Raw genomic sequence first — 57,671 nt, 5'->3', positions numbered from 1 at the left:
GATTTTAAAATTTAGCGTTTTTGTATTTTTAACTCTATTTTTTTGCTCTTGCTCTTCGGTTCTTTCTCCAGCAACTGCGCCGCTAAATGTATATGATGCATACTCTATTTCACGCGATAAACGTGGTATTTACTCGATCACAAGAGATAAATTTATACAAAGCAAATTGCAAAGCAAAATTTTATTTTCAAAAGGTCTTAGTAATATCGATATCGAGATAGAGGTTTTTTACGGAGATGCTTATCTGATCGGACTTGTTGATAGTAAAGAGCTTGAAGATAAGCTGGTAGAACTGGCCAAAAGTACAGATGGTGTGCGAAAAATTTATACCTATCTTCGTATCAAAAAGCCAGAATATCCGTGCGATAGTCTAAAAATTCTTGCAAACTTAAAGCAAAATCTTTTTAAAGATAGTATAGTTGAGGGCACAAATGTGCGTGTTAGTATCGTTGGCTGTGATGTTGTATTTAGCGGCGTAGTTGATAGCATTGAGCAAGAAAAACATGCTATTTGGTACGCTAAGCATATTGATGGCGTGGCCGATGTCTACTCATTCATCAAAGTTATCAAATAAATTTAGCTTAAATATCGCGCTTTTTTACAAAGCTTGCAATGAGGCTTGGTAAGATGATTAGTGCGCCAAGAAGCATAAATACCATAACAAGATCGGTTAGTAAGCCAAAATATATGGTCGGGATAAAGTTACTGGTTATCATCACACTAAAACCAAGAAAAATAGTGAATGATGTGTAATACATCGCATATCCGATGCTTGCGTGTGCGACTTTAATGCTCTCAAAAACACTTTTTGTAAGCATTTCTTCTTTAAAGCGGTGGATATAGTGAATGATATCATCAACACCGATACCAATGCTAATGGCTGCGATCGTGATACTCATCACATCAAGCGGAATACCAAAAAATCCCATCACGCCAAAGAGCGTGCAAAGCGGGATTAAATTTGAAACTATCGCAATGGTTGCTAGCTTTATGCTTCTAAAAATAAAGCAAAATATGACAAAAAGTATAGCGACAGTTAGTCCAAAAGTATCAACTTGTGAGCTAAGTAAATTTTGAAGCATATTATTATAAAGCACCATCATGCCGGCCACTTCTATGCTTACATTGTCATTTTTAGTAAGCTGTGCTAGCCCTTCTCTAAGCTCTTTTAGAAATAAATTTCGTCTAAGCTCGGAGTCGCTATCGACGATCCTTATACTAAATCTAAGCTCATCATCTTCAACGCTTACATAAGGACTTAATAAGATATTTTTATAATTTTGTGGTAATTTCTCATACATCGCAGCTAATAAAAAATCATCACTCGCACCGTTATTTAGCTCTTTTATGGCTTTTATAAGGGTTGCTAGCGAGCTTACATGTCCGACAAATTTTTGCTCTTTTAAATAGTCGTGAATCTTCTCAGCAACCCTTGTGTGATAGCTATTAAACCAGTATTTTGCATCCTTAGCGTTGCTTTCAAACTCATTTTCAAACTCATCTTGCTCGGCATTTTTTTCTTGTTTTTGCTCTTTAAATTTCACTATCACATCAACTGGTATCGTGCCGCCAAGCTTGGTATCAATGACTTGCATTCCTTGGCGAATTTCTGTGCTTTCTTTAAAGTAGCCTATAAAGCTATTTTCAACCTTTATCTTGCTGATACCATAAACACCAAAGCAGACAACTAGAGCGCAAACTACATAGATGACCTTTCTTGAGTTTAGTGCTAAATTTGCACAGTATTTTGTAAATTTAAAGCTATTTTCAAAGGTTCTAATGGGAGCTAATTTGTTTAAATTTACATTTATCGCGCCAAATAGCAAAAATGCAAGCACAAGCGAAACGCTAATGCCAGTGCTCATCATAATGCCAAGCATGATAACTGGCTTTATGTCAGCACTCATAAGCGAGCTAAAGCCAATAACCGTGGTAAATATCGCCCAAAAAGATGGAGAGAATTTATCACGAAGCGTTAGATAAATTAGCTGATTTTGGCTATATTTTGGATGCTTTGCGTAAAATTCTCTATAGCTAACGACAAGATGAATCACAGTTGAAATAGTAATGATGAGTTGAAGTGCGATGTAGTTTGAGCTAATGACCGTCACTTCCCAGTCAAATATACCAAAAATTCCGGTCGTAAAAATGGCACTTACGGCACATATAAACATCGGCAAAACTATCCATCTAACCTGCCTGAAAAATAGCCACAAACTAAAGCTAAGAAGAGCAAGTACGCTTAGGCCATAGACCAAAAGATCGCTCTTTATAAAGCCTATCATATCATCGGCGATCATATTTGCACCGCCTAAGAATAGCTCGTCATTTGCGTTAAATTTAGCTATGGTTGCTTTTATAGCCTCAAGGTTTTCGTGATCGCTCTTTCTAAGCTCATCTCGGTAGGCTTTAAACTCATAGGCAAGAGCCTCTAGCTTAAGTCGCTCAGCTTGTGTGATAGTGCCGTTTGACTCTTTTTGGCTAAGTAAATTTCTTTCATTTACAAGCTCATTAAATTTCTCATCTTGTTTTAAATTTAGAGCAATTGCTGTGGTTTTTAGATCTTTGCTTATCAAATTTCCGCTGTAAATCGGACTTTTGGCAAACTCGAGCTTCGCTTTTGAAATATTTATATCTTTATCTTGCAGCGTTGGAGTATGATCTAAGATACCAGTAATCCCGCCTTTTACACTATTTAAAAGCGGAATATTTATTATAGAGATGACGCTATTTACCATATCGTTTTTAGCTAGTTCATCACCTAAATTTTTGATAAGTTCTAAATTTTTAGGTGAAAAAAGATCATCTTTTGGTGTAAAAGCAACCACTAAAAATCCGGGTGAGTCGTAGCGTTTGGCTATCTCTCTATAAGCTTTTAAGTCAGGGTCGTGCTCAAGTAGTAGCGTTTCAGCTGACGCATCAACGCTAAGCTTGGTGCTAAGATAGCCAAAAACTACGCTTAAAGCTAAAATCAGAGCAATAATAAGCTTGTTTTTAGCAATGATAAATTTAAAAATTTGTCGCATTAAGGGTTAGTTTTATTTTGATCAGGCAAAACAGCTTCATTTAGCTTTTGTAAAAGAGTATTGAAATCAGCGTTATTTAGCACATCGCCAAACTGGCTTCTGTATGTTTGAATGATGCTTACACCAACGATATCAAGATCGTAAATGAGCCAACCACGCTCTTTTGCATCATAAAATTTATAGACAAATTCGTAGCTCTTGCCATCATTTATAAGCTCAGATGTGAGCCAGTATCTATTTTTCTGAGGCTCACTTTCTCCAGTGATGTGGATCTGTTGGTCTTTGTAGCCTAAAAGTTTATCTATGTATGAGCTTTTTAGTTTTTGCTCAAATGCTGCGTCAAATTTAGCTTGCTCGTCGCTACTTAAGCTGTTGTAGCGTTTGCCAAGGCTTATCTTTGCCATTTGTTTATAGTCAAAAAATGGATCAAGAAGAGCAAAAATTTCTTTTGTCTTTGCGTTATTGTCTAAATTTGTATCTTTTAAAATTTCAATAACCTTTGTTGTTTTCATCTCTACTTCAGGCTTGATCTGCTCTTTCGAAATAGCAAAAAGGCTAGTTGTAAAAAGTAAAATCATAGTTAAAATTTTTAAAATTTTCATATTTACTCCTTGATAAGCTTGTCGCGTCTTTGCTCGTAAGCATCGCGTAAAAATGGATAAAGATCAATAGCATCTTTTCTTAGTTTTTCATAAGCAGTTGGATCTTGTGAAAAGTTATTAAACGCTCTATATGACTTGATACCAGTTGATAAAAGTATAGGATCAACGTAGCTAATAGGATCAGCAAAATAATCTCCGACCATGCCACCAGTATCTCTTAAATTTGATGGTCCAATAAGTGGCCAAACTATATGAAAACCGCTACCAAGCCCCCAATATCCAAGCGTTTGTCCAAAATCTTCATCGTGAGGCTTGAGGTTGTAGTATTTTGCTCCGTCTGTTAGTCCGCCAAAGCCTATTATCGTATTTGCTAAAAATCTTAATGTCTCTTCGCCAGCATTTTGAAATTTAAACTGAAGTAAGTTATTTACAAAGCGCACTGGAAAAAGCAGATTGTCAAAGAAATTTGAAACCATTGTTCTAGCTGTTTTTGGCACAACATAGGCATAGCCTTTTGCCACCGGAGTTAGCATATTTACATAGATAAAGTCATTTGCATGTGTCATAATTCTATTGTAGCCACTAAGCGGGTCAAAAACATCTTTTTTTGCTTCAAATTCAACATCAAATTCATCGCTTTCGCTATTCGTATTTATGTCCGTATTAGCACAGGCTAAAAACAAACTAAAAAAGATAGAAAGCAAAAATTTCATACTAAGCCTTATTTTTATTTATAAAATGTAGCTTGATTTTATCTTTTAAAAACTTTACAAGAAATTAAGAGAAATTTATAAATCGACTTAAATCTTTAAGCTTAAGGATTAATATAATTAGATATACTTCACAAATTATTCTCTAATATAGTAAAGGTAAAAATTTTGAAAGCAGATATAAATTTAGAACTATTTTTAGGCGAAGATACACAGGTTTTAGCTAAACATATTACATTATTAAAGGCCATAAAAGAGACAAAAAGTATCACAAAAGCAGCGGAATTGGTTGGTATATCATATAAAAATGCTTGGGACTGTCTTGATACGATAAATAACAAAAGTAGCAAGCCACTTATTATTAGAGCTGATGGAAATAAGAAAAATAGTGGCTCCGAGCTAAGCGAGTATGCCGATAAACTGATAAAAATTTATGATGCCATTCTTGAGACTCAAAAGGACTTTTTACAAAAAATTTGTCAAAAAGTAGATTTTGAGGATGTAGATATTGTAAATCTTCAAAGAATGAATATGAACTTAAGTGCTAGAAATCAGCTCTCATGCGAGATTGTAAGTATAGATCGTGGTGCGGTAAATTCTCAAATAGTTGCAAAACTAAGTAATGGCTACACGCTTGAGTCAAACATCACGGTTGAAAGTGAGAAAAATTTAGGCCTAAAAGTTGGACAAAAGGTTATTTATATTTTTAAGGCCCCAGCTGTCATTTTGGCCAAGGATCTAGATATAAAAATAAGCACAAAAAATCAATTAAAAGGCGAAGTGATCGAAGCAAAGATAGGTGCTGTAAATGCTGAAATCACTTTAAAACTAAGTGATGAACAGACTTTAACTGCCATCATCACAAAAGATAGTGCTATCCAGATGAAAATAGGTGTTGGCGATACACTTTTAGCAATAGTAAAATCATCTCAAATCATTATAGGAGTTTAAATGAAAAAAGTTTTTAAATTTTTATGTGTAGCAGCTTTGCTTGCCATAAACGCACTTAGTGCTGAAGTAAATGTATATGCAGCAGCAAACACAACATACGCATTTCCAGAGCTTATAAAAGAGTTTAATAAGCTTCATCCAAATACAAAGATCAATCTAACTCTTGGTGCAAGTGGCGGTCTTGTTACACAGATCCAAAACTCAGCTCCAGCTGATATATTCATGGCTGCTGATATGGGCTTTGCACAAAAAGCTTATGATACAGGCTTTGCAGTAGCTGCTCCAAAAGTTTACGCACAAGGTGCTGTGGCTATTTTTTCTATTAGAGATGTTGATTTTAAAAAAGGCATCGAAGTTGTTCGTGGTTTAAAGGCGATTTCTATTGCAAATCCACAAACAGCACCATACGGTAAGGCCAGCATAGAAGCACTCAAAAATGCAAAACTTTATGACGAAGTAGAAAAAAATATCGTTTATGCTCAAAAAATTTCTGAGACTCTATCTCAGGCGTTAAGTGCTTCTGACGTAGGTTTTATCGCTGCTAGTGCACTTTTTGATGATAAAATGTCAAAATACAAAGAGGGCGTTAATTACATCCTTGTTCCACAAGAGCTATACACTCCGATCGATCAAGGCATCGTACTCTTAAAACGTGCTGAAAATAATGCTGATGCGAAGGCATTTTATGAGTTTATCTTGGGTGATAAATCAAGAGAAATTTTTAAGAAATTTGGCTATAACGTTCCTGCTAAATGATAAAAGCAAAGATCGTTAGGATTTTAGCCAAAGATGATGTCAGCTTATTTGAGCTAAAGGGTCTAAATTTAGAGGCAAATTTATTTATGCTAGTCTTAAACGAGGCTAGTAAATTTGCCTTAAATGATGAGATTGGCTTAGGTTTTAAAAGCTCGGATGTCGTCTTGGCAAAAAATAAACTTGACACTAGCTCGCTTGAAAATGAATTAAAATGCATGGTAGAGGCTATAAATTTTGGTGAAGTTTTAAGCGTTGTTGGTCTAAAGTGCGATCAAATTAGCTTCGAAGCCATCATTTCAAATAACGCTTTAAAAGCATTAAATTTGAACAAAAACGATAGTGTTTTTGCCTATATAAAATCTACTAGTATTCATATAAGTACTCAAAAATGATAGAAATTTCTTGTAAAAAAGAGCTAAATGGCGGCGATGGCAAATTTATGCTTGAGGCAGACCTTAGCTTTGAAAATGGCGATTTTGTCGCACTTTATGGAGCAAGTGGCGGCGGAAAGACCACTATTTTAAGGTTGATTGCCGGTTTTGAAGCGCCACAAAGTGGTTTTATAAAAGTTGGAGATAAAATTTTCTTTGACGATAAGATAAATTTGGCTCCGCAAAAGCGAAATATCGGCTTTTTATTTCAAGATTATGCTTTGTTTGAAAATATGAATGTCTTTAAAAATTTACTCTTTGCAAAAGATGACATAAGCCTAGCAAACAAACTTCTTGATATCTGCGGTCTAACAAGCCTAAAAAATGCAAAGATTAGCACTCTTTCTGGTGGTCAAAAACAACGAGTAGCACTTGCTCGTGCAGTTATGAGAAGACCTGAAATTTTACTGCTTGATGAGCCACTAAGCGCACTTGATAATGCCATGCGTGAGAAATTGCAAAACTATTTACTAGCACTTCATGATGAATTTAAAATGAGCATCGTCTTAGTAAGCCATGATATCGCAGAAATTTATAAGCTTTGCAATAAAGTATTTGTCCTTGAAAATGGTAGAATTTCAAGATCTGGCACAGCGAGTGAGATATTTTTAAAGACTGCCGGATCTCAAAAAATTGCCTTCAATGCCAAAATTTTAGAGATAAAAAAATGTGATGCGATCTTTGTAGCGAATGTACTGATAAACCGTCAGATTTGTGAAGTTGTGCTAAGTAGCAACGAAGCAATGAATCTAAAAGCAGGTGATATGGTGGTAGTTAGCACAAAAGCATTTAGCGTAAATTTGGAAAAAGCATGATAGACGAGCTTAAAAATATCGATTACGAGCCGTTTTGGCTCTCGTTAAAACTATCTTTTATAACTACTTTTATTTTGTTTTTTGTCTGCATTACGCTTGCATATTTTATGTCGCAGAAAAAATTTTTCGGCAAATCATTTTTAGAGTCGATAATCTCACTACCGTTGGTATTGCCGCCAAGTGTTCTTGGCTTTTATCTGCTCATTTTTCTTTCGCCTTATTCGGCCTTTGGTAAATTTATCGAAGAAATTTTTGGGGTTAGGCTAGTTTTTAATTTCACAGGTCTTGTTGTGGCAAGTTGTATCTATTCATTACCATTTATGTTTGGTCCGATTTACGCTGGGCTAAATAGCCTAAAAAAGAGCCTTTTTGAAGCGAGCTATAGTCTTGGTAAAAACAAACTCACGACTATTTTTAGGGTGATTTTGCCAAGTATCAGATCAAATTTATTAACAGCTACTGTCATTAGCTTTGCTCACACTATGGGTGAGTTTGGCGTTGTTTTAATGATAGGTGGTAGCGTAGCTGGAGAGAGCAAGGTCGCAAGTATTGCGATATTTGAAGCAGTTGAAATGCTTGATTACACCAAGGCTCATGTCTATGCACTTCTGATGTTAATAATTAGCTTTTTTGTCCTTTTTGTAGTTTATCTTTTAAATTCTAAAAAAGCTTAAGACAAAGCTTATAGAGATATAATAGTAAAAATTTTAAAGGATGAAATATGATAAACGTGCCTACAAGTATATATTTAAATACCCTAGACGGTAAGGAATTTGATTTTTCTGCCTTTGTAAGGACGCACGACTGCGTTATTTTTATCTACCCAAAGATAGGCGAGGACTTTAGTCTTTTAAGCGAGCAACTGCAAAATACTGCGGGAATGAAGGGCTGCACCAAACAAGCGATAAACTACAAGAAATTTTTAAAAGATTTTAACGATCTTGGTTTTATGGTAGTGGCTGTTGGCTCCCAAGATATCGCGGCTCAAAAGAAATTTCAAGAAGAAACTTCAGCTGGAGTTATGTTCTTAAATGATAGTGAGTTTATGCTCGAGAGAGCACTTGAACTTCCGGTTTTTTCTGCATCAAATGGCCATAAATTTTACTTTAGACAAACGCTCATCATAAAAGATGGCAAGGTAAGGCGCGCATATATAGTGGATGATCCTGAGAACGATGCCAAAAATATGCTAGAAAAACTCAAAGAAAAAGACTACTAGGAGCTAAAATGAGTCAAAATAGCAAAATCGAAAAGTCTTATGACGAACTAACTTATAAATCAATAGCTTTTGCACAATCATCGCCTTACAGGCTTGAAGCTTGTGCTACACTTCTTGGGGTAAATCCGCCGCCATGCAAAAATGCAAGAGTTTTAGAGATAGGATGTAGCTTTGGCGGAAATTTGATCCCATTTGCAGCGAATAATAAAAACGCAAAAGTAGTTGGTATAGACCTCAGTGGAGAGCAGATAAGGCGTGGGCAAGAGATCGTTAAAGAGATGGGGCTTACAAATTTAGAGCTTATACACGGCGATATTTGCGAATTTAAAAGTGATGAGAAATTTGACTATATCATCGCTCATGGTGTTTTTAGCTGGGTACCTGACTTTGTCAAAGAAGCCATATTAAAAGTTGTAAGAGAGAATTTAAGTGCAAATGGCGTGGCATTTATCTCTTATAATGTTTATCCTGGCTGGAAAGTAAAAGATATCGTAAGAGATATAATGCTACTTGCCGCAAAAGATAAAGAGAGCATGCAAGAGAGGTTAAAAGCAGCTAAAGAAGCGCTTTTAGTCTATAAAGAATATTTACTAACAAGAGATAAAGAAATTTATGAAGGGAAGATACCTCTTAAGATGCTTCTTTTTGTAACAGAACATGTGCTCTCAAAAGATGACTTTTACATAGCTCATGAGTTTTTAGAATACACAAATGATCCATTTTATTTTAAAGATTTTAATGCCATGCTTGCCAAAAATGATCTTACTTATCTTTGTGAATATACGCTTGATGATATTTTTACCCCAGATGTTGGCACAGCCGTAGTAGATGAATACAAAAATAACAAGTTTAAGGACAGAATCGATCTAGAGCAATTCATGGATATGATTAGCAACAAAGTCTTTAGACAAAGCCTAATAGTCCATAGCAAAACTTATGAGAGCATAGCAAATAAACAAATAGGTCCAAGCGATATTAATAAAATTCACGTTGTGGCAGATTTTATAAAGAAAGATAACCAGTGGCAAGATAGTTATGGCGCTATGCCACAAGATATATCATGGCTTTGCGAGGTCTTTTATAAGATGTATCCAGCTAGTATAAATCTTTCTCAGATTTTAGAAATTTTGCCAGAAGATAAGCTCATGGTTTATAGCGCCTTTGTAAGAATTTTAACAAACTCGTCTGATGCAATGATTTTAAAAGATGAGCAAAAAAATATCGAGTATAGGCCTGGGCATTCAAGACTTAGCCAAAAATTAATAAATTATGTAAGATATTTTTTAAATCATAAAAATAATGCCGATGTTGTTTTTGCTAATAAATTTAGTATTTCAAGAAAGCTTAACAATATCGATTATTACATACTTTTATTGCTTGATGGTAAAAATAGCTTAGAAGATGTCGCAGCAAAAACCTTAAAATTTATCAAAGAGAACAACGAAGATATATTTGACATAAATGGCAAAGTGCTTAAAAAAGACAAGGTCGCAGCAAATATAATGAGTTACGTGCTAGGCACAGCAAAAATAGCTAGTCTGCTTTATCTACTAGAAGAAATTTAAGGTTTAAGTTTTACTTTGTTTATATAGTTGTGTGATTTTATCTTTTAAATTTAGTGTATTTTTTGAGAGAGCTATGAAAAATGGACTTTTTAAATCAGCAAGCTCGTAGCTCATCTCTTTACCGCTATTAGCACCAAATACTTTTCCGCCACAAAAATTTACGAGTGCTTCTCCTGCTGCATTGTCCCAAAGGTAGCTTGGCGCAAATCTCAAATAAGCTCCGCCAAATTCAACCAAACGACAAAATTTTATAGCTGAGCCGATGCACCTTTGCTCAAAATTTAGGCTCTGCCCTATAAATTCTATCTCTTTGGCATCGCCTCTTCTGCTTGAAAAGATTAGATTGCCTAAAATTTTATCTTTTTTGTTTAGATCAACTCTCTTTATGATTTCATCATTATCATCTAAAATTTCTTTAAAAGCGCCATTCTCATCAGCATAAAAAAGCTCTTTACTAACTGGGATAAATATCACGCCAAGCACCGGTCTAGCTTTTTTTATAAGCGCTATGCAAACGCAAAATTCGCCGTTTCTAGCTAGAAATTCTTTCGTGCCATCAAGAGGATCTACGAGCCAAAACTCATCTTTAACGCTTTCTTGCAAGATACTCTCTTCAGAGCAAATTTTTATCCCACTTTTGCTTAGCTCTTTTAGTATCACTTCATTTGCAGCTAGATCAGCGCTAGTTAGTGGCGAGCTGTCATCTTTTAGGCAGACTTTAAGAGCCGTATTATCTGCGGAGTAAAATTTCATTATTTGCACTCCAGCATTAACGGCTACTTTTTTAGCTAAATTTAAAAGCTCGCTCATTTTGGTGTTCTGTTTGTCTCTCCAACATAAAGCTGTCTTGGGCGGACGATCTTTATCGTATCTTGCTCTTTTAGCTCGATCCACTGGCTGATCCAGCCTGGAGTCCTGCCGATGACGAAGATGACGGCAAACATATTATTTGGTATGCCAAGTGCCTTTAGGATGAGCCCTGAGTGAAAATCAACGTTTGGGTATAAATTTCTACTCACAAAATAGTCATCATTTAGCGCGATCTCTTCTATGCGGTTTGCGATTTTAATAAGCTCTGAGTTGATGCCTATCTCATCCATAAGCTGATCTCTCATCTTTTTAAGCACTTTTGCGCGAGGGTCAAAATTTTTATAGACCCTGTGACCAAAGCCCATTAGCCTAAATGGATCATTTTTATCCTTTGCTCTAGCGATGTATCTATCGACGTTTGCGACCGAGCCTATCTCTTCAAGCTGACGTATGACACCTTCGTTTGCGCCACCGTGAGCCCAGCCCCAAAGCGCTCCAATACCTGCGCTTATACATGCGTATGGGTGCGCGTGCGTAGAGCCAACGGTTCTAACAGTCGTTGTTGAAGCGTTTTGCTCGTGATCTGCGTGCAACATAAAGACCGTGTCAAGTGCTTTTATCTCGATTGGTTTAAGATCGACGTGCTCGTATGGATAGCCCCTCATCATGTAGAGGAAATTTTCAGTAAAGCCACGATCTAAATTTGGATATATGATAGGAAGACCTCGTGAGTAGCGGTAGCTAAAGGCCGCGATCGTTGGAATTTTAGCGATTATACGCATAGCCATCTCGTGATACTCTTCAGGTTTATCCATATTTAGGTGATCTGAGTAAAAGGCACTTAGCGCTGAGACCGCTGCTTGCAAGATCGCCATAGGGTGAGCTTTGTCTGGAAATGCATCAAATAGCTTCATCATGCCTTCATGTATAAAGCTTCTTTTTTTAAGCTCGGTTTTAAAATTTATATACTGATCATTTGTTGGAAGCTCTTTGTTTAAGAGTAAATATGCCACGTCTAAAAATGTCTTATTTTCGGCCAAATACGCGATATCATAACCTCTATACATTAGCTCGCCTTTTAAGCCGTCTATATAAGTTATCGCTGAGCGACACATCGCAGTTGAAGTATAACCTCTGTCAAAAGTAAACATTCCAGTATCACTAAAAAATGTCGAGATGTCTATCACATCAGGCCCCATAGTGCCTTTTAGTATAGGAAACTCGTAACTCTTGCCAGTTCTGTTATCAGTTAGCGTAGCTGTATTTGATGACATTTTTACTCCTTGCTTTTTGATTGCATTAAAATTTTGATGATTATAGCTCCTATTATAGCTTGTGCGAGGCTTGCTAGGATAAAAGATGAGTAAGAATAGTCACTTATCTCGCCTGATTTGTGTGCGATAGTAGCAACTGCGATCAAAAGCGTGAGTGGCATAGACTGCGAAATGGCAAATAAAAATATCCCTCTAAAGCCAAGCTTGCCCAAAAAGAGCAAACTAGATACAACTCTCGTGCCAAGCATCGCTAAAAATATAAAAACAGCATCCTTTATCACTTCGCTAGATCCTAGGCTTGAAAGCTTAAAAGTAGAGCCTATGTGGATGAAAAATATCGGCACCAAAAAGCCAAATCCAAAGCTTGAAAGCTTGTGCGGCAAGTCCTTTTTGTGATCAAAAAATGTCGTGATAAACATACCTGCGATAAACGCACCAAAGGCGACCTCTAAATTTAAATATAGCATCAAAGCTATCATCGTGAAAAATACCGCTATGCAAAGCCTGATGTCCTTCTCGTCCTTGTCATAGTGTGGCATAAGCACCACTTTAAGCCCCGGATACCACCAAAAAAGCACGTCCAAAATTTTAAAGCTAAGCACGCTGATAACCAAAAATAGGATCAAATAGCCAATCGTTAGCCATAAATTTATGCTCGCTCCAAACTGCAAGTAAGCAGCGGTAAATGTTAGAAGCGTGATGCTTAAAAGCTCACCGATAGTTGCTATTAGCATGCTTAAATTTAGCCACTCTTGCTGCTTGCCATACTCCTTAAATAGCGTAAATATCATACCAACGGCCATTATCGGGATGATGATGATGTAAAGCAGGCTAAGCTCAAACCCCAGCGTCAAAGCCGTAGCTAGAGCGTAGATGAGCGTTAGATAGATGAGCCCAAGGCGCAAAATTTTACGATCGATGTTTATGAGCATCCTAAGATCGATCTCCATGCCAGCTAGAAACATCAAAAAGAAAAAGCCAACTTCGCTAATTAGCTTAAACATCTCATTTTCGCCGACAAGCCCGATGTAGCTAGCTAGTGCTCCAAGTATTATCTCAGCAGGAGCGACAGGAATGCGTAAAATTTTAGAAATATAAGGCGAAGCAAAGACGATAAATGCCAAAACGACAAGAATACTAAGCTCGCTAGCTTGATGTAACTGCAAAAAGATCCTTAAATTAAAAATGTTTGATTGTATAAAAAGCTTTTTTATTTTTTGATTAAGCTAAGCGATCTTTGGGCAAAATGGCGACAAATTTTTAAAAATTTGGAGTGCAAATTTATGCGTAAATTTCTATTTTTTGTCTTGATGTTTTTTAGAATTTTTAGCTTTGCAGACGAGCTAAGTTTGGTTCAAAGTTTTAAATTTGATGGAAGTATTTTTTATAAGAAAAATACAGCCAGAGATGAGAGTTTTTACTTTTTAAAAAATGAAAATTTTGATGAGCATTTCGTAGGCTTTAGAGTAAAATTTGACAAAAATATAAAAAGTGAAAGTATGCTTGCTGAGCTAAAAAAGAAGATAAAAGAGGCTAAAGAGGTGCTTTATAGTGAAGAGAATGATCAAATTTTAGCTCTCATAAAAGATGAAACTAGCAGTAAAAATATAGAAATAATCCACTTTTTACTTAGAGATGATGGAGTCTTAATACTTTCATATGAGAGAATTTATGATCCAAAAACTCTGGTAGATGGGCTTAAGCCTGTACTTTTAAGTGAAGCTAGAAATTTTATGCTTCAGATGCCAAAGGTAGAAGCTAGATATAAAGGTGGATGTGGCATGTTTTGCACTGTATGTGGTTTTGTTAAATTTCATCAAATTTTAATAGCCAATTCTTGTGAGTGAATGAAATTTAAAATTTGCACATAGATTGATGAAATTTTTACTTAAAGAGGAACAAAGGGGCTTGAATTTTGCTTTGCAAGCTCGCAACTGCATGGCAGACACGAAGTCGCCCCCTTATCCCACTTTATATCCCCCAATCCCTTAACACGCTCAAAGTGCACGAAATAGTGCTGGCGTACTGAATGCGGTTAAAACCCTATAAAATTTAAAATTTATGAGCAAGCATATCACGGCTCTAAATTTAGTGCTAAACGAAGTGAAGCCCAAATTTAGCAGTCTGCTATGGTAAGCGAGTAAAGATAAATAAGGCTATTTTATTATTTGCTCTTATAGGCTCTTGCCAAGCAAAATTCCAAGATAGCTTGCAAGTAGGCAAAGGCTAAGGTTTAAAAAGATATTTAAAAAGCCTTTTATCAGTTCGCCTTCTAGTAAAAATTTCACACTATCAAGGCTAAAGCTTGAAAATGTTGTAAAGCCACCAAGTACACCAACAACCAAAAATACTCTCACGCTTTGGCTTAAATTTAGGCAAAATAAAACGCCGATAATGAAGCTGCCAAGCACATTTACGCCAAGCGTTGCGAGTGGGAAGTGGCTAAATTTTAGCAGCTCGCCAGCTAAGAACCTGCATCCAGCTCCGATAAAGCCTCCAAGCCCTGCGAAAAGCAAATTTGCAAGCATTAGTGGCAGATACTTGCGAAGCCAAAACCGCGCTTTGTAAGCTCATCGATATCCTTGCTAGCTTTCTCGCCTTTTGCGGTGAGATAGTCGCCTATCACGATCGCATCAGCACCATTTTCAAAGATCTCGTACTGTCTATCGCCTAAAATTTTCTCCCTGCCACCAGCTATCATGACCCTAGTTTCTGGAAGAGCGCTTTTGGTCTCACGCACTATTTTTAGGGCTTCATCCACGCTAAGAGGAGGTAGATCAAGAGTTAGAGATTCATTTTTTATGAAAAAATTTATCGGCGATGAAAATGGCTCAAGCTCTTTTAAACTAGCTAAAAAGCTCACCCTGTCGGACTCACTCTCGCCAACGCCGTAAATTCCACCAGTGCAAAGCATGAGCCCAGCCCTTTTTGCGTCTAAATTTGTCTGATATCTCTCGTCCCAAGAGTGCGTTGTGCAGATTTTGGGGAAATATTCGCGGCTTGTTTCTAGGTTGTGGTTGTAGCTAAAAACGCCAGCTTTTTTGAGTTCACAAAGCTGCTCGTAAGTCGCCATGCCGTTACATGCGATGAGCATCAAATTTGGCACTTCTTTGCTCACGGCTCTTGCTAAAGATGCGATATAGTCGGTCTTTTTGTCATTTAGCCTAGCACCGCTTGTGACCAAACAAAAGCCAAGGGCGTGGTTTTTATAAGCCATTTTGGCTTCGTCCACCACCTGTTGCACGCTTTTTTCTTTAAATTTTGAGATATCGGCACCAGCTTTGGCACTTTGTGTGCAGTAAGCGCAGTCCTCGGCGCAGTTTCCTTGAGTGACTGAGCATATCGCACAGAGCATAATTGTTTTCATTTTTCATCCTTTTTTGGGGCGTATTATAGCTTTGATAGGTTTAAAATTTAAGTAGGGTGATTTATGAATTTGCAAAAATAGTTTGATGAAATGTATAAATTTATTTTTATTCAAAGGGAGATAAATGGGCTTGAGTTACGGTCTGCTTGCAGCTGCGAGCTAGCGAAGCAAAGATCCGTCCCTTTATCCTCATTTAAATCCTCTAAATCCTTCGCACGTTAGAAGTGCATGTGATAGCACTTTGCACCGCATGCGTTCGTATGTATGGCAAGTGTCAGATAAATTTTAAAATTTAAAGAACGAGTAATTTTGGCTTTAAAATTTGAGTTAAGCGGTAAGTGAAGCTAAATTTTAGCAGTCAATTCTTGCAAGTGAGTGAAATTTTAAAATTGCTCCACGATATAAACTTATTAAAAACTATGCGAAAAAGCTTAAATCTTATGACATTACTTTCTCTTATAAATTTCCGCTCTCTCTTAAAAGACCAGTTTTTTAAATTTAGCAAAGCGCTAAGCTCGCCAAAAAGTCCAAAAAGTGAGTGCTACGATGTGGAGCTACCCTCTAACTGAGTGTAGTTGGTGACGAGGTTTTTGCCCTTTATGCTGTCTAAGCTTAGCGGTGGTGCCAGGCATTTAAATTCCAAATTTATAAAAGCCAAATTTAGGCTCAAGGACTCAAATTTGGCTAAAAGTTTTTAGTTTTCAGAAATAAGCGTCTTTTTCTTGCACTTTGTGCACTCTATAAATGTGCCTTTTTTAAGCTCTTTTTTGATCATATCGCCGCCACATTCGTCGCATTTTTGCTCAACTGGCTCGTAGTTTGAGACGAAGTCGCATTTTGGATAGTTGGCACATCCATAAAATTTACCGCGCCTGCTAAATCTCTCGACGATCTCGCCGCCACATTTTGGACATGGCACATCAAGCTTTTTAAGCTCACGTTTTGGCTTAGCAGCCGTTGCAGTGTCAGTTTCTGTGCTCTTTTCATTATCTTTTGCGACGTTTCTTGAGTATTTGCATTTTGGGAAATTTGAGCAAGCTATAAATTCGCCGTATCTGCCCTTTCTAAGTACTAGCTCGCTTCCGCACTCTGGGCACTTCTCTCCGATCGGAGTGGCTGTTTTTAGGCTTTTTATGCCAGTTTTGCCAGCGCTAATTTTTTCCATAAATGGATAGTAAAAGTCGCTTAACACCTTTTGCCAGTCGGCCTTGTCAAGTGCGATTTCATCGAGCTTTTCTTCAAGATGTGAGGTAAATTCGCTATCAACGATATTGCTAAAGTGCTCCTCCAAAACGCCTATCATGCTAAATGCGATCTCGTTTGGTATGAGCTGCTTTTTCTCGACTCTCACGTAGTCTCTTGAGGTTAGCAGCGTGATAGTCGGTGCATAGGTACTTGGGCGACCGATACCTAGGCTCTCTAACTTCTTAACAAGGCCAGCTTCTGAGTAGCGAGACGGCGGCTCGGTGAAGTTTTGCGTGCTTTTTATGCTTTGCAAGCTCATCTCGTCGCCCTTTTTTAAATTTGGCAAAATTTTATCCTTATCAAGCTCGCCATAAACTTTGTAAAAGCCGTCAAATAGTACCTTTCTGCCGCTTATCTTAAACTCGCCTTTTTCGCTTGCGACATAGACATTTTGCGTTTGGCTCACACATGCGCTCATTTGGCAGGCTAAAAATCTATTGTAGATGAGTGTGTAGAGTTTTAGCGCATCCTTTTCTAGAAATTTAGCAGCAATTTGCGGTGTGAAGTTTAAATTTGTAGGGCGGATCGCTTCGTGGGCTTCTTGCGCGCCTTTTGAGCTTGTCGTGTAGCTTATCGCTTTGGCTGGCAGATACTCTTTGCCGTAGTTTTGCAATATATGCTCTCTAGCGGCTGCAACGGCCTCTTTGGCTAAATTTAAGCTGTCCGTTCTCATATAAGTGATCGCACCCATGAAGCCTTCGTTTGTTTGCACGCCCTCATAGAGGCTTTGTGCGATCATCATCGTCTTTTTAGGGCTAAAGCCAAGGCGGTTGCTCGCACTTTGCTGAAGCGTTGAGGTCATAAATGGCGGGCTTGGCTGGATCTTTCTATCCTTGCTCTCGATCTCTCGGACGCTAAATTTCTCATTTTGTAAATTTTCAATGATGTATTTTGCACGGTCTGGGTTTTGGATAGTGAGCTTTTCTATCTTTTGATTTTCAAATTTAACTAGCTCGGCGTCTAGATCTTTTTTGAAAACGGTGTCGATAGTGTAGTACTCAACCGGCTTAAATGCTTGAATTTCACGCTCACGGTCAACTATTATCTTTAGTGCCGCACTTTGTACCCTGCCAGCACTTAAACCTTTTTGTATCTTTAAATTTAAAAGCGGACTTAGCTTGTAGCCAACGATGCGGTCAAGCAATCGCCTTGTTTGCTGGGCATTGACGCTATTCATATCGACGCGTCTTGGGCTTTTTAGAGCATTTTGTATGGCACTTTTGGTGATCTCGTGAAAGACGATGCGAGGCAGGCTGGTTGGCTCTTTGCCGATGGCATTTGCTATGTGAAATGCGATCGCCTCACCCTCTCTATCCTCATCGGTCGCGAGGTAAATTTCATCAGCACCTTTGGCGAGCTCTTTTATCTCTTTTACGATGGCGGAGTGATCACTGCTGATGCGGTATTCTGGGGTAAATTTATCATCTTCTATCTTGATGCCAAAGCTAGTTTTTGGTAAGTCTCTGATGTGACCTTTTGAAGCGATGACGTTGTAGTTTTTGTCTAAGAAATTTTTTATAGTCTTCGCTTTTGCAGGCGACTCTACGATGATTAAGCTTTTCATTATATATAGCCTTTAATTTTTTTGGCGTAATTGTAGCAAAAATAATTTTTAAAGTATCAAGACATAAAAATCAAATCCGTGTTAATTTTTTAAAAATTTTTTCATTCATACCTATAAAGTTTTTAGAAAATTTCACGATATAGTTTTTGTGCGACAAGAAGTCGTAACTAAAAAATTAAAAGGATTTACAATGAGTTTTCGTATTAACACAAACGTAAACGCACTTAACACACACGCTAACGCAGTTAGCAACAACACTGACCTATCTAAGTCACTTAACAAACTTAGCTCAGGTCTTAGGATTCAAACAGCTGCAGACGATGCTTCAGGTCTATCTATTGCAGATAGCTTAAGAAGTCAAGCTTCAGCTTTAGGTCAAGCTATTGCAAACGGTAATGATGCTATTGGTATCATTCAAGTTGCCGATAAAGCTATGGACGAGCAGCTAAAAATTCTTGATACTATCAAGACAAAAGCTACTCAATCAGCTCAAGACGGCCAAACAACTCAATCACGCCAAGCATTGCAAGCTGATATCGTTCGTCTAATGGAAGAGCTTGACAATATCGGTAACACTACTTCATTTAACGGTCAGCAACTACTAAACGGAACATTCTCTAATAAAGAATTCCAAATAGGCGCTTACTCAAACCAAACTGTTAAAGCAAGTATTGGTGCGACTACGTCTGACAAGATCGGTCTTACACGTTTTGAGAGCTCAAGACTACTTACAGCTATGGGTGTAGTAAATCTTAAATTCTTAAACGTTGATGGTGTAAATGATGTTGGCGTTACAGCTGCTACTATCTCAACAGGTATAGGTAAAGGACTTGGTTCTTTAGCTGAGAATATCAACAAAGTTGCTGATAAAACTGGTGTTAGAGCTACAGCTGATGTTACTTGGAAAGCTAGTGCTGCTATTGGCGGCGGTTTAATTCAGTCTTTAACAATCAACGGCGTTAAAATCGGCGACTTGGAAGTTAAAGCAAATGATGCAAACGGTGCACTTGTAAATGCTATCAACTCTGTAAAAGATCAAACTGGCGTTGAAGCTTCTGTTGATGCTGAAACAGGTAAAATGGTACTAACAAGCCGCGATGGCCGTGCTATCGTAGCAAGTGGTAAAGATATCTCAAAAGGTCTTGGTGGTAAAGGTGCAGCTGCAAAAGGTACATCTTTAACTGGTTTCGTAGGCAGACTAAACCTAGTTCGCCTTGATGGTAGAGATATTAAGTTAAATGCTGGTGGCGTTGCTAAACTATCATTAGCATTCTCTGCTAATGGTGGTGCTCAACAATCAGTATCACTAAGAGACATAAGAGGCCAAATAGATAAAAACCTAGCAACTGCTATGGGCTTCCAAAGAATGAGTGGAGCTTTATCAGTAGCTCAATCTGCTGGTGTTATGACACTTCGTGGTGCGATGGCTGTTATGAGTATCGCTGAGTCAGCTCAAAAAACACTTGATCAAGTTCGTTCAGACCTTGGTTCAGTTCAAAACCAACTTCAAGCTACAGTTAATAACATCACTGTAACTCAAGTTAACGTAAAATCAGCAGAATCTCAAATCAGAGATGTTGATTTTGCTAGCGAGTCTGCTAACTTCTCAAAACATAACATCCTAGCTCAATCAGGTGCTTATGCTATGAGTCAAGCAAACAGCGTACAACAAAACGTAATGAAGCTTCTACAATAGTAGGAGCTGAGTGAAGTTTCCTCGAAAACGTAATGAAGCTACTACAATAGTTTCATTAAGGTTTTAGATAGAGGCTTTGTCGCAGTAACAAAGCCTTAAGAGTGTTAATGCTTTTACAATACGCAAACCCACGCCCCAGAGTTTAACTTTGGGGCTTTATCTACTAAAAATAAATAGTAATGTATCTATTTTGTCTTTGCTCTAGTGGTTTAATAATGGGTTGTGCTATAAATTTATAATTGTGACAGAGGCTTACTAAAACTAGTAAGCCAAATAAAAAGACTGTAAGTAAAATAATTCTACTTACAAATTAGCTTATATACTCAGTATAAAATTTTCTTTCGCTTTTCCTATCTCGTTTTTAGTTATTAGTTTTCTCTTTTTTAGCTCAGCAACAAGTGCTTTTGAAGCCTTTTTGGTAACTTCGATGTCAGCATTTAGACCACCAGCTGCAGAGAACATCCAGTATTTGTGCATGTTTACCCACATAAGAAGCTTATTAGTTTTTTGGATAGTTGTGTCACTTGGTGCTACAGAAATTTTTGCAAGCTCAAGTTCTTGATAGTAGACTGAAATTTGCAATATATTATCTACATATTTTTGATAATTACGTTTTGCGATTACATCTTTTAGTTTATCTATCTTTTTTGTTATTTTAAGAAGCTCATCAAAGTGCTTTTTTTCTATTTTATTTTCTTTATTGAGCTCAAGCAATTTATCTATACTAGGCACTACTTCTAAAAAGACTTTTTCTATTTGTTGTTTGACTTCACTTTGAGCTTTTATTTTTGCAAGTATGACTTTATAAGCTTTTAAAAGGTTTTTATTTACCGTCGTTTCACTATCTTTTTTTATATTAGGCAGTTTTTTAATCTCTTTGCCTTTGCAAAGCTCATGCATTACTTCTAAAAACGGCTTTTCTATAGTGCCTTCTATTCTAGCACCACCTTCGGTACAGTTATATGATTTTATATTCTCTAAGCTTGATTGGGCGATATCATTTTCAAACTGATTTTTAAATAGAGTCCAAACATATGTTGTTTTAACCTCTCCCTCTCCGCCATAGGCTTTAACATATAAATTTTCATCCACTTGCGCAAAAGCATGACCTTTCGCATGGCTCGCCCCATCTTTACCAAACGCTAGATCCTGTCCTATGAAAACGATATTTTTATGTCCTAAGACATAGGCTAGTTGGTAGGCCATGTTTGCACAACTATGTCCCACGCCCAAGTATCCATATCTTTTTAGGCCAAACATATACTCCTCTTGTTGAGGTCTCATAGTTAGTACTAGTTTTCTTGGCAAGATATTTTTAATAGTTTGCTTGTGTGTAACTGAGGCAACAATAAAGTGTATATTGTCATCAATATTTGGATGTTTTTTTTCAAAAAAACTAGAAGTTGGTTCTATTCTTTCAATCGACATTACATAATCAGGCTTGATATCATGCCTTGCAAGGATTGGGTAAGAGGCATCAACACTTATAATGCTAACATATGGAGCAAATTTCTTAAGTGTATTAAGCTGTTTATCTAGGCTTGGACCAGTTGATACAATTATGGCTGTATCCATAAGACCATATCTTTTTTTAACAAGACTTGTGTAGCAATAATTGCTAATCATGGGCACTAAATTTTCACAATTTTGTCTTGTGCCTAATAAAAGATCGTCTATGCTATTGCCGTGAGCAACTACTATTTGAGAAAATGCCCTTGTAATCTCTTTGTTTATTCTTATGTAGTCCTCTTCAAACTGATCATAAAAAGGCATATGAATCATAAGATTATCATAGGTTTTTGCATATGAGTTTAGTTTCGCTTCTGTAACCAGATAATAAAAATGTGTATAGGTTGCAAATTTTGAATAAAAAAGTATTATCTGTCCACTCTCTAGTTCGCTTGATAGATCAATAACATTTAAAACAAGATATATGATCTCAATCTCTGGCTCTATGACCACGATTTTTTGGTGTGTTTCATTTTTTGCTAATGCTTTATAGAGTACGCCATTGCCCAGTCCATAAAAAAATAGTATCGGATAACGTTTATAGTCACTTTCTATATCTTCAAGCAGCTTTAAAATGTCTGCTCCAGGATTTTCATAGATATATTTAAAAGTATGCTTGTTTATTAAATTTATATCAATTGGATCTTTTCCTATAAAAATTTCATAGTCTTCATTTCCAGCAATAGACCAAAGCCTTGCTGCTAGAATTTCATCTTGCTGAAATAGTGCTTGAAGATTTTTTTGAAAGATAGGATTTTGGATATTTGATACATTATCTTTAGACGGTTTCGCCTTTTTATTAGATGCCTTATCGTTTTTATTGTTCATATAAAATCCTCCTTTGTTAATCTCTCGCTAAATTTTATATCTCTTTTTGCTTTTTTGCCGATCAGCTCTTTTAAAAATTTAGGGTGCAGTCCGTACCCTGGGCGCACACTCCTTACATTTTGCTCACTAAAAATTTCACCTTTTTTTATATCCGCACTCGCATAAAGTGAGCGCGAAAATCTCCTGTTTAGAACCGCTTTTTCATCTAGCTCGTAGTTTACCACGCCTAAAAGCTCCTCAGCCTCTCTAACACACTTTGCCATAAGAGCAAATTCTCTCTCATCAAGGCTAAATGCGCTATCAACGCTTTTTACGCTTTTATCAAGTATAAAATGCTTTTCAATTATCCTAGCACCCAGGCTAACCGCAACAACTGGGGCTGTCACGCCTAAAGTGTGATCTGAAAAGCCAACCTCAACGCCAAATTTCTCTCTCATATTAGCTATCGTTTGTAAATTCATGCCATTTAGCGGCGCTGGGTAGCTTGAAGTGCATTTTAAAAGGGCGATGTCGCTATTACCTGCATTTTTGCAAATTTGCACCACGTCTTGTATCTCTTCTTCGTAGGCTATGCCAGTTGAGATGATGATGGGCCTACCTTTTTTGGCCACAAACTCTACAAAATCATAATCCGTCACTTCAAAGCTTGCGACCTTATAGGCTGGTGGGTTAAACTGTTCTAAAAAGTTGGCGTCATCCTTGCAAAATGGACTTGAAAAGCAGACAAGCTCCTCCTCTTTTGCTACTTTAAAAAGCTCAGCGTGCCACTCTTTTGGCGTTAGCGCCTCTTGGTAAAGCTCGTATAAATTTCGCTCGTCCCAAAGTCCGCCCTTTATGACAAAGTCGTCTAGGTGCGAATTTAGAGTCAAACTATCAGGCGTATATGTCTGAAGCTTTATTGCGTCCGCCCCAGCACGCTTAGCCGCCTTTATCGTATCTACCGCCGTTTTTAGGCTACCGCTGTGATTAGCAGAGAGCTCTGCTATTATAAAGACCTTTTTGTCTGTATCAAAATTTCCTATTTTCATCCGCTAGTCCGTTTCTTTTTTAAGCTCAAGATAGCTAAATTCATCATCTTTTGCGTAGATCTTAAAGCCAAAATTTTTATAAAGTGCGAGTGCTTTTTCGTTGTTATTATAAGCTTTTGCCTTTAGCGAGCCAACCTTTAATGTAAAAAAAGCGTAGTCTTTTATGAGATCAAGCAACTTTTTGCCCACTCCTTTTAGCTCCGGGTTTTTATAAACGCCAAATTCGCAACTTTCTTTTGTGATATCAACAAAGCTTATCACTCCGATAAATTCACTCTCGTCTTTTACTAAAAAATAAATCTTATCTTGAATGCTCTTTAATCTCTCTAAAAAAGTAAAATGCTCCTCTTTGCCAACACTTTTATTTTTCATAAATTTGGCTATACGCTCGTCGTTTCGCCACTTTAAGACCATCAGCTTTTGCTCATCGCTAAGCGAGGTAAAATTTATAAGCTCAAGCAAATTTCATCTCCCCAGTAGGCTTCATAGCCATTTTCTTTTAGCCAAGCAAAGATCTCTTTTTGATTATCCGCTACGCAAATGGCTTTAAATTTAGCTCCCAAAACATAAGCTTCATTTACAAGCGAGCTTGCTGTTATGATGAGCATTTTGGCCTCATTCATCAGCCTTGCTACATTTTTACTATCTACAAAAAGGCTAAAATTTTCGCTCTTGCTTGATAGCTCTTTTAGTGCGCTCAAGTTTTTATTTCCGCTAGTTGTTATGACGGCTGTTTTTAGCCCTTTTAAGAGCAGTTTTTCTGAAATTTTAGCACTTAGCCCTGAGATATCAGTGCCTCCAAGAATGATAGCATAGTCGTAAATTTTTTCCCTTTTTACCTGCGCTTCTTCATAAAACTCATCTCTAACTAGCAAAAACTCGCTTCCGCAAAATACCTCACAGCCTTTTTCTACCAGCCCCTCATATCTTGCCTTTTGCGCATATAAATTTACGTTTAATATGTAGTCTGCAAAATGTTTTTCGTAAGTGTCATCAAATGATAAAATTTTAACGCCAGTTTTTTCTTTTATAGCTCTTTCGTCTTCAAAGCTAAAGCCGTAGTGGTCGATGATGAGAAGCTCAAATTTATCATCTTTTATAAGTTCACAAAGTTCATCTACCTCGCCACTACTTAAACTAAATTTAGGGTAGTTTATCTCATCAAAAATGTCACCATCTAGCCTCAAAGATACAAATGAGATGTCGTTAAATTTTTTAGCAAGCAAAAGGTCTCGCCTGATGTGCCCATGCCCTATCTTGCTGCTACTATCAGCGCGCACGAGCGTTTTTAGCAAGAGGAGTCCTTTAAATTCTTTCAATCAGATCTTTCCATTATTTATCAAATAAAGCTTCTTAGCAAACTCAAAATCCTCTAGCGTGTCGATATCGCAGACTAAATTTCTTGGCAGCAAATATGCCTTTGAGTGTGGCGCAAACAAAGCACTGCACTCCAGCCAAGCCTCTTTTTTGCCAAAATAAAATGCCCCAGCGTCATGAAACGCAGGCTCAAGATCTTGCGAGCGTGTCTTTTCAAACTGAGGATAAAACATGCTAACGCTAGCGTTTTCATCAAGTTTTATCGCCCTTTGTATAGGGAAATCAAACGCAGTCGCTGAAAATAAAAATTTACACTCCTGCTTTTTAAACTCTCCTGCAGCCTCTTTTAAAATTTCAGCCCTTATAAGCGGTGCTGTGGCATAAAGGCAGCAGACATCACTAAAGCCAGAATTTACGCGCCCTATCGCGTCTTTTATCACGTCAGTGCTTGTCGCGTAGTCATCGCTTAGGCTCGCATCTCTAAAAAATGGCACGCTAGCTCCAAATTCTCTAGCCACATTTGCGATCATTTCATCATCGGTGCTTACGATCACTTCGCTAAAAACTTTAGAATTTAGCGCGGCCTCAATGCTATATGCGATTAAGGGCTTGCCTAAAAAGTCTTTTATGTTTTTGCCAGGTATCCTCTTGCTGCCGCCTCTTGCTGGGATGATGCAGATCATTTTTTACTCGCTAAAGCTTTTTAGCACATCAAATAGCGTGCTAGCTACAAATTTAGCATCATCCACGCTCATGCCGTGATGGCATGGGATGCTAAGCTCGGCACTATAAAATTTCTCCGCATTTGGCAGTGAAATTTCGCCAAGGAGCGCTTTATAAAAGCTAAATTTATATGTTGGCTTGTAGTGCACCTGCACACCAACGCCCTTTTGCAAGAGTGCTTCAAAAATTTGCTCTTTTTTATCCCAAAGTTTCTCATCCAAAAGTACTGGATATAGGTGCCTTGAGCTAGTTGTATTTGCTGGGATCTTTATAGTTTTAAAATACTCGCACCCACTAAATTTATCATCATAAAATTTAGCTATCTCATTTCTTTTAACGATAAAGTCGTCCAGTCTTTTTAGCTGGCTAAGCCCCAAAGCGCAGGCCACGTCTGTGATCCTATAGTTGTATCCAAGTAGGCTCATATCGCTATCCCAAAGCTTTGTTTTGGTGATGCCGTGGCTTCTATAAAGCCTTGCAAGCCTTGCTAGCTCATCGTCGTTTGTAGCAAGTGCGCCGCCCTCAAGCGTGGTGATAGGCTTTACAGGGTGAAAGCTAAATATGCTAATATCAGCCTTAACGCCCACTTTTACGCCATTTTGTACGCTACCAAGGGCGTGAGAGGCGTCATCTATCACTTTTATGCCATGCTTTTTGGCTAAATTTATGATCTTATCTAGCTCCACTGGGTTGCCACCGTAATCAACAGCAGTTATCACCTTCGTTTTTGGCGTGATAAGAGTTGGAATTTTCTCTTCATCGATGTTGCCATTTGCTTTTACGTCGCAAAATTTAATCTGCGCTCCTGCCATCAAAGCCGCATTTGCAGTGGCCGCAAACGTAATAGGCGTCGTGATCACTTCATCGCCGTCTTTTACGCCAAGGCTTAGATAAGCCACATGAAGAGCCGAAGTGGCTGAATTCATGGCGACCACGTGCTTTACGCCAACATACTTTGCCAGCTCTTCTTCAAATTTACTAACCTTTTGGCCACCTGTTAAGATGTCATCTTTTAAGGCATCAGTGACTGCCTTTATGTCCTCTTCTGTGATCTGCTGACGGCTGTAAGGGATCATTTAGCATCTCCTATCATCTCAAGAAGACCTGCTCTATCGAGCCAAATTTTATTTGTATTTGAGCTATATTCAAAGTCTTCGCTCACTGGCTTGCCCTTTTGATGAAGGGCATTTGTCGAGAAGTCCTGCGCTGTTAAAAACTGAATAGACGGACTAATAACGTAGTAATCATCAAATTCGTATGTAAGATGCGCGTCGTCTCTTGAAATCATCATCTCATGCATCTTTTCGCCTGGGCGAATGCCTATGATCTTGACGCCAAGCTCTGGTGCAAGGGCTTTTGCGAGATCGACCATCGTCATTGATGGGATCTTTGGTATGAAAATTTCGCCGCCTTTCATCCTCTCAAAGTTTTTAAGGACGAAATTTACACCTTGTTCAAGCGTGATCCAAAACCTAGTCATCTTCTCATGCGTGATAGGAAGCTCTTTTTCACCTTGTGCGATCAGTTTTTTAAAGAGCGGCACGACTGATCCACGAGAGCCAACGACATTTCCATATCTTACGACGCTAAATCTTGTTTTTTTGTCTCCAACGATGTTATTCGCAGCGACAAAGAGCTTGTCACTGGCTAGCTTTGTAGCTCCATATAAATTTACAGGGTTGCACGCTTTGTCAGTTGAGAGTGCGATCACCTTGCTAACGCCACACTCCAAAGAGGCGTCGATGACGTTTTGAGCGCCATCTATGTTTGTTTTGATACACTCCATTGGGTTGTATTCGGCGATTGGTACGTGTTTCATCGCAGCTGCGTGGATGACGTAGTCTATGCCGTTCATCGCAGTTCTTAAGCGCTTATAGTCCCTCACGTCGCCGATAAAAAAACGCATGGCCTTGTCTTTAAACATTTGGGCCATTTCGTATTGCTTTAGCTCGTCGCGTGAGTAGATAACTAGCCTTTTTGGCTTGTATTTTTTTAACAAAATTTCAGTGTATTTTTTACCAAAACTTCCTGTTCCGCCGGTGATTAATATCGATTTGTTGTTAAACATTTTGCGCCTTTTTGCTAGTCATTTTTTGATTTATAAATGGCTAATTTGAATTATTTTTTATAAATTTTTAAGCAAAAGCTGTGCCAAATTTAAAATTTGTTTATCAAAGCTTCGCTCTTTCTAGCTTCTATTTCGTCAAAATTTCGTTATTGTTTAGGGTTTTGCAAAAAGTGGGCGATAAATTTAGCCTTTGCAAAGTCGCAAAGGCATGAAAATTACTTCAAAATTCTAGGCAGCGTGATGCCTTCTTGGGCTTGGTATTTGCCATTTTTATCAGCATACGTCACCTCGCAAGGCTCATCGCCCTCGATAAATAGCACCTGCGCGATGCCCTCGTTTGCGTAGATCTTCGCAGGTAACGGTGTCGTGTTTGAGATCTCTATCGTGATATGCCCCTTAAATCCAGGCTCAAAAGGCGTTACGTTTACGATGATACCGCAGCGAGCGTAGGTGCTTTTGCCAAGGCAGATCGCTAGCACGTTATCAGGCATGTTAAAGTACTCGATCGTACGCGCTAGAGCGAATGAATTTGGCGGCACGATGCAGACATCGCCCTTAAAATCGACCACGTTTTTCTCGTCGAAATTTTTCGGATCGACCACGGTGCCGCCGATGTTCGTAAAGATTTTAAACTCATCACCAACGCGGATATCGTAGCCGTAGCTAGAAACGCCGTAACTAACGACGCCGCGTCCGACTTGTTCCTCAGCAAACGGCACTATCATATTTTTCTCAACCGACATTTTTCTTATCCAAGAGTCTGACTTTAAACCCATTTTTGCTCCTTTTTTGGGCGATTATAACGCTTTGCGTCTTTAAAGTAAATTTAATAAAGCGAATAAATTAGATTAAAATTAGTATAATTTTAACAGCAAAAATTAATAAAGGACAAAAATGCAAGAGAAAAATGCAGAAATTTTTACTGGTGAGCGTGCGATGTTTGGGGCAAAAAGTGTAAATTTTACAAACTGCATCTTTAAAGATGGTGAGTCGCCGCTAAAGCACAGCTCAAATTTAAAGCTAAATGAGTGCGTTTTTGCCTACAAATACCCACTTTGGTACGCAAGCGATGTCACGCTAAATGGCGGATACTTGGAGCCTCTAGCAAGGGCTGGTATGTGGTACAGTACAAATTTAAGCTTCAAAGACGTGGTCATCAACGCTCCAAAAAGCTTTAGAAAAAGCTCGCAAATTTCGCTAGAAAATGTAAATTTTTCAGATGCTAGTGAAACACTTTGGGGATGCGCGGATGTGAAGATAAAAAATGTTTTTGCAAAAGGCGATTACTTCGGGGCAAATAGCGAAAATTTAGAGATCGATGGGCTAAATTTAGACGGAAACTACTGCTTTGATGGTTGTAAAAATGTCCATATCGCAAACTCAAAGCTCATTTCAAAAGATGCATTTTGGAACTGCGAAAACGTGACCGCGCAAAATTGTCTCATCTCAGGCGAATATCTGGCTTGGAACTCAAAAAATGTGACGCTCATAAACTGCACGATAAAGAGTCTCCAAGCCCTATGTTACGTGGAAAATTTGATCGTAAAAGATTGCATTTTTATGGATACAAGTCTTGCGTTTGAATATTCAAGTGTCGATGTAAGCACAAGCGGAGCGATAAAAAGCATAAAAAATCCAAAAAGTGGCGTAATAAGGGCAGCAAAGATAGATGAGATCATCATCGATGAAAATTTAGTTGATACTAAAGGCATTAAGATAATTATTACTGAAAAATAACTTAGCAAAAAAGAGTAGCTTTGAGTTCTCGTTTTTGCTTCATAAAAAAATTTTTTATCTAATTTTCGCTACAATTAGACGCTTATATAAAAATTTAGGAGAAATTTCTATGAAAAAAGAAGATATAAAAGAGCTTATCGAATTTTTTAATGATATGGAGATGAATCATATCAAAATAAAAAGTGGTGATTTTGAGGTAGAGCTTGAAAAATTTTCAGATTATTGCGCGCCTGCTAAACCAGCAGCACAAGCGCCAGCTCCAGCACCTGTAAATGTAGTCGTTAATTCAGAGGTAAAACCAGCTGCAAACTCGCCAAAAGATAGCATAAAATCTCCTATGGTAGGTACTTTCTATGCTGCTCCAAGCCCAGGCGCTGCTCCGTTTGTAAAAGTAGGTCAAAGAGTGAGAAAAGGCGATGTAGTAGGTATCATTGAGGCTATGAAGATCATGAATGAGATTGAGGCTGAGTTTGACTGCCAGATCACTGAGATGCTAGTCTCTGACGGACAGCCAGTTGAGTTTGGATTGCCGTTATTTGGTGTGGAGAAAAATTAATGGAATTAAAAAGAATTTTAATCGCAAACCGCGGCGAAATCGCTCTTCGTGCTTTGCGAACGATAAAGGAGATGGGTAAAGAAGCCGTTGTAGTCTATTCAACCGCTGATAAAGACGCACTTTACGTAAAATATGCCGACGTGGCCATTTGCATTGGTAAAGAGCGCTCAAGTGATAGCTACCTAAATATCCCAGCTATCATAAGTGCAGCTGAGATCAGCGAAGCAGACGCTATTTTTCCTGGATATGGCTTTTTAAGTGAAAATCAAAATTTTGTTGAAATTTGCTCACATCACAAGATCAAATTCATTGGACCAAGTGTTGCTGCGATGGCTTTGATGAGCGATAAAAGTAAGGCAAAGCAAGTTATGCAAAGAGCTGGCGTACCAGTAATTCCTGGCTCAGACGGTGCTGTGGCTGATACAAAAGCTGCAAAAGAGCTAGCTAAAAAGATAGGCTATCCAGTCATCTTAAAAGCTGCTGCAGGTGGCGGCGGACGCGGCATGCGCGTGGTTGAAAAAGAGGCTGATTTAGAAAAAGCGTTTTGGTCGGCTGAAAGTGAAGCTATGAGCGCATTTGGCGATGGCACAATGTATATGGAAAAATATATCCTAAACCCACGCCACATCGAAGTTCAAGTAATTGGCGATAGCCATGGCAATGTGCTTCACATCGGCGAGCGTGACTGCTCTATGCAGCGTCGCCACCAAAAGCTGATCGAAGAAAGCCCAGCTATTTTACTTGATGAAAAAACAAGAGAGAGACTTCACGAAACAGCCATAAAAGCGGCAAAAGCGATTGGTTACGAGGGAGCTGGTACGTTTGAGTTTTTGGTTGATAAAAATTTAGACTTTTATTTCATCGAGATGAATACAAGACTTCAAGTTGAGCACACAGTAAGCGAAATGGTAAGCGGACTTGATATTATCGAACTTATGATAAAAGTGGCTGAAGGCGAGGCGCTACCATCACAAGAGAGCATTGAGTTAAAAGGCCATGCTATAGAGTGCAGGATAACAGCCGAAGATCCAAATACATTTACGCCGTGTCCTGGAAAGATCACAAAATATGTCTGCCCAGGTGGCCGCAATGTAAGAATGGATAGTCATATCTATCAAGACTACTCTATACCGCCATATTACGATAGCATGATCGGCAAACTTGTGGTTTGGGATACCGATAGAAATAGGGCGATCCATAAGATGAAAGTAGCTCTTGATCAGCTCATAATAAATGGCATAAAAACAACAAAAGATTTTCACATCGCTATGATGGAAAACAAAGACTTTTTAAGCAATAACTACGATACAAATTATCTTTCAAGACACTAAAATTTTTAAGTCAGGATTTGCAAAAAGCAGATCCTGGCTTAAAAATATTAAAATTTTTAAGTTTATCTTAGGGGAAGCATGGTAAACAAAACCAAAGATCAAAATACAAAATTTTTCTCAAATGCCGACCTTGCGAAGCTATTTTTCCCTATTGCGGTTGAGCAGTTTTTAGAGTATGGCCTAGGGCTTGTAAACTCTCTAATGGCGGCAAGTGTTAGTGAAAGCGCTGTAAGTGCGATTAGTCTTGTGGAATTTGTCATGGCACTTTTTATCAGCATTTTTACAGCCATCGCTACTGGCGGCTCAGTGGTTGCTAGCCAGTATCTTGGTAATAAACAAAGTGGCAATGCCAAAATCACAGCAAATCAGCTCGTTTGGTTTAGTTTTATCTTTGCCCTTTTTATCGCAGCGGTCATCATAGTTTTAAAAGATATTATCCTAGATTATGTCTTTGGTAATATTGGAGAGCAAGTAAGGCATGATGCTAGTCACTATCTTGTTTTCTCAGCTATTTCTGCGCCATTTTTGGCTGTCTATGCAGCAGCTGCGGCGATCTTTCGCACAATGTCAAATGCCAAGCTTCCTATGTATATTATGGCGGCTGCAAATTTATTAAACGTACTTCTAACTGCCATTAGTATCTACACATTTCATACTGGTATTTTAGGTATTGCCATCAGTACGCTTATAGCCAAGATGCTTGCTTGCTTTGTTATAGTCTATTTGCTTCTTGATATAAGGCTAAAACTTCACATAAGAAAGAGCTTTATCTATAAATTTGACTACGAGATCATCAAGAAAATTTTAAATATCGGTGTGCCTTATGGCTTTGAAAATTCGATGTTTTATGTGGGTCGCATCATCGTTTTGAGTCTTGTTTCACTCTTTGGCACAGCAAGTATCGCTGCAAATGCCGTGGGCGGGACGATCGTGATGTTTCAAGTACTCCCTGGCATGGCGATAGGCACAGGCCTAAGCGTCGTAGTGTCTAGATGCATCGGCGCAAACGACTTTGCTCAGGCTAAATTTTACGTAAGAAAGTCGATGATAAGTATCTATATTGTCCAGCTTTTTAGCACAGCTGTGATTTTGTTTTTACTTGAGCCATTGCTTCTTGTTTATAATCTCTCAAGCGAAGCCATAAATTTAACAAGACAGATCGTCTGGTATCACGGTATCGCTATGTGTCTTATTTGGCCACTTGCCTACACATATCCGATCGTTTTTCGTGCTGCAGGGGACGCTAAATATCCGATGATTGTAAATTTAGTTTGTATGTTTGCTTGTAGAGTCATATTGGCCTATGTCTTTGCGCTCACATTTGATCTTGGCATGATAGGTACTTGGTTTGCAATGTTTGCTGACTGGGCTGTAAAGGCGGTGTTTTTTACGATTAGATACTTAAAAGGCACATGGATGAAATTTAAAGCTATTTAAAAAGAAATTTAGTAATATACAAACGATTTTGTCGCAAAGGATAAAAAATGAAAAGTGTATTTAAATTTAGTACGATTTTGACGGCAGCAGTACTTTTTGCTGGATGTGCGAGCGAGAGCTCAAGAGTGGTTGAGACCCCAAAAGTAGCAAGCTACGGCACAGTTTACAATGGCCAAAAAATTTCAGTTTCGATAGGTCGATTTAATAATCAATCAGCTTACCAAAATGGTGTATTTGCTGATGGCGAGGATAGGCTTGGTAACCAAGCTCAAAGCATTTTGATCACAAATTTACAGCAAAGTGGCAGATTTTTAGTGCTTGATAGATCAAATATGAAAGTCATAAAACAAGAGAGCGAGCTAAGTAAAGAGGCTCAAAATTTAAAAGGCTCACGATATGTGATAACTGGTGATGTGACAGAGTTTGGTCGTAAGACAACAGGTGATCACCAGCTATTTGGCATACTTGGTAAAGGCAAGCAACAAACTGCCTACTCAAAGGTAAATTTAAACGTTGTTGATACAAAAACCGCAGAAGTTGTCTATTCAGTTAGCGGAGCTGGCGAATACACCCTTTCAAACAGAGAGATCATCGGTTTTGGCGGTACAGCAGGATACGATTCTACGCTAAATGGCAAGGTTTTAAGTCTAGCTATTATTGAAGCGGTAAATAATCTAGTAAATGGTATAGAAAGCGGAGCATGGCAAGTAAAATAGGGCTTGCAAGCCTTGGGCTTTTTGTGCTATTTTTATCGGGTTGCGGTCATTCAAACGGCCCAAGATCACTTTATTATTGGGACGGATCATATAGTAGCTCGCTATATAGCTACCTAAATGAAGAGGGCGATACAAACGAGCAAATTTCACACTTAGAAAATTTGGTCCAGACATCTATACAAAAAGGATACAAGGTTGCGCCAGGGCTTTATGCGCACCTTGGACTTTTATACCTAAATAATGGGAATTTAGGCGCTGCAAATGCAAATTTTGACAAAGAAGTAGAGAATTTCCCAGAGTCAAGGGAGTATATAAATTTCATCAAAGGCTCTAAAAATTTGACTCCAAAAAAAGTAGAGCAAAAAGAGGAGGCAAATAATGAAAAATAGCCTGAAATTTATAGCCTTTGCATTTTTAGCAGTATTTTTTACGGGCTGCTCTATAAAAGAGCCTGAGCCATACGACTACTCAGAATTTTTACAAAAAAGACCTCACTCTATCTTAGTGCTTATGCCAACAAACGATAGCACAGAAATTTCTGGCCCAGCTGCAGTTTTAGCAAATACAGTCGCACCATTAAGTGAGGCGGGATACTACGTATTTCCAGTAGCTCTTGTAAATGATACCTTTAAGCTAAATGGCATAACCGAGCCAAGCGAGATCGCAGCAGTGCCACTAAATAAGCTTGATAAAATTTTTCATGCCGATAGTGTACTTTACATAAACATAAAAGATTATGGTACGAGCTATGCGGTCATCTCAAGCTCAACAAAGGTCATTCTTGAAGCAAAGCTTATCGATATAAAAAGTGGCGCTACTCTTTGGCAAGGCAGTGCCATAGCAGCAGAAGATAGCAGCAGCGGTCAAAGTAGCCTACTTGGCATGTTAGTCTCAGCTGTCATCTCACAGGTGGCAAATACCATCTCAGATAGATCATACGATCTAGCAGTGATGGCAGATGCTTATTTATTTTCAAGAGATTGTCATAACTGTATACTTTATGGACCATATTCGCCGCATTATGGCAAAGATGCACAGCTTCATAAAGATAGATAAATTTAATGAATACTCATCGTCTTGGGATACTCCTTACTTTAGTTGGCGGTATCCTTTGGGGATTTAGTGGGGGTTGTGGGCAGTATCTATTTTCACTTGGTATAAATTCTGATTTTTTGGTGCCATATAGACTGATGTTAGCTGGCATTGTTATTGTGATTTTTTATGCTTTTAAAGAACCAAGTACCGTTTTTGCTCCGATTAAAGATATAAAGCTCCTTGGCGAGTTTTTAGTCTATGCTCTGCTTGGGCTTATGATGACGCAGTACGCTTATTTTTACTCCATTGAGCTTTCAAATGCCGCAGTTGCGACTGTTATTCAATACACTGCTCCTGCTTTAATTTTAATGGTCATTTGCATAAAAGAAAAACGCACCCCAAGAAAACTTGAAATTTTAGCTCTATTTTTAGCTATGCTTGGCGTATTTTTCCTAAGCACACATGCTCAAATTTCATCTCTTGTAATCTCGCCAAAGGCCTTGTTCTGGTGCTTGGTGAGTGCCATTTGTGTTTGTGTTTATAATCTTGCTCCAGCAAGGCTAAATGCTAAATATTCAGTCACTCTCACGCTTGGCTGGGGCATGGTTATGGGCGGAATAGTGCTTGCTTGCTATATGAGAGTTTGGGATTTTGCTGGGCTTAATGGTATAAATCAATGGCTTGCATTTATTGCTGTTATTACGCTTGGCACCATTTTTGCATTTAGCTTTTATATGATAGGTGTTAAGCTCATAGGCGCAGCAAAAGCTAGTTTATTAGCCTGCATAGAACCACTAAGTGCAGCATTTTTTGGCTACTTTTGGCTTGGGACAAAATTTGTATTTTGGGATTTTTTAGGATTTGCTCTAATAATCTCTTGTATATTTTTACTATCAAAAAGAGAAAAATTATGATATTTCTAGCACAAACCGATACGACAGCTGGCTTTTTGAGTAAAGATTATAAAGAGATAAATAAGGCCAAAATGCGTGATGAGAATAAACCTTGCCTTATCACGACGGCAAAATTTAGCGTTTTAAATGAGCTTGTTAGAGTGCCAAAAAAATATAAAAATTTTATACGCCATTCAAGAAAAGCCACATTTTTGTATCCAAATTTAAAGGCTATTAGAGTCGTAAAAGAGTGCGAGCACGAAAAATTTTTAGCTAAATTTGACTGGCTTTATTCAAGCAGTGCGAACAAAAATGGGCAAAATTTTAATGAAGCTTGGGCTATGAGCGTGGCTGATGAAATAGTAGATGATCATTTTTTCGAAGATGCTCCATCAAAAATTTATAAAATTTCTCCAAAAAAAATAAAACGTTTAAGATAACTAGTGAATTTATACAGCCACTACCTTTTTAAACTCATCTAAATTTTTTAGTGCTTCATCTATGCCAATCAGCCAAAATTCACACTTTGTCGTATCTTTTTTAAAGTGTTTTTTCATTAGCTCTTCCACGCTTTTTGTGCCACACTCTATTAAAAATTGTTTATAAATTTTGCAAAATTTTACTTCGTCTTTTTTAAACTCACTTAGAAAGAATTGTGATAGCAAATAGCCGACACTATAAGGGTAGTTGTAGATATAATTATCTGTTTTATAAAAATGTGGTTTAAAATATGGCAAAAATTCTTCAACATCGCTCGTGCTATCTTTATAAAATTTATCCCAAGCTTGTTTTAAAAGATCGCTTGCGTCTTTTTTGCTGACTTGACCTTTTTGTCGCAGCTTTATAAAACCAGTCTCAAACTCGTATCTAACGCTTATATGAAGTAAAAAATTTGCAGCGCTTTTTAGCTCCTGCCATAAAATTTCTACCCTAAGTGAGTCATCTTTTTTTAGTTCATTTCGTAAAAGAGTTTCATTAAATGTACTCGCACTCTCGGCTAAGCTCATTGGAAAATTTGCACTTAAAACTGGAAGATCACGCATCAAGTAGTAGTGCCAAGCATGCCCAAGCTCATGAGCTTGCTGGATTAAGTGTGAAAGAGTATTCATGTAGGTGGTAAAAATTCTTGGTTGCTTAAATTTTGGCAAACTCACAAAAAATGCTCCGCCAGCTTTATTTTCTCGTACATCGCTTTCTATCCAGTGTTTGTCTATCATAAGCTTGATAAAACTATCTTCACCCAGTGGTTTTAATGCTTTTTTGATGATTTTAATAGCCTCGTCATGAGAAATTTCACTGTGCTTGCTAAGTGGATAAGGTGCCAAAAGATCGCAACTTCTCATACTTTTGCCACCTAAAAAACTAGCTCTTACTCTTACGCATTCTCTTATTTTTTCAACTCTTTTGCTAATGGCTTCTTGCATGGCGTTTAAAGTGTCAAGGCTCATTTTATTTTCTTCAAGGCTTGGAGTTAAAAAATCAACTTTTGCTGCCTTAAATTTAGCCAGTCTAAATCCATGAAGCATATTTAAGATATCAAGATAAAGATCGGAAAATTTATCATAGTGAGAACTCAGAGCATCAAACACATTTTTGCGTAAAATTTCATCATCTGATCCTTTTAATATACCCATACATTTTGCAAGATTATAGCTTTGTGTATTTGCATTTTTATTGGTAGCAGAGATATTTATTAAATTATTTAGATGTCTAAAATTTGCAAAAAGTGGAAAAAAATTTGTGAGCGCTAAATTTGCAAAAAAATATCTTTCACTCTTTTTTCGTATTTTGCTCTTGCTATTTTTATGTTCTAAATATAGAAATTTTATATGTTTAAATTGAGTGCTTTGAAAAATTTTATCATCACTTTTTAGGCTATCAAATTTATCAAAAAGTATCTCCTTTGCCGTATCAAGTTTAGCTTTTTGCTCTTTTATTTTTAGCTCAAATTTACTAGCTAGCTCATCTTTTGTATTATCGCTACTTTTACAACGACAAAATGCGAGTAGGCTAGCTGCTTCTTTGTATGCTTCTTCGTATGAGATGATAGCTTTGGTAAGCTCGCTATTGTTTAAAAATTTAACCAAATTTTCATTTTGTGCTTTTAGATTTTCAAACGATGAGGTAAAAATTTCGCTATCAAAATCTACATAAGAATCATCAAAGCTCCATCTCATATTTTCTCCTTAAAATGATAGTAAAAATACAAATATATGGTGGCTTATAAGACCTAAAATAGCTGGCACGCTACATCTTTTAATGAGCGAGAGCGGGCTAATGTGAAGCATACCTGAAATGGCTACCACTACGCCAGAGACAGGTGAAAGTGGTCTAGCTATTGTGGAGGCTTGATGCATAGGAAGCACTAGCATAACAGAGTTGATATTTAAGCTCTTAGCTATATTTGGTACCATGTTTAAAAGTGGATAAAAGCTTGCACCATTTGAGCCAGCTATGATTGTAACAATGGTTGTTATAAATACAAAAAGTATAGACATGCCAAGCCCTCCAAAACCTATGCTTTTTGCCAAATTTACAATAGCATCAAGCATACCAAGAGCTTTAAAGCCTTCAGCAAATATACCAGCTGCCACAACTAGCATAACAACACCGCTTAAGCTTTTTGCCATGGCATTAAAAAATACTTTTAGCCCTTCGCCAAGCTTTTCAAAGCTAAATTTATGCCTAAATGCTTCAAAAACCATAGCAATTATCATAGAAAGGATTATGACGCTTGATATGTTTAGTTTTATAGTTTTTAAGCAATATGGCGAAAAAACTACTACTAAAATCATCGGTAAAAATGGTAAAAGAGCATAGATCATAGGTGCTTGCTCTTTTGGAACATCTACCTTATCGTCAAAACTAATGCTCTCTCCTATATGCTCACTACAAACCCAACCTTCTTTTTTGTCTAAGTATCTATTCCAAAGAACTAATGCAATGCCGATCACGAGTACAGTTGGAAGAGCCGCTGGAATTTTATAGATAAAAACATAATCAAGCACCTCAAGTTCAGTTGCTTTTGCAGCAGCAGCTGTCGATGAGCCAAGAAGCACCATTGAGCTAGCTCCACTCATCGCACAAATACTACCAACGCTTAGTTTATTTAGTCCTAGTGATATAAGAACTGGTCCAAGAAGTGCAAGACAAAGCACGCCAAGTCCAACCGCACTGGTTATTACCATGCTTATAAGTTTTGCTACGCAAAAAGCTATGAATATCATAAAATATGGGCTTTTTATGGCTTTAAACCTTTTTGTGGCGATGCCTACAAAGGCTTGATTTGCTCCGATATGAGTCATATAACTTGCAAAACCGACCATTAACATGATCAAAAGTCCAAGTTGCGAAAAATTATTTGAGAGCATATAGCGGATAAACTCAACTACATCCAGTAAGGAATTTCCAGTGCTATTTACCTTTTCTGGTAAAAATTTTCCCGTATCAAGAATGACCGAAGAGACAAGCATGATAACGCCAGAGAGTAAAAGCACGAAAGTGGCGTATTTGCCTTTTAAAATCGCCCAGCCTACAACAAAAAGCGTAAGTAAGGCTATGATTAGACCAAGAGTATGCATTTTTGCTCCTTATTAAGATATTTAAAAACCAGAATACAAAAATCAAAAATACGCTTAAAATATAAAAAATAATATTTATATGCTTGCAATTATACTACTTGTTATATTGAAATTTCGCTTTTATTTATAAAAATATTATTAATTTTATAGATTAGATTGCTACTTTTATGACTAAGATGTAAAAGGTAAATATAAAAATTTTAATGTTAGGTACGACTATTGTAGTGTGATTTAAAGCTAATTAAAATATGTAAAATACAAAAGGACGTAAATATTTGGTTTGGTAAAAATTCAAATGATGCCAGTAGCAACTTATTTTAGTATTTACTCCCTCGGCAGTCCATTTTTATCGGACTTGTCGCTGATTAGCTTACCTGCTTCGTCGTATTTTTTGGCACGCACGAGCCTACCGCGCTCAAACTCCCCCTCGGCTTCGAGTTTGCCGTTTGCGTAGTAGTGGTGCGCCTCGCCGACCTCCAGCCCGTCCTCAAATATCACTTTGGCTTTTAGCTTGCTGTTTTCGTGATACTCCTCGTACAGTCCGTGATAGCGCCCGTTTTTAAACATTACCTTTGCAGCCAGCGCCCCGCTCTCGTAGTAGTCCAGCCCCACACCCGTTTGGCGGCCGTCTTTATACTCGTATTCGCCTCTGAGCTTGCCGCCCCCGTAGTATTCGCGCGCGACGCCGTCCTTTTCGCCGTCTTTATAATTTTCTACCACGCGCGTTTTGCCGTTTTCGTAAAATCGCTTCCAAACGCCGTTTTTGCGGTCATTTTTATATTCGCCCGTCTCCTCCACGGCGCCGCTTTCGTAGTACCACGTCTCTGCGCCCTCTCGCTTGTCGTTCTTATACGTTCGCTTGCCGCGGATTTTGCCGCTTTTGTAGTAGTCTACGTCCTCGCCGTTTCGTAGCCCGCCCGCGTACGGGCTGCGCGCGCTAACCTCGCCGCTAACGTAATAGTCGGTGAAAACGCCCTCTCGCTTGTCCGCCTTGAAAAAGCCCTCCTGCTTTAACGCGCCGCCCTCGTCAAAGTAGTAGCGGCGGTAGCGCCCATCGCGGACGTCATTTTTGTATTCGCTCTCGCCCATTAGCGCGCCGCTATCTGCATGGTAGTGCTTAGCCGTGCCCTCGCGGACGCCGTTTTTTAGCTGGTATTCGTTTGAGGGCTTGTCTCTGCCGTCAAAATAGTCTCTATATCGCACCGCCGTGCCGCCCTGCACGTCTATCTCGCGTATAAGCGTGGGCGGTAGCGGTTTTAGCCTCGGATAGACCATGCCCATCGCATTTACGTCATATAGGTCCTCTACGCTGTATCGAAGCATCTTAAGCGTGCCGTCGTAGGGCTTACCTTTTACGTAGTAAAGCCCGTTTTTTAGGCTCGCTTCGGGCTTCATTACGACTTTTGGCTCTAGAGCTTGCGCACCGATCGCTAGAAACGGAAGCAAAAATAGAAATTTTAGGATTTTCACGGTTTTCCCTGCTTTGTTTGATTTTGGTAATTTTAAAATTTGAAACTAAATTTAAGGTGAAGATGAGGCTAAAATCCGTTGTTTGTTTTTATTTATTTATAATTAATTTACAAGTTGGTTTTTGATAGTATTTCGCATAACGTAAATTTTTAGCATGTGCATGATAGCGAGGTTTAAAAATGGGTTTAGATATAGATAAAATTTTGCAAGAGCCAAGAGAAGAAATCGAGCAAAAAGAACTTGAGAGGTTTCAGGAGATTGGGATTCTCAATGGCAATATAGATGCTTTGTATGCGTCAGGGCAAAACAGTGAAGATTGTCTTATTGAAAAATGCACGCAATATGGACAAGTTTTTTTCTTTTTTAAAGGTTTTTACTTAGACCAAAATTCAGACTCCATCAACCATGTAAATTTAGAAAAATATCTGCAAAGTGACGAATTTAATATTGTTCTTTTATTTTGTGATATCGTAAATAATCCAAAACCCATAGAAGATTTAAATGGGATTAAACGGAAGGTAATAATTGTAAATTCCAGGCTTCCTAACATCAGCTCTTGTAAATTTGAAAATGAAGTATTTTTACATAATATCACTAAAGACAACACGTTTAGCGGATGCGAATTTACAAAAGAAGTTTACGTAGAAGGTCGTGCACATTTTCATTCATGTACATTTAACGGTGATTTTATATCTCAAAACTCTGGACAAGATATATCCTTTGCAAGTAGTATCTTTAATAAATCTTTTAAATTAGATACAAAAAATGAGTTGGGAGAGGTAAAATTTGAAGCCGCCCATTTTAAGCAAAAATTTACTATGGATATAGGGAAATTTAGTGTTCTAGATTTCTCACACACCGAATTTTATTGCGAGCTTAATTTATACGCAAAACAGTTTGACGGGATAAATATAAATTTTACCAATGCCACATTTAACCAAAAGCTAAGTTTTCATAGGAGCATAATCAACTGCGAAATGCTTTTCAAAGAAGCTTGTTTTGAAAGTAACTTAATTTTCACAGAAGCAAAATTTAATGATGTAGTAAATTTAGATAAAGCAAAATTTAAAGGAAAGGCGCAATTTCGCGGAACTAAATTTAACAGAGCGATACTAACTGAAACAAATTTTGAAAATAAAGCCGACTTTTCAAATGCGATATTCAACGAAAAAGCATATTTTACAAATGCCGTTTTTAAGGCAGATGCAGACTTTAGCTCTGCTATTTTCGCCGATGAAGCACGGTTTTTTAATGTAGATTTTAAAGGCACGGCAATCTTTGAAAATACCGAAATTAAAGGTAAAACAGACTTCAAGACGGATAAAAATCTTACTTTTGGAAAAGATGTAGATTTTAATAATGCAACTTTTCACGATAATGCTTATTTTAATAATAGAGTTTTTGAGGATTTTGCCGATTTTCACGAGGCTGATTTTAAAAAAGTCGCTTGCTTTTATAGCGTAACTTTTAAAAAACCGGTTAATTTCTCATCAATTATTTTCAACGGCGCTTTAAATTTCGTAAATGCAAAAACGGATTTTACTTACAAAGAGCTTAAAGAGCTTATCGAGACTCAAATCAAATGCGATAAAAGCATCGATAATATAAAAAGAACAAATGATTTTAGAGATGGTTTTAGGCTTATGAAATACAACTTAAACAACAAAGGCAATGCGCTAGATGCAAGCTTGTTTCACCGCCTAGAACTATATTGCAAAGAGCTAGAATTAGAATTTACCCTTGAAAACACAAAGGATAAAAATAGTGAAAAAAGTAAAGAAGTGAAACCTGCCGATGAAACAAAAGGCTCACCTAAAGATAAAAATCGTATCGAGATTTTGTTAGATTTGATAACGCTAAAATTATATAGAAATATCAGCGACCATCATACGAATTTACTACGAATTATAAATTTTATGGTTTTAACTATCGCAGCATATGGGCTATGTTTTTATATTTTTGATATTTTTTTATTGGAAACGATAATCGCCAATCCCAAAGCGCTAGTATTTTCTATAATACTATGTTATATAGCCGGATTAATAGTATATATGAATCTTGACATTAAACAAAGTGCGGTAGCAGTGATAGCAACCCTCATATGCGTCTTTTACGGTATAAGCTAATATTATCCTATTTTTACTATCGATTTTATACTTTTGTATCTGGTACTATACTATATATTTTTTTTATTTACACAAGTTTAGACTTGCAAAAATTTTGACTTACTTGATTTGCATAGTTATATTTTTGAGCAAACCATTTTTGATAGCGCCGTTTATAGGTGTATTTACGTCAGAACAAGCGGCTCAAAGCAAATTTAAAGAATACGCCGCAAGATATAATGAAAACGGCCTAGACGATATGCTGCTAGATGCAAATCTTACTAACGCCAAAAAAGACAACAAACTAGATTTTATAGTCAAAAATAGAAAAATGATTTTAGAAGAGTTAGAGTGCGAAAAAACGCTATTAATCAACTCCAAAAACAAATGTGCCCAAAATACCGATGAAACCGCATATAGCAACCCTAATAGTAAAAAACAAGAGATAACCAAAAAGCCGTATGCAAAGGCTCTAAATGCTCTAAAATACGATGAAATAATGCAATCAATGCAAAAAAGTGCAAACTTGCTCTATAGCTTCATTATGCTACTTGTTGTTTACTCGCTTACAAAAACTGCACGTAGAAATTCTTTAGTACCTAGCTAGCGGTTTATGCCGCTATTTTTGGCAATAAAGCGAACAAACCTTTTTAAATTTGCTCGCTTCTTAAAATTTTGGAGGCACCTTTATTTTAGATTTTGCCACTTGTGATAACAGATAAGTAAATTAGCTAAATTTAGATAGATAAAATTTAGCCGTCTTTTAGCGCCTCCGCGACGACCGTCCACTCTTGCACGAGCCTTTCAAAGCTAAAATTTGCGTTTGCCGAGCTAGTCGAGGGTAGCTTGAGGGGCGGTTTGCCCGTTGCGTTTAAAACTTGAGTTTTTAGATATTTTTCGCAGATTTCGTGCGCTTTGCCGCCGTTTGCGTAAACTTGCGCTATGCACGCTCCGCTAAAAATCGGCTCCAAATTTGCAGGCTCAACGGCGGTCATTTTAGCATCGCTCGAGCCCTTTATCTCGCACGAGATCGCGGCATCGTAGATGGCGATGCGGCTGGCGAGTAGGAAATTTATCTTTTCATCCGTGCTTCCTGGCAGCGGAGCATTTAAAATCTCAGCCAGCACCCGCCAAAAGCGATTTTGCGGATTTGCGTAGTAAAATCCGAGCTTGCGAGAAACCACGGAAGGGAAGGAGCCGAGGATTAAAATTTTAGAGTTTTTATCAAAAATCGGTTTAAAAGGATGGGTTTGGCTCATTTTGCGCCTTTTAAATTTGCCGCGTTAAATTTGATATTTTCAAATTTGGAAGCAAATTTAACCGCCCGAACGAGCGGCTAAATTTACAGATATTTTCCCTCGCCCGTCAAATTTGAGCGAGAGAAATTTGCGCTTTACTCGGCTGCGGTGCCGGCAGAGGTATCCTCGGCGCTCTCAGGTGCGCTAGACTCGATCTCGTCGCTAAAGTCAGCCAAACTTAGGCGTTTTAGCTGGCGGTAGCGTCTTTGCGCGTCGGCCTTGTTTTTAGCCAACAGCTCGTCTGCGTGCTGCGGATTCGTCTTTTTGAGCGAGTTGTAGCGAACTTCGTTTAGCAAAAACTCCTCGTAAAGCGACCAATCAGGCTCTTTTGAGGTCATTTTGAGCGGATTTTTGCCCTCTTTGATTAGGCGCGGATCGTAGACGTAGGTCGGCCAGTAGCCGCATTTCGTCGCTAGCTCGCCTTGATCGCCGGAGTAGGCCATACCGCCTTTTATACCGTGCGCGATGCACGGCGAATACGCAATCACGAGGCTAGGTCCATCGTATGCTTCGGCTGCGGCGATGGCTTTTATCGTGTTTGCTTGGCTCGCGTTTGAGTTGATCTGCGCGACGAAGATGTTTCCGTAGGTCATTGCGATGTAGCCTAGATCTTTTTTTTGCATCGGCTTGCCGCTAGCGGTAAACTGCGCTATCGAGCCAGCGCGGCTTGATTTTGAGCTTTGGCCGCCGGTGTTTGAGTAGACTTCGGTATCTAGCACGAGCACGTTTACGTTCTCGCCGCTAGCTAGCACGTGGTCAAGCCCGCCAAAGCCGATGTCGTACGCCCAGCCGTCGCCGCCGATGATCCACTGGGATTTTTTGACGAGATATCTTTTTAGTTCTAAAATTTCTTTTACACCGGGAACGCTTAAATTTTGCTCCAAAACAGGGGTCAAAATTTTAGCTATTTGCGTCGTCTTCTCGCCGTCGTTTTTATACGCGATCCAGTCGGAGTATAGCGCGGCTAAGGCGTTTGGCGCGGTATCTTTGGTGCGTAGCATTACGTCTTCTATACGGTGGCGCAGCGTCTCTACTGCGACATTCATGCCCATACCAAACTCCGCATTATCCTCAAACAGCGAATTCGCCCACGCTACGCCTTTGCCCTCTTTGTTCGTCGTATAAGGCGTCGAAGGCGCGCTACCGCCGTAGATCGAGCTACATCCGGTGGCGTTTGCCACTATCATGCGGTCGCCGAACAGTCTCGTAACAAGTCCGATATAAGGCGTCTCGCCGCATCCCGGGCATGCGCCGTGAAACTCAAATAGCGGCTGCGCAAATCCCACGCCCTTGACGCTATCTTTGCTCATCAGGTCGTCTTTGTAGGTTACTTTTTTAAATAAATAATCAGCGTTTTCCTGCTCGTGTCGCTCCATCTCCTCGGCTAGCGGCACCATGACGAGCGATTTTTCCTTGCTCGGGCAAATTTGAGCGCACAGCTCGCAGCCCGTGCAGTCAAGCGGGCTTACTTGGATTTTGTATTTTAGCCCTTTTACCTCTTTGCCTTTGGCGTCTAGGACGTGATCTTGCACGGTTTGCGGCGCGGCGGCGAGCTCGTTTTCGTCGATGAGAAACGGGCGGATCACCGCATGCGGGCAGACGAAGGCGCACTGATTACACTGGATACAGTTGCCCTCGATCCACTTCGGCACCATCACGCCGATGCCGCGTTTTTCGTATTGCGTCGTGCCTGATTTAAAGTGTCCGTCCTCAAAGCCCACAAACGCCGAAACGGGCAAGCTATCGCCCCTAGCGGCGTTGATAGGCTTAACGATTTTTTCTATAAATTCGTCGCCGACGTATTTTTCCTCCGCGTTCGCTTCATCCGTCAAATTTGCCCAGCTAGGATCAACCTCGACCTTAACTAGCCCGTCCGCGCCCATGTCGATGGCCTTGTAGTTCATCTCTACGATCGCTTCGCCTTTTTTGGCGTAGGCTTTGTGCGCGTACTCTTTCATGTATTTTTGCGCGTCGGCAAACGGGATGATGTCCGCAAGCTTAAAAAACGCCGACTGCATGATGGTATTCGTGCGGTTTTTTAGCCCGATCTCGCGAGCTAGCTTGGTGGCGTTGATGATGTAGAAATTTACTCTTTTCTCGGCTAAAATTTTCTTTACTTTATTCGGCAGTTTAGCGACCGTCTGCTCGGCGTCCCAGATCGAGTTTAGCAGGAATGTCCCACCCTCGCGGATACCGTCTATAACATCGTAAATTTCAAGATACGCCGCAACCGAGCAGGCTACGAAGTGAGGATTTGAGACGAGGTAGGTCGAGCGGATAGGGTTTTTGCCGAAACGCAGATGCGAGCGCGTATAGCCGCCTGATTTTTTGCTGTCGTAGGCAAAATACGCCTGCGCATAGAGCTCGGTTTTATCGCCGATGATTTTGATGGAGTTTTTATTGGCTCCCACGGTACCGTCCGCGCCAAGGCCGTAAAATAGGCACTCTTTCACGCTTGCGTCGCTTAGCGAAATTTTCTCGCCGACTTTTAGCGAGGTGAAGGTCACGTCGTCCTCGATACCGACGGTAAAGCCGTTTTTGGGTTCAATTAAATTTAAATTCTCAAAAACCGCCAGCATTTGCGCAGGATCGACGTCTTTTGAGCTCAGACCGTAGCGGCCGCCTACTATCACGGGCTGATTTTTGCGTCCGTAAAACGCAGCCTTGACGTCCAGATATAGCGGCTCGCCGAGGCTTCCAGGCTCTTTGGTGCGGTCTAGTACGGCGATCTTTTCTACCGTCTCAGGCATCACGTCAAAGAGGTATTTTAGGCTAAACGGACGGTATAGATGTACCTTTAGCACGCCTACTTTTTCGTCCTTTGCGCGTAGGTGATCGACGACCTCTTCGAGCGTCTGCGTTACCGAACCCATCGCAACTACGATGCGCGTAGCGTGCGGATCGCCGTAATAATTAAACGGCTTATAATCGCGTCCCGTGATTTTTGAAATTTCTTTTAGATACTCGGCCACGATATCAGGCACCGCGTCGTAGTAGCGGTTAGCTAGCTCGCGCGTCTGGAAGTAGATGTCGTCGTTTTGAGCCGTGCCGCGAGTTTTCGGGTTTTCTGGACTTAGCGCCTCGTCTCTAAATTTTTGTAGCGCCTCGCGGTCAAGAAGTCTATCAAAGTGCGCGTAGTCAAGCACCTCGACCTTTTGTATTTCGTGGCTCGTGCGAAATCCGTCGAAAAAGTGCAAAAACGGCACGCGACCCTTGATCGCCGCTAGATGCGCGACGCCGGCGATATCCATGACCTCTTGCACGGAGCCGCTTGCCAGCATTGCAAATCCCGTTTGGCGACAGGCATAAATATCCTGATGATCGCCAAAGATTGAAAGCGCCTGGGCCGCGATGGAGCGCGCGCTAACGTGGATGACGCCCGGCAGCAGCTGGCCTGCGATTTTGTACATATTTGGGATTTTTAGAAGTAGACCTTGAGAAGCCGTGTATGTCGTAGTTAGGGCGCCTACTTGCAGCGAGCCGTGCACGGTGCCCGCAGCTCCGCCCTCGCTTTGCATTTCGACGACTTTAACCGGCATGCCGAATAAATTTTTCTTGCCCTGAGCCGCCCACATATCGGTGTAATCAGCCATCGGCGAGCTAGGAGTGATCGGGTAGATGCCCGCAACCTCCGTAAATGCATAAGCCGCGTGCGCCGCAGCCTCGTTTCCGTCCATAGTTTTCATTATTTTAGCCATTTTTCCGCCTTAAATTTTCTTACGATTTTTAAAAATCTTTTATTATAGAGATAGTTTCCAAAATCTACTATTAATCTATGTCATTAATAAATTCTGAGAATTTTGCCTTTTAAATTACTAACTTTAAGCAAAATTCCATTACCGTAATGAAAAAATAAAATTAAGGATAAAATTTGATAAGTGTTCATAGGGTAGCCTATTTAAGGGTTATAGCTCTTGCTTTTTGTGCTTTTATATTTAACACTACCGAGTTTGTCCCAGTGCCACTTTTAAGTGATATTGCAAAAGATTTTGATATGAGCACGGCTGATACCGGTCTTATCATTACGATTTATGCGTGGAGTGTCACTATACTCTCTTTACCGCTTATGCTTTTGACTGCAAATTTAGAACGAAGATCTCTTCTTTTAAAAGTTTTTATCGTATTTGTTGTAGCTCATACGCTTTGTGCCTTTGCTTGGAATTTTAAAATTTTAATTATTGCTCGGCTGATGATAGCTATTGCTCATGCTATTTTTTGGGCTATCACTGCTTCACTTGCTGTTAGACTAGCTCCGATAAATAAAAGCTCGCAAGCTCTTGGATTGCTAGCTCTTGGCACATCGCTAGCGATGATACTTGGTCTGCCACTTGGAAGAATTTTAGGTGACGCACTTGGTTGGCGTGTGACATTTGGACTGATCGGAATTTTTGCTGTTGGTGTTGGAGCTTGGCTATATAAAATTTTACCACTTTTGCCAAGCAAAAACTCAGGCTCGCTTAAAAGCTTGCCAGAGCTTGCAAGAAATGGCCTTTTAATGGTCGTATTTTTACTAACTGCAATTATTATAAGTGCGCATTTTAGCACCTATAGCTACATTGAGCCATTTGCAAAAGATATCAGTGGCTTTGATGGAAAATTTATCACAATATTCTTGCTTATATTTGGTGTTGCTGGTGTAGTTGCAAGCCTGCTTTTCTCTAAATTTTATAAGCTCATTCCAAATGCATTTTCTGCAATTTCTATCATGCTTATTTTATGTTGCTTGCTTTTGTTAAATTTTATTGCTAAAAATGAAGTTTTAATGCTAATCTTGGCCTTTGTTTGGGGGCTTGGCATAGCTGGTGTAAATATGAGTTTTCAAATAAAAGTGCTAAATCTTGCCTCAAATGCAACTGATGCTGCAATGGCGATATTTTCGGCTATTTATAACATAGGCATCGGAGCAGGAGCGCTAATAGGGCATCAGACGATAGTTCATTTAGGCGAACAAAATATCGGCAATGTCGGTAGTTTTTTTGCCGCAAGCGGACTTATCATATTTTTATTTACGGTATCTAAGATTAAAAGAGTTTAGATGTTTAAATATCTGAGTAAAACGTTACAAAGTTCTACATATAAGTGATAATAAATATCATAACTAAGAAAAATTTTAGTTAAGCTTCCTTATAATCATTATCAGAAAATGAATAAATTTTAGGAGCTTATTATGTCAGTTTTAGTTATCGGTGCAGATGAGATAACACCTATCAAGGCAGTTTTACATGATTTGGGAGCTGAAAAGATAGAACACTGGGATGCTAGAAATGAAAACCGCGTAAATCGCAAGCCAATCCCTCAAGATACCGAGTGCGTGGTGATGCTAACTAGTTTTTTAAACCACAACACGATGAAGACTATTAAAACTCAAGCAAAAAAGAGAAATATTCCAATTGTTTGTGCAAAAAGAAGCGTTAGTTGCGTATTTTGCGAGTACTGCAAGGTCTTTGGGCTAGATAAGGAATTTGGATGCAAAGAATAATCAATGAGATTCGGGCTTTTATCAGATATTGGCGAAATAACTCCAAATATTTTTGCAAAGCTTGATAGGCTTTCACGTGCAAAAATTTTTATTGCACTTTATAATTCCGGCGTAGAAAGTGAGCTAAAAATTCCGCTTTCTTACGCTAAATTTCTAAATTTCAAAGAAATTTTTGATGCTAGGATAAATTTCCTACTTCGAGGAAAATGTCTAAATTTTAAGCCAGCAGATCGCTTTTGTATTTCATCAAATATCATCATAAATGCTTATTTAAAAGGCGACTTTTCAAAGATAAAATTTATAGCAAAAGAGCCAAAAATGGCGGCTGCAAAGATGATAAAAATGCTTTATGCAAGTGGGAAATTTGAGTTTTGCATGGATGCGGCACAGATGTTTTGTCAATTTGTTTATGATAAAATACGCCTCCGCCATCAAGACAAAGAGGTCATGCTAAATAGCGGTGTCATTTCGGTTAAAAAAGATGGTAAAAATTTGCTCAGCATCATGCCAAGCTTTAAAAAAGTGAGCTTTGATGATATGAGAAATTTAAACGACGATATAGATAGAGCTGTCGGTGTGCTTGGTCACGAGTGCGAGATGGTTTATATCGTTTTTCCTAGAAATGAGGAATTTAGGCGACACGTTGAGGTTAGGCACTGTTGTGCGAGAGGTTTGATCAAGCTTGTGCCTTATACGATTATTAGTAAAATTTTTTAAAAAGGATAAAAATGATAGGTATAGTTTATGGAAGCAGCATGGGAAATACCGAAGATGCAGCAAAACTTATAAGTGAGGGTCTAGGCCTTGAAAACGAGCTTTTAAACGTCTCTGACGTGGACGGGGCAAAGATAAATAGCTTTGATAAGCTCATCCTTGGTACATCAACCTGGGGTAGTGGCGATCTTCAAGATGACTGGGATGCGTTTGACTTTAAAGCATTAAATCTAAACGGAAAAACAGTCGCTGTTTTTGGCATGGGTGATAGCGAGAGCTACTCTGATGAGTACTGTAACGGCATGGCAAAGCTTTACGATGAGGTCGTAAAAGCTGGCGCAAAAGTAGTTGGTGAGGTTAGCACCGATGGATATACATTTGATGGCTCTGATGCTGTAAGAAATGGAAAATTTGTAGGTCTAGCACTTGATGCTGATAACCAAAGTGATAAAACTGAGGGTAGAATTTCAGCTTGGATAGAGCAGATAAAGCCTCACTTTGCTTAATGTAATTTTAGCTAGATTTTCTAGCTAAAATTTTCATATATCCATAGCTGAGATGAAGCTTTTTATCCTCTCATTTTGGCTGTTAAAAAACTCATCTACCAAGCCATCAAATGCGATCACACCTTTATCTAAAAACAAAATTCTATCAGCTATCTTTCTAGCAAAATTCATATTATGAGTGACAATGATCATAGGCTTTTTCTCTTTTGCAAGAGATAAGATGACCTTTAAAACTTCAGCCTCAAGCTCTGGATCAAGCGCACTTGTAGGCTCATCAAGCAGTAAAAAGTATGGATTTACAGCCAGGGCTCTAGCGATGGCTACACGCTGTGCTTGTCCGCCTGAGAGCCTGTTTGGATAGGTATCTTCTTTGTGGCTAAGCCCCACTTTAGCTAAAAGCTCTTTTGCCTCTTTTATCGCTTCGCTTTTATCCTTTTTTTGAACGTAGATCGGAGCTTCTGTGACATTTTGAAGCGCTGTTAGGTGTGGAAAGAGGTTAAAGCTTTGAAAGACCATACCTGTTTTTTTGCGAATTTCTAAAAGCTCTTTTGAGCTAAGCTTCTCTTTAAAATTTACAGCTCTATCATCTACCTCTAAAATGCCACTTTGTGGGATCTCAAGTAAATTTATACATCTAAGAAGTGTTGATTTACCACAACCAGATGAGCCAACTATCACGGTCGTTTGCCCCTCTTTGAAGCTTGTATTTATGTTATCTAGCACCAAATGATCGCCGTAAGATTTGCTTATATTTTTAAAATTTATAGCCATTAGACATACCTTGAGACAGCTCTTTCAAGCCTTGATTGAAGATAAGTTAAAAGTGTGCAAACCACCAGGTAGATAAGTGCTGCTAGGATGTAGAGGATGAGTGGCTCAAAGGTTCTTGCTGCGATCCTTTGAGCGACCATAAACATATCAACCATCGTTATAGAAGCTGCTAGTGAGGTGTCTTTAACAAGGCCTATAAATGTGTTTGAAAGTGGCGGCAACGAGATCCTTACTGCTTGAGGGGCGATGATACGTTTTAAAATTTGATAGTGCGTCATGCCAAGCGATGTGGCAGCTTCCCACTGACCTTTTGGCACAGAAAGAATGGCAGCCCTTACGGACTCAGAGGCATAAGCACCCACGTTTAGACTAAATGCGATAGTCGCAGCACTCCAAGTATCAAGCGTGACACCGATGCTAGGAAGCCCATAAAATACTATAAAAAGCTGCACGAGAAGTGGCGTGCCGCGAAATATCCAAACATAGGTGGCAAATATAAATTTTAAAATTTTTATATTTGAAAGCCTCGCTACTGCTGTGATAATGGCGATGACAAGCCCTAGCGAAAACGAGAGCAAAGTAAGAGGGATCGTCACTTTTAAGAGTGCGATGATCATCGGTAGTGTCGAGCTTGAAACAAGCTCGATCACTCTATCTAAATTTTCCATTTTTGCCTTGTTGGTTTATAATTTTATTTTGAGACGTCTTTGCCAAAGTAGCTTTTTGAGATGGTTTCTAGTTTTCCTTCTTTTGAAAGTTCGTTTAGTGCATTTGAAATTTGCTCTGCAAGTTCGGCGTTGTCTTTCTTAACAGCTGCTGCTGTGTAGTCTTTCTCATCAAGTGAGGCGGCTATCTTTACAGGTGCGTTTGGACGCTCTTTTATGAAGTCGTAAAATACGATGTTGTCTCTTACAACAGCATCTACGCGTCTTGATATAAGAAGCTCCATACTTTTAGCAAAACTATCTGTTACGACGTGTTCAGCGCCGTATTTTACGGCGACTTTCGCCCAGTTGCTCGTAGCTGAGTCGGCATTTCTTTTGCCTTTTAGGTCGGCAAAGCTTTTTATGTCGTTATTATCTTTTCTAGTGATGATGGCACCAAATGTTACAGTATAAGGTACTGAAAAAGCATACTTTTTCTTTCTCTCGTCAGTTATACTTACTTGGTTAAACACAACGTCTGCCTTGCCCGCGTCAAATGCCGCTAGCATCGCATCCCAAGGGGCTGTTAGAAACTCAACTTTTAAATTTAGCTTTTGTGCTACTGCTTTTGCGATATCTACGTCGTATCCTACTAGCTCATTTTTGTCATTATAAAATGTAAAAGGCGCGTAAGTGCCTTCAGTTGCTACTGTTAGCACGCCATCTTTTATAGTTTTTGCTTGTAAATTTAAAGCCATCGCAAGCACGGCTACTACTTTTAATAAATTTGTAAATTTCATTTTGATCCTTTATTTTGAAATATCTTTTCCAAAATATTTCATCGAAATTTCGCTTATCTTGCCCTCGGCTTTTAGTTCATCAAGCGCTTTGTTTATCGCTTCTAGTAGCTCAGTATTTCCTTTTTTAACGATTGCAGCTGTTGGCATCGGCTCGTTGCTTGTGTATGCGATTTTTAGTGGCGCATTTGGGCGTTGTTTGATATAGTCATAAAAAGTGACGTTGTCGTTTATCGTATCATCAGCTCTTTTTGAGATGATAAGCTCCACGCCTTTGCTAAAGCCATCAGCCACAACCACTATTGCACCGTTTTTCTCGGCTATCGCTGCCCAGTTGCTAGTCGCAGAGTGTACGCTCTTTTTGCCCTTTAGATCAGCAAAACTTTTGATGTCGTTATTGTCTTTATGCACGACAATTACCGGATATGGCATAGTGTAAGGTACGCTCATACCATACTTTTTCTTTCTATCTTCGTTTATGCTAACTTGGTTAAACACAACATCAGCTTTACCAGCATCAAATGCAGCTAGCATCGCATCCCAAGGAGCTGTTAGAAACTCAACTTTTAAATTTAGTTTTTGCGCTACGGCTCTTGCAATATCTATGTCATATCCTACTAGCTCGCCCTTTTCATCGTAAAATGAGTAAGGTGAGTAAGTGCCTTCAGTTGCGACGATAAGTTCGCCTTTTTTGATAGTTGAAGCATTTAAATTTAAAGCTAAAAAAGCACCTGCGATCAAGCCAAAAATGGGCTTAAAATTCATTGATTCTCCTTATTTAGAAATATCTTTACCGAAGTATTTAAGCGAAATTTCGCTTAAAGCTCCTTCTTTGCTAAGCTCATTTAGGGTAAAATTTATCTTAATTAGCAGCTCTTTGTTACCTTTTTCTACGTTATAGCCCATTTGTTCACTATTTGTATGGCATCATCTTTTATGATCTGCCAGTAAAATTTTGTAAAGGCAGAATTTAGCAAACAATCGCAAGAATTGCACCAAATTTAAAAAGCAATAGAAATTTTTATACAAAACTCTTTGCAAAAAATTTTTAAGATTTATGCAAATATCGGTCGCAACTGCGAGCTGGGTAGTATTTTGGCGCTATTTTATCACAAAAAAGAGAGCGGCGCCTCACTCCGCTAGAAGTGAGACCGCTAGAGCTTTTACGCCCTTAAAATCAACCTTGCCACTTGCAAGTGTTGGGATATCATCAACGATGAAGATATAGCTTGGCATCATTATCGGAGCTAAGTTGCTCTCTTTTAAAATTTGCTCTAAATTTTTGGGCTCTGTGCCACTTTTTACTAAAAGCGCGATCGCTTCGCCCTTTTTGCTATCTGGCACGTTTGCACTGCTAAAGACAACGTCGCTTCCAAGCACCTTTGCAAGCTCTTCTTCGACGCTTCCAAGGCTTATCATCTCGCCACCGATCTTGGCAAATCTTGAGTATCTATCGACGATAAATACAAAGCCGTTTTCATCGATGTGACCTTTGTCGCCAGTTTTATAGTATCTTACGCCATCAATGTGTGTGATGACATCGTTTGTTTTAGCTTCGTCGTTTAGATAGCCTTTCATCACTTGCGATCCGCCGATGACGATGAGTCCGTCCTCGCCAGTTTCAAGCTCTTCAAGAGTTTCTGGGTCGATTATTTTTATGATAGTGCCAGGCAGAGGCATGCCAACACTGCCAGGTCTATTAAATGTAAGCTCTTTTAGACTCTCTTTTTCTAGGATATTTGGCATATTTACAGCAGCTACCGGTGCCGTTTCGGTCGCACCATAACCTTCATAAATTTCTATGCCAAATTTGAGTCTAAACTCATCTTTTATCTCAGGTTTTAGCTTCTCAGCCCCAGCTACGACCATCCTGGCACTTTGAAACATCAGCGGATGAAGCTTTTTGTTTCTTGTGTAGAGCCTAAAGAACGTTGAGGTGCCAAAGATAATGCTAGCGCTGTGTCTTGCGGCCATTTTGCCGATAGTCGCTCCATCTGTTGGATCAGGCACGCTTACCATTTTTATGCCCTCGCAAAGTGGCATGAGCGTGGTGACTGTTAGGCCAAATGAGTGAAATACTGGGAGTGAGTTTAAGATTACGTCATCTTTTTTGAAATTTAGAAGTTCGCTTATTTGCTTAATGTTTGCAAGTAAATTTTTGTGACTTAGCTCGATGCCTTTTGGCTCGCCCTCGCTGCCACTACTAAATAAAATGGTAGCTGTATCTTCTAAGCTCACTGGCCTAAAATAGCAAAGCTTAATAAGCCAAACTGGGGCTAAAAATGCAGTTAAAAGCGCTAAAAATTTCTCTTTTTTTGAGACGCTAGCTGAGAGATCTTCTGCAAATTTAGCCTTGCCACTCATCGCATCTTTTAGATCAAAGCCCTTAAGTGCGAGCTTTTCAAGAAATTTGCTTGAGGTGATGACTGTGTTTATATTTGCCTTTCTTAGGGCGTGATTTAGCGAGGTAACATTAAGCGTGTAGTTTAAATTTACACTTACTTTACCCATCGCAAGAAGCGCCATATTTACTATTGCTGCGATGCTTGAGCTAGGCAGCAAGATGCCTATATTTTTCTCATCTTTTAGCTCGCGTTTAAAAATTTTGATAAATACTAAAACAGCTGTTATAAATTTCAAATTACTTAAATTTAGCCCAGTGCTGTCGCTCACGCACTCTTTAAATTTATCCTCTTTTGCGTTATTTAGCCATTCGCTTGTTAGTGGTTTTTGCCTTGAGATAAAGCTCTCCCACGATGAAAAGCTAAGCTCAAGCACCTTTTGCTTCATCTTTGCAGCGTTTATAAATGTGGTTATCGGCTTACCAAAGGCGACGATGATGTCGCGTCTGCCGTTTTTAGAAGTGAGATCTTTATAAAATTTACTAGCTCTTGAAAAGCTAGATCCCCAAAGGCCACGAAGATAAAATGGCACTATGCAAATTTCTTCTAGATCTCTGATGATAAGCTCAAAGCCCTTTTGAAACTCATTTATCTGACCGTTGTAGCTGATGTGGCCTTCCGGAAAAAGTGCGACCACTTCGCCATTTTTTAGGCACTCTCTAACTAGTTCGATCGACTCTTTGCTTGCCCCTGCGCCTATTGGGATCACTTTAAAAAATTTAAAAATTTGCTTTAGATACCATTTGTTATAGATCGTTCTATACATGACAAATCTTATGCCCCTTGGGCTTGCAGCTTGAAGTACGAGCCAGTCGATCCAGCTGATGTGATTGCCAAGAAGTAATGCGCCGCCACTTTGTGGTAAATTTTGAAGCCCCTCAACAAAAAATCGGTACTTTGTCTTTAAAAATGGCAATAAAAGTAGCCTTGTAAAAAGGTGCGGAAGTTGCAAAATGGCGTAAAAACTGCCGATCAAGCAAACAAGCGCCGTAAAGACAAAAAGTCCGGTGGTTGAAATTTCAAAATATACTAAGCCTATGCCAATAGCCAAAAATAGCAGCATTGAGACGTTTTGTAAAAAGTTATTTGCCGCCATTATCTTGCCAGTGGTCTTTTGCGGAGCAAAGTACTGGATCATCGCATTTAGCGGCACTATAAATATGCCTCCAAAAAAGCCAAATGCAAATGAGCTAAGACTCACTACGCCGATACTTGAGCCAAATGCGAAAAATAAAAGTGAGAAAAATATGCCCATAGCGCCCATCGGCACGATACCAAGCTCGATGTGAAGCTTTGACATAGAGCCAGCCACGTATGAGCCAAATGCTATACCTATGGCGCTTGCTGCTAGAATTGCTTGCACCGCTAGCGAGCTGTCGTCGTTAAAAACGGCTTTGTAATGAGCTGGGAAAGCTGCGATGATGATCTGAGAAATTCCCCAAAATATACTAAGTCCAGCGATGCTTAGCCAGATATTTTTATCTGACCTTACTTCTTTTAAATTTTCTCTTAAATAGCTAAAGCGAATATATTTTTTAATATCAAAATTTTCGCTTGTTTCATCTTTTTCATCAATGCAAGGTAGCTTGTAAGCAAAATACGCTTCAAGTGCGCTAAAGATCACTAAAAAGATGCCAATAGGATAGACACTTTTTAAAATTTCTTCTGAGTTTTCGCCTTGGATGTATAAATTTTCAAATATAAATGAAAATAAAAATGAGCTAAAAAGTATCGCAACGATGGTGAGCGCTTGGATGATGCCATTTGCTGTGCCAAGGCGCTCAGGGCCGACTAGGGCTTTGATGATACCGTATTTTGCTGGTGAGTAGATCGCACTTTGAGCAGCCAGTATGAGCGTTAAAGCAAAGGCTACGCCAAAAGCACCTGCAAGATAGCTAAAAAGCACCGCGACACTGATAATAACGCCAAAAATGGCACAAATTCTTATGACCTTTATTTTTGCAAATTTATCATTTATAAAGCTTGAGGGCGAAAATAAAAATATAAATGGTAGCAAGATCATTGCGTTTATGACGGCTGTTAGGATAAAAAGTATGTCGCCATCATATGTTTTTAAAAGAACATTTTGTATGGTGATTTTGTGTGCTAGATCGACGCTTGCATTTAAAAATGCGATCGCAAGGTAGGGCAAAAAGCCAGCAACTTTTAATAAACTCATCATAGAAATACCTTTGTGATTTTAAAAATTTTGTAAATCTAACAGCAAAATATTTAAAATATTATTAATAAAAAACTCTACATTAAATTTGGCAATAAAAATTTTTAAAAAATTTAAATTTTATATGCTTTTGGATAAAATCACGCAATCAAAAAATAGGAAAAATTTATCATGAACTATGAAATAATCGTCGTTGGCGGCGGACATGCAGGCATTGAGGCAAGTCTTGCAGCAGCCAGAATGGGCAAGCAAACTTTACTTATCACGATCTTAGCCGAGCAAATAGGCGCTGCAAGCTGTAATCCGGCCATTGGTGGCCTTGCAAAGGGGCATCTTGTAAAAGAGATCGATGCGCTTGGTGGCCAAATGGGACTTACAACTGATGCTGTTGGTATCCAGTTTCGCGTGCTAAATGAGAGCAAAGGCCCAGCAGTACGTGGTAGTCGCGCTCAGATCGATATGGATAGATACCGTATTTATATGAGAAATTTGCTTTTAAACACGCCAAATTTAGAA

General features: G+C 38.8%; 54 protein-coding genes (2 of these 54 cut by a window edge). 26 read left to right on the top strand and 28 right to left on the bottom strand.

Annotated elements, in window-relative coordinates:
- Positions 1-574: the 3' portion of a BON domain-containing protein gene (locus CVT18_RS00880; protein ID WP_103579438.1), read on the top strand. The gene continues 2 nt to the left of window position 1, outside the view; 574 of the gene's 576 nt are visible here — the last part of the coding sequence; its start codon straddles the left edge of the window (only 1 of its three bases is visible, at position 1); the stop codon is at positions 572-574.
- 7 nt (positions 575-581) lie between these two features.
- Here the strand turns inward: CVT18_RS00880 and CVT18_RS00875 are convergent, their stop codons facing one another.
- The 3 genes from CVT18_RS00875 to CVT18_RS00865 are packed head-to-tail and all read right to left on the bottom strand — an operon-like array spanning position 582 to position 4,341.
- Entirely contained in the window at positions 582-3,026 is a 2,445-nt protein-coding gene (locus CVT18_RS00875) for an efflux RND transporter permease subunit (protein WP_107824110.1), read from the bottom strand.
- A complete protein-coding gene (locus CVT18_RS00870; RefSeq protein ID WP_087580771.1) occupies positions 3,026-3,628 on the bottom strand; it encodes an ABC transporter substrate-binding protein in 603 nt (200 codons plus the stop codon). Before CVT18_RS00870 ends, CVT18_RS00875 begins: the two co-directional genes overlap by 1 nt.
- 2 nt (positions 3,629-3,630) lie before the next feature.
- Positions 3,631-4,341, bottom strand: a complete 711-nt coding sequence (locus CVT18_RS00865; RefSeq protein WP_107824109.1) for a VacJ family lipoprotein — start codon at positions 4,339-4,341, stop codon at positions 3,631-3,633.
- A gap of 165 nt (positions 4,342-4,506) precedes the next feature.
- Between CVT18_RS00865 and CVT18_RS00860 the strand changes: the two genes are divergently transcribed.
- Genes CVT18_RS00860 through CVT18_RS00830 form a run of 7 tightly spaced genes read left to right on the top strand, consistent with a single transcriptional unit; the run spans position 4,507 to position 10,075 of the window.
- Positions 4,507-5,289 (top strand): TOBE domain-containing protein, encoded by a 783-nt coding sequence (locus CVT18_RS00860; RefSeq protein WP_103579442.1) that lies wholly within the window; start codon positions 4,507-4,509, stop codon positions 5,287-5,289.
- The gene (gene modA, locus CVT18_RS00855) at positions 5,290-6,045 is read left to right on the top strand and encodes a molybdate ABC transporter substrate-binding protein (RefSeq protein WP_103579443.1); all 756 of its coding nucleotides are present in this window, start codon (positions 5,290-5,292) and stop codon (positions 6,043-6,045) included.
- Entirely contained in the window at positions 6,042-6,437 is a 396-nt protein-coding gene (locus tag CVT18_RS00850) for a TOBE domain-containing protein (RefSeq protein ID WP_103579444.1), read from the top strand. The genes modA and CVT18_RS00850 overlap by 4 nt, the downstream gene beginning before the upstream one ends.
- The gene (locus CVT18_RS00845; protein WP_107824108.1) at positions 6,434-7,291 is read left to right on the top strand and encodes a sulfate/molybdate ABC transporter ATP-binding protein; all 858 of its coding nucleotides are present in this window, start codon (positions 6,434-6,436) and stop codon (positions 7,289-7,291) included. The genes CVT18_RS00850 and CVT18_RS00845 overlap by 4 nt, the downstream gene beginning before the upstream one ends.
- Positions 7,288-7,965, top strand: a complete 678-nt coding sequence (gene modB, locus CVT18_RS00840) for a molybdate ABC transporter permease subunit (protein WP_107824107.1) — start codon at positions 7,288-7,290, stop codon at positions 7,963-7,965. The genes CVT18_RS00845 and modB overlap by 4 nt, the downstream gene beginning before the upstream one ends.
- Positions 7,966-8,012: 47 nt before the next feature.
- Positions 8,013-8,510 (top strand): redoxin family protein, encoded by a 498-nt coding sequence (locus CVT18_RS00835; protein ID WP_103629273.1) that lies wholly within the window; start codon positions 8,013-8,015, stop codon positions 8,508-8,510.
- An 8-nt stretch (positions 8,511-8,518) separates the two neighbouring features.
- Complete coding sequence (locus CVT18_RS00830; RefSeq protein ID WP_107824106.1) at positions 8,519-10,075, top strand: class I SAM-dependent methyltransferase; 1,557 nt, start codon at positions 8,519-8,521, stop codon at positions 10,073-10,075.
- 3 nt (positions 10,076-10,078) lie between these two features.
- On the opposite strand, the gene CVT18_RS00825 is transcribed toward CVT18_RS00830, so the two are convergent.
- From CVT18_RS00825 to CVT18_RS00815, 3 genes are read right to left on the bottom strand one after another with little or no spacing between them, the layout of a single operon-like run.
- Complete coding sequence (locus tag CVT18_RS00825) at positions 10,079-10,885, bottom strand: 3'(2'),5'-bisphosphate nucleotidase CysQ (RefSeq protein WP_103629275.1); 807 nt, start codon at positions 10,883-10,885, stop codon at positions 10,079-10,081.
- Positions 10,882-12,159, bottom strand: coding sequence for a citrate synthase (locus tag CVT18_RS00820; RefSeq protein WP_084109619.1), 1,278 nt, complete (start codon positions 12,157-12,159; stop codon positions 10,882-10,884). Before CVT18_RS00820 ends, CVT18_RS00825 begins: the two co-directional genes overlap by 4 nt.
- 2 nt (positions 12,160-12,161) lie before the next feature.
- Complete coding sequence (locus CVT18_RS00815) at positions 12,162-13,325, bottom strand: cation:proton antiporter (protein WP_107824105.1); 1,164 nt, start codon at positions 13,323-13,325, stop codon at positions 12,162-12,164.
- 51 nt (positions 13,326-13,376) lie between these two features.
- Between CVT18_RS00815 and CVT18_RS00810 the strand changes: the two genes are divergently transcribed.
- Positions 13,377-14,006 (top strand): hypothetical protein, encoded by a 630-nt coding sequence (locus tag CVT18_RS00810; protein ID WP_180999688.1) that lies wholly within the window; start codon positions 13,377-13,379, stop codon positions 14,004-14,006.
- 327 nt (positions 14,007-14,333) lie between these two features.
- On the opposite strand, the gene crcB is transcribed toward CVT18_RS00810, so the two are convergent.
- The 3 genes from crcB to topA form a co-directional block, all read right to left on the bottom strand.
- On the bottom strand, positions 14,334-14,687 hold the full coding sequence (gene crcB / locus CVT18_RS00805; protein WP_103629277.1) for a fluoride efflux transporter CrcB: 354 nt from the start codon (positions 14,685-14,687) through the stop codon (positions 14,334-14,336).
- Positions 14,687-15,526 (bottom strand): biotin synthase, encoded by an 840-nt coding sequence (locus tag CVT18_RS00800; RefSeq protein WP_103629278.1) that lies wholly within the window; start codon positions 15,524-15,526, stop codon positions 14,687-14,689. Before CVT18_RS00800 ends, crcB begins: the two co-directional genes overlap by 1 nt.
- A 694-nt stretch (positions 15,527-16,220) precedes the next feature.
- On the bottom strand, positions 16,221-18,338 hold the full coding sequence (gene topA, locus CVT18_RS00790; protein ID WP_180999692.1) for a type I DNA topoisomerase: 2,118 nt from the start codon (positions 18,336-18,338) through the stop codon (positions 16,221-16,223).
- 187 nt (positions 18,339-18,525) lie between these two features.
- Here topA and CVT18_RS00785 point away from each other — a divergent pair, with 187 nt between their 5' ends.
- Positions 18,526-20,031: a flagellin B gene (locus CVT18_RS00785; protein ID WP_103629281.1), complete on the top strand. Its 1,506-nt coding sequence runs from the start codon at positions 18,526-18,528 to the stop codon at positions 20,029-20,031.
- Between the two features lie 315 nt (positions 20,032-20,346).
- On the opposite strand, the gene CVT18_RS00780 is transcribed toward CVT18_RS00785, so the two are convergent.
- The 8 genes from CVT18_RS00780 to dcd form a co-directional block, all read right to left on the bottom strand.
- The gene (locus tag CVT18_RS00780; RefSeq protein ID WP_103629282.1) at positions 20,347-22,368 is read right to left on the bottom strand and encodes a motility associated factor glycosyltransferase family protein; all 2,022 of its coding nucleotides are present in this window, start codon (positions 22,366-22,368) and stop codon (positions 20,347-20,349) included.
- Positions 22,365-23,396 (bottom strand): pseudaminic acid synthase, encoded by a 1,032-nt coding sequence (gene pseI, locus CVT18_RS00775; RefSeq protein WP_107824104.1) that lies wholly within the window; start codon positions 23,394-23,396, stop codon positions 22,365-22,367. Before pseI ends, CVT18_RS00780 begins: the two co-directional genes overlap by 4 nt.
- A gap of 3 nt (positions 23,397-23,399) precedes the next feature.
- On the bottom strand, positions 23,400-23,858 hold the full coding sequence (gene pseH, locus CVT18_RS00770) for a UDP-4-amino-4,6-dideoxy-N-acetyl-beta-L-altrosamine N-acetyltransferase (RefSeq protein WP_107824103.1): 459 nt from the start codon (positions 23,856-23,858) through the stop codon (positions 23,400-23,402).
- Complete coding sequence (gene pseG, locus CVT18_RS00765; protein WP_107824102.1) at positions 23,843-24,715, bottom strand: UDP-2,4-diacetamido-2,4,6-trideoxy-beta-L-altropyranose hydrolase; 873 nt, start codon at positions 24,713-24,715, stop codon at positions 23,843-23,845. Before pseG ends, pseH begins: the two co-directional genes overlap by 16 nt.
- Positions 24,716-25,396 (bottom strand): pseudaminic acid cytidylyltransferase, encoded by a 681-nt coding sequence (pseF, locus tag CVT18_RS00760; protein ID WP_107824101.1) that lies wholly within the window; start codon positions 25,394-25,396, stop codon positions 24,716-24,718.
- Positions 25,397-25,399: 3 nt separating this feature from the next.
- Positions 25,400-26,512, bottom strand: a complete 1,113-nt coding sequence (gene pseC / locus CVT18_RS00755) for a UDP-4-amino-4,6-dideoxy-N-acetyl-beta-L-altrosamine transaminase (protein ID WP_107824100.1) — start codon at positions 26,510-26,512, stop codon at positions 25,400-25,402.
- Positions 26,509-27,504, bottom strand: a complete 996-nt coding sequence (gene pseB, locus CVT18_RS00750) for a UDP-N-acetylglucosamine 4,6-dehydratase (inverting) (RefSeq protein WP_107824099.1) — start codon at positions 27,502-27,504, stop codon at positions 26,509-26,511. The genes pseC and pseB overlap by 4 nt, the downstream gene beginning before the upstream one ends.
- Positions 27,505-27,719: 215 nt before the next feature.
- Positions 27,720-28,280: a dCTP deaminase gene (gene dcd / locus CVT18_RS00745; RefSeq protein ID WP_021091674.1), complete on the bottom strand. Its 561-nt coding sequence runs from the start codon at positions 28,278-28,280 to the stop codon at positions 27,720-27,722.
- Positions 28,281-28,398: 118 nt separating this feature from the next.
- Between dcd and CVT18_RS00740 the strand changes: the two genes are divergently transcribed.
- The 9 genes from CVT18_RS00740 (at position 28,399) to CVT18_RS00700 (ending at position 35,649) form a co-directional block, all read left to right on the top strand.
- Complete coding sequence (locus CVT18_RS00740) at positions 28,399-29,241, top strand: DUF3737 family protein (RefSeq protein ID WP_103629289.1); 843 nt, start codon at positions 28,399-28,401, stop codon at positions 29,239-29,241.
- A gap of 109 nt (positions 29,242-29,350) precedes the next feature.
- Complete coding sequence (accB, locus tag CVT18_RS00735; RefSeq protein WP_084041901.1) at positions 29,351-29,797, top strand: acetyl-CoA carboxylase biotin carboxyl carrier protein; 447 nt, start codon at positions 29,351-29,353, stop codon at positions 29,795-29,797.
- Positions 29,797-31,128 (top strand): acetyl-CoA carboxylase biotin carboxylase subunit, encoded by a 1,332-nt coding sequence (locus CVT18_RS00730; RefSeq protein WP_072595397.1) that lies wholly within the window; start codon positions 29,797-29,799, stop codon positions 31,126-31,128. The genes accB and CVT18_RS00730 overlap by 1 nt, the downstream gene beginning before the upstream one ends.
- Before the next feature lie 78 nt (positions 31,129-31,206).
- Positions 31,207-32,565, top strand: a complete 1,359-nt coding sequence (locus CVT18_RS00725) for an MATE family efflux transporter (protein WP_107824098.1) — start codon at positions 31,207-31,209, stop codon at positions 32,563-32,565.
- A 47-nt stretch (positions 32,566-32,612) separates the two neighbouring features.
- Positions 32,613-33,281 carry a CsgG/HfaB family protein gene (locus tag CVT18_RS00720; RefSeq protein ID WP_107824097.1) on the top strand — a complete coding sequence of 223 codons (669 nt, stop codon included), beginning with the start codon at positions 32,613-32,615 and terminating at the stop codon, positions 33,279-33,281.
- Positions 33,266-33,670, top strand: a complete 405-nt coding sequence (locus CVT18_RS00715) for a DUF4810 domain-containing protein (protein ID WP_107824096.1) — start codon at positions 33,266-33,268, stop codon at positions 33,668-33,670. Before CVT18_RS00720 ends, CVT18_RS00715 begins: the two co-directional genes overlap by 16 nt.
- Positions 33,660-34,337, top strand: a complete 678-nt coding sequence (locus tag CVT18_RS00710) for a DUF799 domain-containing protein (protein ID WP_107824095.1) — start codon at positions 33,660-33,662, stop codon at positions 34,335-34,337. Before CVT18_RS00715 ends, CVT18_RS00710 begins: the two co-directional genes overlap by 11 nt.
- A 5-nt stretch (positions 34,338-34,342) precedes the next feature.
- Complete coding sequence (locus CVT18_RS00705; protein WP_107824094.1) at positions 34,343-35,230, top strand: DMT family transporter; 888 nt, start codon at positions 34,343-34,345, stop codon at positions 35,228-35,230.
- A complete protein-coding gene (locus tag CVT18_RS00700; protein WP_107824093.1) occupies positions 35,227-35,649 on the top strand; it encodes a Sua5 YciO YrdC YwlC family protein in 423 nt (140 codons plus the stop codon). Before CVT18_RS00705 ends, CVT18_RS00700 begins: the two co-directional genes overlap by 4 nt.
- A gap of 9 nt (positions 35,650-35,658) precedes the next feature.
- Here the strand turns inward: CVT18_RS00700 and CVT18_RS00695 are convergent, their stop codons facing one another.
- The 3 genes from CVT18_RS00695 to CVT18_RS00685 all read right to left on the bottom strand — a co-directional run bounded on the left by CVT18_RS00695 (position 35,659) and on the right by CVT18_RS00685 (position 40,260).
- Positions 35,659-37,386, bottom strand: a complete 1,728-nt coding sequence (locus CVT18_RS00695) for a peptidase M3 (protein ID WP_107824092.1) — start codon at positions 37,384-37,386, stop codon at positions 35,659-35,661.
- A gap of 9 nt (positions 37,387-37,395) precedes the next feature.
- Positions 37,396-38,790 carry a C4-dicarboxylate transporter DcuC gene (gene dcuC / locus CVT18_RS00690; RefSeq protein ID WP_107824091.1) on the bottom strand — a complete coding sequence of 465 codons (1,395 nt, stop codon included), beginning with the start codon at positions 38,788-38,790 and terminating at the stop codon, positions 37,396-37,398.
- Between the two features lie 324 nt (positions 38,791-39,114).
- Positions 39,115-40,260: a toxin-antitoxin system YwqK family antitoxin gene (locus tag CVT18_RS00685; RefSeq protein WP_107824090.1), complete on the bottom strand. Its 1,146-nt coding sequence runs from the start codon at positions 40,258-40,260 to the stop codon at positions 39,115-39,117.
- 179 nt (positions 40,261-40,439) lie between these two features.
- Between CVT18_RS00685 and CVT18_RS00680 the strand changes: the two genes are divergently transcribed.
- Positions 40,440-42,386 (top strand): pentapeptide repeat-containing protein, encoded by a 1,947-nt coding sequence (locus CVT18_RS00680; RefSeq protein ID WP_107824089.1) that lies wholly within the window; start codon positions 40,440-40,442, stop codon positions 42,384-42,386.
- A gap of 124 nt (positions 42,387-42,510) precedes the next feature.
- Entirely contained in the window at positions 42,511-42,972 is a 462-nt protein-coding gene (locus CVT18_RS00675; protein ID WP_107824088.1) for a hypothetical protein, read from the top strand.
- A gap of 145 nt (positions 42,973-43,117) precedes the next feature.
- On the opposite strand, the gene CVT18_RS00670 is transcribed toward CVT18_RS00675, so the two are convergent.
- Entirely contained in the window at positions 43,118-43,624 is a 507-nt protein-coding gene (locus CVT18_RS00670) for a DNA-deoxyinosine glycosylase (protein WP_107824086.1), read from the bottom strand.
- A gap of 134 nt (positions 43,625-43,758) precedes the next feature.
- Positions 43,759-47,361 (bottom strand): pyruvate:ferredoxin (flavodoxin) oxidoreductase, encoded by a 3,603-nt coding sequence (gene nifJ, locus CVT18_RS00665; RefSeq protein WP_103629300.1) that lies wholly within the window; start codon positions 47,359-47,361, stop codon positions 43,759-43,761.
- Between the two features lie 173 nt (positions 47,362-47,534).
- Here nifJ and CVT18_RS00660 point away from each other — a divergent pair, with 173 nt between their 5' ends.
- From CVT18_RS00660 to fldA, 4 genes are all read left to right on the top strand, one after another.
- A complete protein-coding gene (locus tag CVT18_RS00660; protein ID WP_103629301.1) occupies positions 47,535-48,698 on the top strand; it encodes a sugar transporter in 1,164 nt (387 codons plus the stop codon).
- Between the two features lie 132 nt (positions 48,699-48,830).
- A complete protein-coding gene (locus CVT18_RS00655; protein WP_002939277.1) occupies positions 48,831-49,142 on the top strand; it encodes a DUF2325 domain-containing protein in 312 nt (103 codons plus the stop codon).
- Between the two features lie 3 nt (positions 49,143-49,145).
- Positions 49,146-49,859 carry a UDP-N-acetylmuramate--alanine ligase gene (locus tag CVT18_RS00650; protein ID WP_103629302.1) on the top strand — a complete coding sequence of 238 codons (714 nt, stop codon included), beginning with the start codon at positions 49,146-49,148 and terminating at the stop codon, positions 49,857-49,859.
- A gap of 11 nt (positions 49,860-49,870) precedes the next feature.
- Positions 49,871-50,362, top strand: coding sequence for a flavodoxin FldA (gene fldA / locus CVT18_RS00645; protein ID WP_103629303.1), 492 nt, complete (start codon positions 49,871-49,873; stop codon positions 50,360-50,362).
- 33 nt (positions 50,363-50,395) lie between these two features.
- On the opposite strand, the gene CVT18_RS00640 is transcribed toward fldA, so the two are convergent.
- The 6 genes from CVT18_RS00640 to CVT18_RS00615 all read right to left on the bottom strand — a co-directional run bounded on the left by CVT18_RS00640 (position 50,396) and on the right by CVT18_RS00615 (position 57,158).
- Positions 50,396-51,133 carry an amino acid ABC transporter ATP-binding protein gene (locus CVT18_RS00640; protein ID WP_103629338.1) on the bottom strand — a complete coding sequence of 246 codons (738 nt, stop codon included), beginning with the start codon at positions 51,131-51,133 and terminating at the stop codon, positions 50,396-50,398.
- Positions 51,133-51,801 (bottom strand): amino acid ABC transporter permease, encoded by a 669-nt coding sequence (locus CVT18_RS00635; RefSeq protein WP_103629339.1) that lies wholly within the window; start codon positions 51,799-51,801, stop codon positions 51,133-51,135. Before CVT18_RS00635 ends, CVT18_RS00640 begins: the two co-directional genes overlap by 1 nt.
- Before the next feature lie 23 nt (positions 51,802-51,824).
- On the bottom strand, positions 51,825-52,577 hold the full coding sequence (locus tag CVT18_RS00630) for an amino acid ABC transporter substrate-binding protein (RefSeq protein WP_103629340.1): 753 nt from the start codon (positions 52,575-52,577) through the stop codon (positions 51,825-51,827).
- A 9-nt stretch (positions 52,578-52,586) separates the two neighbouring features.
- The gene (locus CVT18_RS00625) at positions 52,587-53,339 is read right to left on the bottom strand and encodes an amino acid ABC transporter substrate-binding protein (RefSeq protein ID WP_103629341.1); all 753 of its coding nucleotides are present in this window, start codon (positions 53,337-53,339) and stop codon (positions 52,587-52,589) included.
- Positions 53,340-53,348: 9 nt separating this feature from the next.
- Positions 53,349-53,480, bottom strand: coding sequence for a transporter substrate-binding domain-containing protein (locus tag CVT18_RS00620; protein ID WP_223155332.1), 132 nt, complete (start codon positions 53,478-53,480; stop codon positions 53,349-53,351).
- 225 nt (positions 53,481-53,705) lie between these two features.
- On the bottom strand, positions 53,706-57,158 hold the full coding sequence (locus CVT18_RS00615; RefSeq protein ID WP_107824085.1) for an acyl-[ACP]--phospholipid O-acyltransferase: 3,453 nt from the start codon (positions 57,156-57,158) through the stop codon (positions 53,706-53,708).
- Positions 57,159-57,326: 168 nt separating this feature from the next.
- On the opposite strand from CVT18_RS00615, the gene mnmG reads away from it, so the two are divergent.
- Positions 57,327-57,671 carry the 5' end (the start) of a tRNA uridine-5-carboxymethylaminomethyl(34) synthesis enzyme MnmG gene (gene mnmG, locus CVT18_RS00610; protein ID WP_103629343.1) on the top strand. It continues 1,521 nt past the right edge of the window, so the window shows 345 of its 1,866 coding nt (coding positions 1-345); the start codon lies at positions 57,327-57,329; its stop codon lies off the right edge, out of view.

It is taken from the genome of Campylobacter concisus (assembly GCF_003048405.1).
Classification (GTDB): Bacteria; Campylobacterota; Campylobacteria; order Campylobacterales; family Campylobacteraceae; genus Campylobacter_A; species Campylobacter_A concisus_Q.
The sequence above is the reverse complement of the archived record's forward strand: the minus strand, read 5'-3'. Positions and strand labels throughout refer to the sequence as shown.

Coding starts and splice junctions, on each gene's coding strand:
- CVT18_RS00870 (WP_087580771.1), bottom strand. CDS start 3,628: ATGAAAATTTTAAAAATTTTAACTATGATTTTACTTTTTACAACTAGC.
- CVT18_RS00640 (WP_103629338.1), bottom strand. CDS start 51,133: ATGGCTATAAATTTTAAAAATATAAGCAAATCTTACGGCGATCATTTG.
- CVT18_RS00680 (WP_107824089.1), top strand. CDS start 40,440: ATGGGTTTAGATATAGATAAAATTTTGCAAGAGCCAAGAGAAGAAATC.
- pseC (WP_107824100.1), bottom strand. CDS start 26,512: ATGATCCCTTACAGCCGTCAGCAGATCACAGAAGAGGACATAAAGGCA.
- CVT18_RS00705 (WP_107824094.1), top strand. CDS start 34,343: ATGAATACTCATCGTCTTGGGATACTCCTTACTTTAGTTGGCGGTATC.
- CVT18_RS00820 (WP_084109619.1), bottom strand. CDS start 12,159: ATGTCATCAAATACAGCTACGCTAACTGATAACAGAACTGGCAAGAGT.
- CVT18_RS00650 (WP_103629302.1), top strand. CDS start 49,146: ATGAGATTCGGGCTTTTATCAGATATTGGCGAAATAACTCCAAATATT.
- nifJ (WP_103629300.1), bottom strand. CDS start 47,361: ATGGCTAAAATAATGAAAACTATGGACGGAAACGAGGCTGCGGCGCAC.
- dcuC (WP_107824091.1), bottom strand. CDS start 38,790: ATGCATACTCTTGGTCTAATCATAGCCTTACTTACGCTTTTTGTTGTA.
- pseI (WP_107824104.1), bottom strand. CDS start 23,396: ATGAAAATAGGAAATTTTGATACAGACAAAAAGGTCTTTATAATAGCA.
- CVT18_RS00715 (WP_107824096.1), top strand. CDS start 33,266: ATGGCAAGTAAAATAGGGCTTGCAAGCCTTGGGCTTTTTGTGCTATTT.
- pseB (WP_107824099.1), bottom strand. CDS start 27,504: ATGTTTAACAACAAATCGATATTAATCACCGGCGGAACAGGAAGTTTT.
- CVT18_RS00785 (WP_103629281.1), top strand. CDS start 18,526: ATGAGTTTTCGTATTAACACAAACGTAAACGCACTTAACACACACGCT.
- modA (WP_103579443.1), top strand. CDS start 5,290: ATGAAAAAAGTTTTTAAATTTTTATGTGTAGCAGCTTTGCTTGCCATA.
- CVT18_RS00850 (WP_103579444.1), top strand. CDS start 6,042: ATGATAAAAGCAAAGATCGTTAGGATTTTAGCCAAAGATGATGTCAGC.
- CVT18_RS00875 (WP_107824110.1), bottom strand. CDS start 3,026: ATGCGACAAATTTTTAAATTTATCATTGCTAAAAACAAGCTTATTATT.
- fldA (WP_103629303.1), top strand. CDS start 49,871: ATGATAGGTATAGTTTATGGAAGCAGCATGGGAAATACCGAAGATGCA.
- CVT18_RS00800 (WP_103629278.1), bottom strand. CDS start 15,526: ATGAAAACAATTATGCTCTGTGCGATATGCTCAGTCACTCAAGGAAAC.
- modB (WP_107824107.1), top strand. CDS start 7,288: ATGATAGACGAGCTTAAAAATATCGATTACGAGCCGTTTTGGCTCTCG.
- CVT18_RS00670 (WP_107824086.1), bottom strand. CDS start 43,624: ATGAGCCAAACCCATCCTTTTAAACCGATTTTTGATAAAAACTCTAAA.
- CVT18_RS00830 (WP_107824106.1), top strand. CDS start 8,519: ATGAGTCAAAATAGCAAAATCGAAAAGTCTTATGACGAACTAACTTAT.
- accB (WP_084041901.1), top strand. CDS start 29,351: ATGAAAAAAGAAGATATAAAAGAGCTTATCGAATTTTTTAATGATATG.
- CVT18_RS00845 (WP_107824108.1), top strand. CDS start 6,434: ATGATAGAAATTTCTTGTAAAAAAGAGCTAAATGGCGGCGATGGCAAA.
- CVT18_RS00630 (WP_103629340.1), bottom strand. CDS start 52,577: ATGAAATTTACAAATTTATTAAAAGTAGTAGCCGTGCTTGCGATGGCT.
- CVT18_RS00865 (WP_107824109.1), bottom strand. CDS start 4,341: ATGAAATTTTTGCTTTCTATCTTTTTTAGTTTGTTTTTAGCCTGTGCT.
- CVT18_RS00615 (WP_107824085.1), bottom strand. CDS start 57,158: ATGATGAGTTTATTAAAAGTTGCTGGCTTTTTGCCCTACCTTGCGATC.
- CVT18_RS00725 (WP_107824098.1), top strand. CDS start 31,207: ATGGTAAACAAAACCAAAGATCAAAATACAAAATTTTTCTCAAATGCC.
- CVT18_RS00730 (WP_072595397.1), top strand. CDS start 29,797: ATGGAATTAAAAAGAATTTTAATCGCAAACCGCGGCGAAATCGCTCTT.
- CVT18_RS00780 (WP_103629282.1), bottom strand. CDS start 22,368: ATGAACAATAAAAACGATAAGGCATCTAATAAAAAGGCGAAACCGTCT.
- CVT18_RS00620 (WP_223155332.1), bottom strand. CDS start 53,480: ATGGGCTATAACGTAGAAAAAGGTAACAAAGAGCTGCTAATTAAGATA.
- pseF (WP_107824101.1), bottom strand. CDS start 25,396: ATGATCTGCATCATCCCAGCAAGAGGCGGCAGCAAGAGGATACCTGGC.
- CVT18_RS00635 (WP_103629339.1), bottom strand. CDS start 51,801: ATGGAAAATTTAGATAGAGTGATCGAGCTTGTTTCAAGCTCGACACTA.
- CVT18_RS00655 (WP_002939277.1), top strand. CDS start 48,831: ATGTCAGTTTTAGTTATCGGTGCAGATGAGATAACACCTATCAAGGCA.
- CVT18_RS00825 (WP_103629275.1), bottom strand. CDS start 10,885: ATGAGCGAGCTTTTAAATTTAGCTAAAAAAGTAGCCGTTAATGCTGGA.
- dcd (WP_021091674.1), bottom strand. CDS start 28,280: ATGGGTTTAAAGTCAGACTCTTGGATAAGAAAAATGTCGGTTGAGAAA.
- crcB (WP_103629277.1), bottom strand. CDS start 14,687: ATGCTTGCAAATTTGCTTTTCGCAGGGCTTGGAGGCTTTATCGGAGCT.
- CVT18_RS00710 (WP_107824095.1), top strand. CDS start 33,660: ATGAAAAATAGCCTGAAATTTATAGCCTTTGCATTTTTAGCAGTATTT.
- CVT18_RS00740 (WP_103629289.1), top strand. CDS start 28,399: ATGCAAGAGAAAAATGCAGAAATTTTTACTGGTGAGCGTGCGATGTTT.
- CVT18_RS00695 (WP_107824092.1), bottom strand. CDS start 37,386: ATGAGATGGAGCTTTGATGATTCTTATGTAGATTTTGATAGCGAAATT.
- CVT18_RS00700 (WP_107824093.1), top strand. CDS start 35,227: ATGATATTTCTAGCACAAACCGATACGACAGCTGGCTTTTTGAGTAAA.
- CVT18_RS00835 (WP_103629273.1), top strand. CDS start 8,013: ATGATAAACGTGCCTACAAGTATATATTTAAATACCCTAGACGGTAAG.
- CVT18_RS00625 (WP_103629341.1), bottom strand. CDS start 53,339: ATGAATTTTAAGCCCATTTTTGGCTTGATCGCAGGTGCTTTTTTAGCT.
- CVT18_RS00720 (WP_107824097.1), top strand. CDS start 32,613: ATGAAAAGTGTATTTAAATTTAGTACGATTTTGACGGCAGCAGTACTT.